General features: G+C 68.8%; 49 protein-coding genes and 1 pseudogene (1 of these 50 running past the window's edge). 33 read left to right on the top strand and 17 right to left on the bottom strand.

All coding sequences use genetic code 11. The features are described 5' to 3' along the window. The 4 genes from QWY80_RS00250 to QWY80_RS00235 form a co-directional block, all read left to right on the top strand. Positions 1-71 carry the final stretch of an ABC transporter substrate-binding protein gene (locus QWY80_RS00250; RefSeq protein ID WP_290228663.1) on the top strand. Its footprint begins 883 nt before the window's first position, so 71 of the gene's 954 nt are visible here — the last part of the coding sequence; its start codon lies beyond the left edge, outside the window; it ends in the stop codon at positions 69-71. Positions 72-142: 71 nt separating this feature from the next. After that, positions 143-1,198, top strand: a complete 1,056-nt coding sequence (locus tag QWY80_RS00245; RefSeq protein WP_290228662.1) for a sugar phosphate isomerase/epimerase family protein — start codon at positions 143-145, stop codon at positions 1,196-1,198. A 35-nt stretch (positions 1,199-1,233) separates the two neighbouring features. After that, positions 1,234-2,394, top strand: coding sequence for a Gfo/Idh/MocA family protein (locus QWY80_RS00240; protein ID WP_290228660.1), 1,161 nt, complete (start codon positions 1,234-1,236; stop codon positions 2,392-2,394). 10 nt (positions 2,395-2,404) lie between these two features. Continuing rightward, positions 2,405-3,286, top strand: coding sequence for an aldose 1-epimerase (locus tag QWY80_RS00235; RefSeq protein ID WP_290228659.1), 882 nt, complete (start codon positions 2,405-2,407; stop codon positions 3,284-3,286). Between the two features lie 18 nt (positions 3,287-3,304). On the opposite strand, the gene argE is transcribed toward QWY80_RS00235, so the two are convergent. After that, positions 3,305-4,459, bottom strand: a complete 1,155-nt coding sequence (gene argE / locus QWY80_RS00230) for an acetylornithine deacetylase (RefSeq protein ID WP_290228658.1) — start codon at positions 4,457-4,459, stop codon at positions 3,305-3,307. 118 nt (positions 4,460-4,577) lie between these two features. On the opposite strand from argE, the gene QWY80_RS00225 reads away from it, so the two are divergent. The 6 genes from QWY80_RS00225 to QWY80_RS00200 all read left to right on the top strand — a co-directional run bounded on the left by QWY80_RS00225 (position 4,578) and on the right by QWY80_RS00200 (position 10,044). Next, a complete protein-coding gene (locus QWY80_RS00225; protein WP_290228657.1) occupies positions 4,578-5,285 on the top strand; it encodes a FadR/GntR family transcriptional regulator in 708 nt (235 codons plus the stop codon). A 123-nt stretch (positions 5,286-5,408) separates the two neighbouring features. After that, entirely contained in the window at positions 5,409-6,359 is a 951-nt protein-coding gene (locus QWY80_RS00220) for a Bug family tripartite tricarboxylate transporter substrate binding protein (RefSeq protein WP_290228656.1), read from the top strand. Positions 6,360-6,440: 81 nt separating this feature from the next. Then, the gene (locus tag QWY80_RS00215; protein WP_290228655.1) at positions 6,441-7,979 is read left to right on the top strand and encodes a tripartite tricarboxylate transporter permease; all 1,539 of its coding nucleotides are present in this window, start codon (positions 6,441-6,443) and stop codon (positions 7,977-7,979) included. Next, complete coding sequence (locus QWY80_RS00210) at positions 7,976-8,431, top strand: tripartite tricarboxylate transporter TctB family protein (RefSeq protein ID WP_290228654.1); 456 nt, start codon at positions 7,976-7,978, stop codon at positions 8,429-8,431. Before QWY80_RS00215 ends, QWY80_RS00210 begins: the two co-directional genes overlap by 4 nt. Positions 8,432-8,441: 10 nt before the next feature. Further along, positions 8,442-9,608, top strand: a complete 1,167-nt coding sequence (locus QWY80_RS00205) for a mandelate racemase/muconate lactonizing enzyme family protein (RefSeq protein ID WP_290228653.1) — start codon at positions 8,442-8,444, stop codon at positions 9,606-9,608. A gap of 76 nt (positions 9,609-9,684) precedes the next feature. Next, complete coding sequence (locus QWY80_RS00200) at positions 9,685-10,044, top strand: DUF1428 domain-containing protein (protein ID WP_290228652.1); 360 nt, start codon at positions 9,685-9,687, stop codon at positions 10,042-10,044. Between the two features lie 118 nt (positions 10,045-10,162). Here the strand turns inward: QWY80_RS00200 and QWY80_RS00195 are convergent, their stop codons facing one another. Next, complete coding sequence (locus QWY80_RS00195) at positions 10,163-10,741, bottom strand: antibiotic biosynthesis monooxygenase (RefSeq protein ID WP_290228651.1); 579 nt, start codon at positions 10,739-10,741, stop codon at positions 10,163-10,165. An 886-nt stretch (positions 10,742-11,627) separates the two neighbouring features. On the opposite strand from QWY80_RS00195, the gene QWY80_RS00190 reads away from it, so the two are divergent. The 8 genes from QWY80_RS00190 (at position 11,628) to QWY80_RS00155 (ending at position 19,591) form a co-directional block, all read left to right on the top strand. Further along, positions 11,628-11,921 carry a hypothetical protein gene (locus tag QWY80_RS00190; RefSeq protein ID WP_290228650.1) on the top strand — a complete coding sequence of 98 codons (294 nt, stop codon included), beginning with the start codon at positions 11,628-11,630 and terminating at the stop codon, positions 11,919-11,921. A 79-nt stretch (positions 11,922-12,000) separates the two neighbouring features. Further along, the gene (locus QWY80_RS00185; protein WP_290228649.1) at positions 12,001-12,375 is read left to right on the top strand and encodes a hypothetical protein; all 375 of its coding nucleotides are present in this window, start codon (positions 12,001-12,003) and stop codon (positions 12,373-12,375) included. Next, the gene (locus QWY80_RS00180) at positions 12,375-13,703 is read left to right on the top strand and encodes a carboxypeptidase-like regulatory domain-containing protein (protein ID WP_290228648.1); all 1,329 of its coding nucleotides are present in this window, start codon (positions 12,375-12,377) and stop codon (positions 13,701-13,703) included. The genes QWY80_RS00185 and QWY80_RS00180 overlap by 1 nt, the downstream gene beginning before the upstream one ends. Positions 13,704-13,857: 154 nt before the next feature. Then, positions 13,858-14,148: a nucleotidyltransferase family protein gene (locus QWY80_RS00175; RefSeq protein WP_290228647.1), complete on the top strand. Its 291-nt coding sequence runs from the start codon at positions 13,858-13,860 to the stop codon at positions 14,146-14,148. Continuing rightward, positions 14,141-14,488, top strand: a complete 348-nt coding sequence (locus QWY80_RS00170) for a HepT-like ribonuclease domain-containing protein (protein WP_290228646.1) — start codon at positions 14,141-14,143, stop codon at positions 14,486-14,488. The genes QWY80_RS00175 and QWY80_RS00170 overlap by 8 nt, the downstream gene beginning before the upstream one ends. A gap of 142 nt (positions 14,489-14,630) precedes the next feature. Next, positions 14,631-15,629, top strand: a complete 999-nt coding sequence (locus QWY80_RS00165; protein ID WP_290228645.1) for a Vgb family protein — start codon at positions 14,631-14,633, stop codon at positions 15,627-15,629. A 117-nt stretch (positions 15,630-15,746) separates the two neighbouring features. Then, entirely contained in the window at positions 15,747-17,174 is a 1,428-nt protein-coding gene (locus QWY80_RS00160; protein ID WP_290228644.1) for a Glu/Leu/Phe/Val family dehydrogenase, read from the top strand. 725 nt (positions 17,175-17,899) lie between these two features. Next, a complete protein-coding gene (locus tag QWY80_RS00155; protein WP_290228643.1) occupies positions 17,900-19,591 on the top strand; it encodes a C69 family dipeptidase in 1,692 nt (563 codons plus the stop codon). 282 nt (positions 19,592-19,873) lie between these two features. Here the strand turns inward: QWY80_RS00155 and QWY80_RS00150 are convergent, their stop codons facing one another. Continuing rightward, a complete protein-coding gene (locus tag QWY80_RS00150) occupies positions 19,874-20,965 on the bottom strand; it encodes a hypothetical protein (protein WP_290228642.1) in 1,092 nt (363 codons plus the stop codon). A 20-nt stretch (positions 20,966-20,985) separates the two neighbouring features. On the opposite strand from QWY80_RS00150, the pseudogene QWY80_RS00145 reads away from it, so the two are divergent. Further along, positions 20,986-21,117: pseudogene (locus QWY80_RS00145) on the top strand (IS5/IS1182 family transposase); the annotation flags it as partial. Positions 21,118-21,208: 91 nt separating this feature from the next. Here the strand turns inward: QWY80_RS00145 and QWY80_RS00140 are convergent. After that, positions 21,209-22,588 carry a sialidase family protein gene (locus tag QWY80_RS00140; RefSeq protein ID WP_290228641.1) on the bottom strand — a complete coding sequence of 460 codons (1,380 nt, stop codon included), beginning with the start codon at positions 22,586-22,588 and terminating at the stop codon, positions 21,209-21,211. A 356-nt stretch (positions 22,589-22,944) separates the two neighbouring features. On the opposite strand from QWY80_RS00140, the gene QWY80_RS00135 reads away from it, so the two are divergent. Next, on the top strand, positions 22,945-23,343 hold the full coding sequence (locus QWY80_RS00135; RefSeq protein WP_290228640.1) for an NfeD family protein: 399 nt from the start codon (positions 22,945-22,947) through the stop codon (positions 23,341-23,343). 173 nt (positions 23,344-23,516) lie between these two features. Here the strand turns inward: QWY80_RS00135 and QWY80_RS00130 are convergent, their stop codons facing one another. The 6 genes from QWY80_RS00130 to QWY80_RS00105 all read right to left on the bottom strand — a co-directional run bounded on the left by QWY80_RS00130 (position 23,517) and on the right by QWY80_RS00105 (position 31,722). Beyond that, on the bottom strand, positions 23,517-24,527 hold the full coding sequence (locus tag QWY80_RS00130) for an ABC transporter ATP-binding protein (protein ID WP_290228639.1): 1,011 nt from the start codon (positions 24,525-24,527) through the stop codon (positions 23,517-23,519). Beyond that, positions 24,524-25,510, bottom strand: coding sequence for an ABC transporter ATP-binding protein (locus QWY80_RS00125; RefSeq protein ID WP_290228638.1), 987 nt, complete (start codon positions 25,508-25,510; stop codon positions 24,524-24,526). Before QWY80_RS00125 ends, QWY80_RS00130 begins: the two co-directional genes overlap by 4 nt. Further along, positions 25,510-26,862 (bottom strand): ABC transporter permease, encoded by a 1,353-nt coding sequence (locus QWY80_RS00120; protein WP_290228637.1) that lies wholly within the window; start codon positions 26,860-26,862, stop codon positions 25,510-25,512. The genes QWY80_RS00125 and QWY80_RS00120 overlap by 1 nt, the downstream gene beginning before the upstream one ends. Continuing rightward, a complete protein-coding gene (locus QWY80_RS00115; RefSeq protein ID WP_290228636.1) occupies positions 26,859-27,986 on the bottom strand; it encodes an ABC transporter permease in 1,128 nt (375 codons plus the stop codon). Before QWY80_RS00115 ends, QWY80_RS00120 begins: the two co-directional genes overlap by 4 nt. After that, positions 27,983-30,511 carry an ABC transporter substrate-binding protein gene (locus tag QWY80_RS00110; protein ID WP_290228635.1) on the bottom strand — a complete coding sequence of 843 codons (2,529 nt, stop codon included), beginning with the start codon at positions 30,509-30,511 and terminating at the stop codon, positions 27,983-27,985. Before QWY80_RS00110 ends, QWY80_RS00115 begins: the two co-directional genes overlap by 4 nt. Positions 30,512-30,714: 203 nt before the next feature. Further along, complete coding sequence (locus tag QWY80_RS00105; protein WP_290228634.1) at positions 30,715-31,722, bottom strand: M28 family peptidase; 1,008 nt, start codon at positions 31,720-31,722, stop codon at positions 30,715-30,717. Between the two features lie 305 nt (positions 31,723-32,027). Between QWY80_RS00105 and trxC the strand changes: the two genes are divergently transcribed. Further along, positions 32,028-32,465: a thioredoxin TrxC gene (gene trxC / locus QWY80_RS00100; RefSeq protein ID WP_290228633.1), complete on the top strand. Its 438-nt coding sequence runs from the start codon at positions 32,028-32,030 to the stop codon at positions 32,463-32,465. Between the two features lie 36 nt (positions 32,466-32,501). On the opposite strand, the gene QWY80_RS00095 is transcribed toward trxC, so the two are convergent. After that, the gene (locus QWY80_RS00095) at positions 32,502-32,783 is read right to left on the bottom strand and encodes a DUF503 domain-containing protein (RefSeq protein WP_290228632.1); all 282 of its coding nucleotides are present in this window, start codon (positions 32,781-32,783) and stop codon (positions 32,502-32,504) included. 262 nt (positions 32,784-33,045) lie between these two features. Here QWY80_RS00095 and katG point away from each other — a divergent pair, with 262 nt between their 5' ends. After that, the gene (gene katG / locus QWY80_RS00090; protein ID WP_290228631.1) at positions 33,046-35,268 is read left to right on the top strand and encodes a catalase/peroxidase HPI; all 2,223 of its coding nucleotides are present in this window, start codon (positions 33,046-33,048) and stop codon (positions 35,266-35,268) included. 113 nt (positions 35,269-35,381) lie between these two features. Here katG and QWY80_RS00085 read toward each other — a convergent pair whose 3' ends face one another. Together QWY80_RS00085 and QWY80_RS00080 are read right to left on the bottom strand one after the other, a co-directional pair. Next, positions 35,382-38,678 (bottom strand): AAA family ATPase, encoded by a 3,297-nt coding sequence (locus QWY80_RS00085; RefSeq protein ID WP_290228630.1) that lies wholly within the window; start codon positions 38,676-38,678, stop codon positions 35,382-35,384. After that, positions 38,675-39,958: an exonuclease SbcCD subunit D gene (locus QWY80_RS00080; protein ID WP_290228629.1), complete on the bottom strand. Its 1,284-nt coding sequence runs from the start codon at positions 39,956-39,958 to the stop codon at positions 38,675-38,677. Before QWY80_RS00080 ends, QWY80_RS00085 begins: the two co-directional genes overlap by 4 nt. Positions 39,959-40,033: 75 nt before the next feature. On the opposite strand from QWY80_RS00080, the gene nfi reads away from it, so the two are divergent. The 4 genes from nfi (at position 40,034) to QWY80_RS00060 (ending at position 43,237) form a co-directional block, all read left to right on the top strand. Then, positions 40,034-40,723: a deoxyribonuclease V gene (gene nfi, locus QWY80_RS00075; protein WP_290228628.1), complete on the top strand. Its 690-nt coding sequence runs from the start codon at positions 40,034-40,036 to the stop codon at positions 40,721-40,723. A gap of 52 nt (positions 40,724-40,775) precedes the next feature. Continuing rightward, positions 40,776-41,327 carry a DUF1415 domain-containing protein gene (locus QWY80_RS00070; protein WP_290228627.1) on the top strand — a complete coding sequence of 184 codons (552 nt, stop codon included), beginning with the start codon at positions 40,776-40,778 and terminating at the stop codon, positions 41,325-41,327. A 187-nt stretch (positions 41,328-41,514) separates the two neighbouring features. Then, a complete protein-coding gene (locus QWY80_RS00065) occupies positions 41,515-42,648 on the top strand; it encodes a TauD/TfdA family dioxygenase (protein ID WP_290228626.1) in 1,134 nt (377 codons plus the stop codon). 1 nt (position 42,649) lies between these two features. Continuing rightward, the gene (locus QWY80_RS00060) at positions 42,650-43,237 is read left to right on the top strand and encodes an HD domain-containing protein (protein WP_290228625.1); all 588 of its coding nucleotides are present in this window, start codon (positions 42,650-42,652) and stop codon (positions 43,235-43,237) included. 13 nt (positions 43,238-43,250) lie between these two features. Here the strand turns inward: QWY80_RS00060 and QWY80_RS00055 are convergent, their stop codons facing one another. Both QWY80_RS00055 and QWY80_RS00050 read right to left on the bottom strand, forming a co-directional pair. Then, positions 43,251-44,168, bottom strand: coding sequence for a LysR substrate-binding domain-containing protein (locus tag QWY80_RS00055; protein ID WP_290228624.1), 918 nt, complete (start codon positions 44,166-44,168; stop codon positions 43,251-43,253). Between the two features lie 130 nt (positions 44,169-44,298). Next, positions 44,299-45,198: an aldo/keto reductase gene (locus tag QWY80_RS00050; RefSeq protein WP_290228623.1), complete on the bottom strand. Its 900-nt coding sequence runs from the start codon at positions 45,196-45,198 to the stop codon at positions 44,299-44,301. Positions 45,199-45,365: 167 nt separating this feature from the next. On the opposite strand from QWY80_RS00050, the gene QWY80_RS00045 reads away from it, so the two are divergent. Then, positions 45,366-45,797, top strand: a complete 432-nt coding sequence (locus QWY80_RS00045) for an OsmC family protein (protein WP_290228622.1) — start codon at positions 45,366-45,368, stop codon at positions 45,795-45,797. Positions 45,798-45,809: 12 nt separating this feature from the next. On the opposite strand, the gene QWY80_RS00040 is transcribed toward QWY80_RS00045, so the two are convergent. Next, complete coding sequence (locus QWY80_RS00040; RefSeq protein WP_290228621.1) at positions 45,810-46,547, bottom strand: gamma-glutamyl-gamma-aminobutyrate hydrolase family protein; 738 nt, start codon at positions 46,545-46,547, stop codon at positions 45,810-45,812. Continuing rightward, positions 46,544-47,551, bottom strand: coding sequence for an amidoligase family protein (locus tag QWY80_RS00035; RefSeq protein WP_290228620.1), 1,008 nt, complete (start codon positions 47,549-47,551; stop codon positions 46,544-46,546). Before QWY80_RS00035 ends, QWY80_RS00040 begins: the two co-directional genes overlap by 4 nt. 94 nt (positions 47,552-47,645) lie before the next feature. Here QWY80_RS00035 and QWY80_RS00030 point away from each other — a divergent pair, with 94 nt between their 5' ends. The 6 genes from QWY80_RS00030 to QWY80_RS00005 all read left to right on the top strand — a co-directional run bounded on the left by QWY80_RS00030 (position 47,646) and on the right by QWY80_RS00005 (position 56,143). Then, positions 47,646-49,970 carry a mechanosensitive ion channel family protein gene (locus tag QWY80_RS00030; protein WP_290228619.1) on the top strand — a complete coding sequence of 775 codons (2,325 nt, stop codon included), beginning with the start codon at positions 47,646-47,648 and terminating at the stop codon, positions 49,968-49,970. Between the two features lie 345 nt (positions 49,971-50,315). Then, a complete protein-coding gene (locus QWY80_RS00025; protein WP_290228618.1) occupies positions 50,316-51,095 on the top strand; it encodes a ThuA domain-containing protein in 780 nt (259 codons plus the stop codon). Continuing rightward, positions 51,092-52,168, top strand: coding sequence for a Gfo/Idh/MocA family protein (locus QWY80_RS00020; RefSeq protein ID WP_290228617.1), 1,077 nt, complete (start codon positions 51,092-51,094; stop codon positions 52,166-52,168). The genes QWY80_RS00025 and QWY80_RS00020 overlap by 4 nt, the downstream gene beginning before the upstream one ends. A gap of 46 nt (positions 52,169-52,214) precedes the next feature. Next, complete coding sequence (locus tag QWY80_RS00015; RefSeq protein WP_290228615.1) at positions 52,215-53,504, top strand: ABC transporter substrate-binding protein; 1,290 nt, start codon at positions 52,215-52,217, stop codon at positions 53,502-53,504. A 114-nt stretch (positions 53,505-53,618) separates the two neighbouring features. After that, the gene (locus tag QWY80_RS00010) at positions 53,619-54,602 is read left to right on the top strand and encodes a LacI family DNA-binding transcriptional regulator (RefSeq protein ID WP_290228614.1); all 984 of its coding nucleotides are present in this window, start codon (positions 53,619-53,621) and stop codon (positions 54,600-54,602) included. Positions 54,603-54,691: 89 nt separating this feature from the next. Continuing rightward, positions 54,692-56,143 (top strand): hypothetical protein, encoded by a 1,452-nt coding sequence (locus QWY80_RS00005; protein ID WP_290228613.1) that lies wholly within the window; start codon positions 54,692-54,694, stop codon positions 56,141-56,143. Positions 56,144-56,261: the final 118 nt, after the last annotated feature.

Here is a 56,261-nt window from a genome sequence, read left to right as displayed (position 1 = left end):
ACATCCTCGGCTCGCCGCTGATCACCCAGGAGAACGCCGAAGAGTACTACTACCCCGACTCGCCGTTCTGAGGGGCGGGCGCGGCGGCACCGGCGGTGCCGCCGACGTCCGACGTTCGTGACACCGGCATGAGAGGTTCGACATGAAGACCATCAAGGGACCGGCGCTCTTCCTGGCGCAGTTCGCCGGCGACGAGGCCCCGTTCAACAGCCTGGAGCGCATCGCCGCCTGGGCAGCGGGCCTCGGCTACGAGGGCGTGCAGCTGCCCAGCTGGGACGCGCGCCTGATCGACCTGAAGCAGGCGGCGGAGAGCCAGACCTACTGCGACGAGATCCAGGGCACCCTGGCCGAGCACGGCCTGGCGCTCACCGAGCTCTCCACCCACCTGCAGGGCCAACTGGTCGCCGTGCATCCGGCCTACGACGAGATGTTCGACGGCTTCGCGGTGCCCGAGGTGCGCGGCAACCCCAAGGCCCGCCAGGCCTGGGCGGTGGAGCAGTTGCACCTGGCGGCGCGCGCCTCGCGCAACCTGGGGCTGACCGACCACGGCACCTTCTCCGGCGCCCTGGCCTGGCCCTTCGTCTACCCCTGGCCGCAGCGCCCGGCGGGGCTGATCGACGGCGCCTTCGACGAGCTGGCCAGGCGCTGGCGGCCGATCCTCGATGCCTTCGACGAGGCGGGGGTGAACCTCTGCTACGAGATCCACCCCGGCGAGGACCTGCACGACGGCATCACCTACGAGATGTTCCTGGAACGCGTCGGCCAGCATCCGCGCTGCCACATCCTCTACGACCCCAGCCACCTGATCCTGCAGCAGCTCGACTACCGCGGCTTCCTCGACGTCTACCGCGAGCGCATCCAGATGTTTCACGTCAAGGACGCCGAGTTCCTGCCCAGCCCCAAACAGGGCGTCTACTCCGGCTACCAGGGCTGGACGCAACGCGCCGGACGCTTCCGCTCGCTGGGCGACGGCCAGGTGGACTTCAAGCACCTCTTCTCGTGGATGGCAGCCAACGACTACCATGGCTGGGCGGTGCTCGAGTGGGAGTGTTGCCTCAAGCACCCCGAGGCAGGGGCCAGGGAGGGGGCCGCCTTCATCCGCGACCACATCATCGAGGTCACCGAGCGCGCCTTCGACGACTTCGCCGACTCGGGCACCGACGAGGCCGCCAACCGGCGCATCCTGGGACTGGACTGACCCGCATACTCGATGGACAGAGGAGAGCCACAGACATGACCCAACACGACAGCCCGCGCCGCCTGCGCCTGGGCATGGTCGGCGGCGGCCAGGGCGCCTTCATCGGCGGTGTGCATCGCATCGCCGCGCGCCTGGACGACCACTACGAGCTGGTGGCCGGGGCCTTCGCCTCGGACCCCGAGCGCAGCCGCGCCTCGGCGGCGGCGCTGCACGTCGCCGAGGCGCGCGCCTACCCCGACTACCGCACCATGGCCGAGGCCGAGCGGGCCCGCGACGACGGCATCGACGTGGTGGCCATCGTCACCCCCAACCACCTGCACTTCGAGGTGGCCAGGACCTTCCTCGAGGCGGGCATCGACGTCATCTGCGACAAGCCGATGACCACCGACCTGGGCGATGCCCGGCAGCTCCAGCAGCTGGTCGAGTCGAGCGGGCGCTTCTTCGGCCTGACCCACAACTACAGCGGCTACTCGCTGATCCGCCAGGCCCGCGACATGGTCGCCGCCGGCGAGCTCGGCGAGTTGCGCGTGGTGCAGGTCGAGTACCCCCAGGACTGGCTGGCCACCCGCGTCGAGGCCTCCGGCGTCAAGCAGGCCGAGTGGCGCACCGACCCCCAGCGCAGCGGCCCGGCCGGCTGCCTGGGCGACATCGGCACCCACGCCTACCACCTGGTGCGCTTCGTCACCGGCCTCGAGGTCGAGGCCCTGGCCGCCGACCTGCACACCTTCGTCGAGGGCCGCGCCCTGGACGACAACGTGCACATGCTGCTGCGCTTCAGGGGCGGCGCCCGTGGCATGCTGTGGTCGAGCCAGGTGGCGCCGGGCAACGAGAACGGCCTGCGGCTGCGCGTCTACGGCAGCCGCGGCGGCCTGGAGTGGCGCCAGGAGGAGCCCAACGAGCTGCTCCATACGCCTCAGGGCGAGCCGCCGCGCCGCCTGACCCGCCACGGCCCCGGCCTGGGCGAGGCGGCCATGGCCGCCGTGCGCATCCCGCCGGGTCACCCCGAGGGCTACCTGGAGGCTTTCGCCCAGCTCTACAGTGACTTCGCCGCCCACCTGCGGGCGCGCCGCGGCGGGCCCGCCGTCGCCGACCACCAGCGCGACGTCCCCGGCGTGGCCGATGGCGTCGACGGCGTGCTGTTCATCACCCGCGCGCTGGAGTCCGCCCGAGAGGGCGGCATCTGGGTGAGCCTGTGAGGCGGGGGCGATGAGCGTACGGCTGCGCAACGCCGCGCTGCAACTGGAGGTGCTGCCCGAGCTGGGCGGCTGCGTGATGCGCTTCGACGCCCTGACGCCACACGGCCCCGAACCGCTGTTCCGTCCCGGCGAGGCGGCCGGCCGAGATCCCAACGGCATGGGGCTCTATCCGCTGGTGCCCTGGTCGAACCGCATCGCCGGCGGCGGCTTCCGCTGGCGCGGGCGGCGCTACGACCTGCCCGCCAACCTGGCCGGCGAGCCGCTGCCCATCCACGGCGACGGCTGGCAGCGGCCCTGGGAGGTGGTGGCCGCCGCGGAGACCGAGCTGCGCCTCGCCCTGCACTCGGCCGGGCAGCCGCCGTTCGACTACCGCGCAGAGCTCGGCTACCGCCTGGAGGGGGAGTGCCTGGCGATCGAGCTGACGGTGACCCACCTGGGGGAGGGCCCGGTGCCCTACGGCGTGGGGCTGCATCCCTGGCTGCCGCGCACCCCCGACGCCACCCTCGAGGCCCCGGCCAAGGGCGTCTGGGAGGTGGACGACGCCCAGTTGCCGACCCACTGGCGGCCCCTCGACGCCGACGATCCCTGGTGCTTCGCCGCGGGGCGTGGGCTACCCGCCAGCCCCATCGACAACCTCTTCACCGGCTGGCGGGGCCGGGCCCGCATCGCCTGGCCGTCGCGGGGGCTGGCGCTGGAGGTGGAGGGCGAGCCGCCCGGCGAGCGCTACCTGGTCTACTCGCCCGGCGCGGAGGCCGACTTCTTCTGCTTCGAGCCGGTCTCCCACGACGTGGACGCCCATCACTTCGCCGACCCGCTGGTCCACGGGCTGGTAGAACTGGGGCCAGGGGAGCGGCTGGCCCGTGCCTGGCGCTTCCGCCTGGCAGAGGCCTGACCAGCGTGCCCCGGCACTCTACTTTCGTTGCAGGCGCTCGCCCAGTGACGCCATGAAGCGCGCGCCGGCCGCCAACTGCTCGTGTTCGAGGTACTCGTCGGGCTGGTGGGCCTGACTGATGCTGCCCGGGCCGCAGATCACCGTGGGCAGGCCCGCGCGCTGGAACTGGCCGGCCTCGGTGGCGTAGGCCACCGCCCCGGCGGGCGCCTCGCCGAGCAGGTCGCGACACAACGCCAGCACCTCGGCGTTGTTGTCGTCGGCCAGCGCCGGCACCGTGGTGTTGAGCGCCTCGGTGACGATACTCGCCTCCGGCGCCCGGCGGCGCATCTCCGCCTCCAGCTCGGTGGCATAGGCGTCGACCCGGCCGCGCAGCTCCTCGTAACGGTCGCTCGGCAGGTGGCGGATCTCCCACTCGAAGGTGCACTCCCGGGCCATGATGTTGATCGCCGTGCCGCCGGCGATCTTGCCCACGTGCAGGCTCGAGTGGACCACGTTGAAGGCCTCGTCGACGCGCCCCTCGGCGCGCAGCTCGGCCATCACCTCCTCGATCCTCGTCACCAGCCGGGCCGCCACATGGATCGCCGAGACCCCCTGGTTGACCTGGCTGGAGTGGGCCTCGCGGCCGGTGACGGTGGTGCGCAGGTTGGTGGCGCCCTTGTGGGCGACCACCGGGGCCATCAGGGTCGGCTCGCCGACGATCACCGCCGCCGGGCGCGGGTGATCGGCCATCAGGCGCTCGATCATGCGCGGCGCGCCGATACAGCCCACCTCCTCGTCGTAGGAGAGGGCCAGCCATAGCGGCCTCGTGAACTCCTGCTCGACCCACCTGGGGACTTCGGCCAGGGCGCAGGCGATAAAGCCCTTCATGTCGCAGGTCCCCCGCCCGTAGAGCCTGCCGTCGCCGCCATCGACCAGGGTGAAGGGATCCGTCGCCCAGGGCTGACCGTCCACCGGCACCACGTCGGTGTGGCCGGAGAGCACCACGCCCCCGGCCACGTTCGGGCCGAGGCGCGCCAGCAGGTTGGCCTTGCGGCCGTCGTCGCTCTCGATGCGCCAGTGCGTGACGCCGTGGTCGTCGAGCCAGGCCTCGACCCACTCGATCAATGCCAGGTTGGAGTCGCGGGACACGGTGGCGAAGCCCACCAGGCGGTCAAGCATCTCGGCGGCGGTCATGGGGCAATCCTCGGTCGGTTCTCTGGGGCAACCCTAACACGCCGCTCCCCGGCGCGTGAGCATGGCAGGCGGCGGCTGGCGTATGCTGGGAGGGAGTGACGAATCGGGGAGGTGACGCATGGCGTCGGAGAAAGGGTCGCCGCAGGGCAATGGGCAGAAGCTCAGCGACCATGTCTACGGCAGCATTGTGGACAGCATCATCAAGGAGGAATATGCGGAAGGCCAGCGCCTGCCCTCCGAGGAGCGCCTGGCCCGACAGCACGGCGTGTCGCGTCCCATCGTCAGGGAAGCGCTGGCGCGACTGCGCGAGGATGGCCTGATCCGCTCGCACCGCGGCGCCGGTAGCTTCGTCCGGCTCAGGCCCAGTCGCGCCATGCTCGACTTCGCCCCCCTCGACAGCCTGGCGGACATCCAGCGCTGCTTCGAGTTTCGCATGGCCGTGGAGGCCGAGTCCGCCCGGCTGGCCGCCCTCAATGCCACCGACGAGGACCGCCAGGCCCTGAGCGCGGCCTTCGCCCTGCTCGAGCAGCGCATCCGCGAGAACGCCCTGGGGGTGGATGCCGACTTCGGCTTCCACCTGGCCATCGCCAGGGCGACCCACAACCGCTTCTTCGCCGATACCCTGGCCTCGCTGGAGGCCACCATCACCTACGGTCAGCGCCTGGCCAGGGGGCTGGGCCTGCGGCGCCCGACCTTCCACCTGCCCGAGGTGCAGGAGGAACACCGCCGCATCCACGACTGCCTGCAGGCCGGCGACGCCGAGGGTGCCGCGCGGGCCATGCGCGAACACCTGGGCAACTCCCGACGGCGCGTCTTCGAGGGTTGACAGGCTTTACTCATTTGACAACTTTTACAACTCGGCTAGCTTGCAAGACAGGCCGACGACATCCCGTCGGTTCCACTGTCCCGTTTCTCATCACAACACGGACAACAAGACCGGGAGCTTGCCATGAAATCTCGACTCTCCACCCTGGCCGTCGCCGTCTCGGCGTTTGCCCTGTTCGGCGCCGCCGGTGCGGTCCAGGCGGACTACCCCGAGCGCGATATCACCTACGTCATTCCCTTCGATCCGGGCGGCGAGTCCGACGTCACGGCGCGCTTCCAGGAGCCCATCCTCGAGGAGATCCTGGGCGTCGGCGTCAACGTCACCCACCGGCCCGGCGGCGGCGGGGCAGTGGCCTGGAGCGAGTTCCAGAACAGCGCCGAGCCGGATGGCTACGAGATCATCGGGGTCAACATCCCGCACATCATCGGCCAGCCGATCCAGCGCTCCGACGCCGGCTTCGAGACCGACGACTGGGAGATCATCACCTTCTTCCACTCCACCCCCAATGCGCTGATCGTGCCGGAGGACAGCCCCTTCGAGACCCTCGACGACCTGGTCGAGTACGCCCGCGAGAACCCCGAGGCCGTGACACTCGGCGGCAGCGGGACCTACAGCGCCAACCACCTGGGGGCCCTGCGTCTCGAGCGGGAAGCCGACATTGACGTGACCTATATCCCGTTCAGCGGCACCGGGCCGCTGCCCGCCGCCCTGGAAGGCGGCCATGTCTCCGGCATCTTCAACTACACCATGCTCGGCGTGCAGATGGAGGACAACGCCCGGGTGCTGGCCGTGGCCTCCGAGGAGCGGGTGCCGGCGCTGCCCGATGCGCCCACCTTCAAGGAGCAGGGCTACGACATCGTGGGCGGCGCCTACCGGGGCGTGGCCGCGCCCACCGGCACCCCGCCGGAGGTCATCGAGGTGCTGGAGGAGGCCTTCGCCGAGGCCAACCGCGAGATCACCGAGAAGCAGGAGCCGCTGGGCTTCGTCATGGAGTACATCACCGGCGAGGAGGTCGACGAGGTAATCGGCACCCTGCGCGAGGCCTACGGCCCCATCCTGGAAGCCGCCGACTGATAGCCGCTTCCTCGGGGGAGCCGCGTGCAGTGTCCTGCATGCGGCTCCTCTCTCGTTCGAGCTTTCACCGGAGGGCCGTGCATGGAGATGTTGCTCGAGGCGCTGGCATCGCTGATGACGTTCGAGAGCCTCATCACGGTACTGGTGGGGGTGTCGGCCGGCCTGCTGATTGGCTCGCTGCCGGGCCTGACCGCCACCATGGCCCTGGCGGTGCTGCTGCCCTTCACCTTCTCGATGCCGCCCCTGCAGGGCCTGATCGCCCTGGGAGCCGTCTACATGGGCTCCATCTACGGCGGGGCCTTCACGGCGATCCTGATCAACACCCCCGGGACGCCGTCGTCGATCGCCACTACCTTCGACGGCTACCCCATGGCGCGCCAGGGGCGCGCCTTCGAGGCCCTGGCCGGGGCCACCATCGCCTCGGTGATCGGCGGGCTGGTGGGGGTGGCCTTCCTGTTGCTGCTGGCGCCGCCGCTGGCGCGCTGGGCCGTCGCCTTCGGGCCCGCCGAGATGTTCTGGGTGGCCATGCTGGGGCTGACCCTGGTGGCCAGCCTGTCCAGCGGTTCGCTGCTCAAGGGGCTGCTAGGCGGCTGCGTCGGCATGCTGCTGAGCACCGTCGGCGTCTCGCCGGTAGGCGGGGAGACCCGCTTCACCTTCGGCTTCCCGCCCCTGCAGGGGGGCATCGAACTGATCGTGGCGCTGATCGGGCTGTTCGTGATTCCCGAGCTGCTGACCATGGCCGCCGAGGGCAAGGGGGCCCTGCCGCAGGGCGACGAGTTCGGCAAGGGGGAGATGCGCATCAGCCGGGTGGCCCGGCGGGTGCTCGGCAAGCCGGTCAACCTGATCCGCTCCTGTTTGATCGGCCAGATCATCGCCATCATCCCCGGGGCCGGCGGCAACGTCACCAGCCTGGTGGCCTACAACGAGGCGCGCCGCTTCTCCCGGGACCCCGACAGCTTCGGCAAGGGCAACCTCGACGGCGTGGTGGCCTCGGAGTCCAGCAACAACGTCATGGTGGCCGGCAGCATGATCCCGCTGCTGACCCTGGGCATTCCCGGGGCGCCGCCCGACGCCATCATCCTCGGCGTGCTCTTGCTGCACGGCCTGCGCCCCGGGCTCGACCTCTTCACCGAGACCGGCGTGCTGACCAACGGCTTCATCCTGTCGATGGGGCTGGCGGCGCTGATGCTGCTGCCGGTGGGGCTGCTGGGCGCCAAGCTGATCTACCGGGTGGTGATCAAGACGCCCTACTACTTCATGGTGCCGTTCATCGCCATGGTGACCATGCTCGGCACCTTCGCCCTGCGCAACAGCCTGCTCGACGTGGGGATCATGCTGGTGCTGGGCACCGTGGGCTACTTCCTGCGCCTGATCGGCATCCAGGCGGCGCCCATCGTGCTGGGGCTGATCCTGGGCGGCATCGCCGAGGAGGGCTATGTCCAGACGATGCTGGCCGCGGTGGTCGACCCGATTCCCTGGCTGCGGCTGGTCAGCAACCCGCTCTCCAAGGTGCTGGCGGGCCTGGTGGTGCTGGGCGCCGGCACGGCCCTGCTGCCCATGTGGCTCGAGCGTAGTGGGCGCCTGCGCAAGGCATCGAGCGGCGAGGAGGAGAAGCCATGATCCTGCGCCTCAACACCGACATCGCCGCCGGGGGCTTCGGCCTGGCGTTCGCCGCCCTGCTGTGGCTGCCGCGGGGCGAGATGGGACGGCTGAGCATCATCTTCCCCCGCGCCATCCTGGTGCTCCTCACGGTCGTCGCCGTGGCATTGATCGTCAAGGGCCTGGTGCGGCCGGGGGATCGTCGAATCGAGATCACCGGCAGCCCGCGGCGCCTGCTGGTGGTCGCGGCGGGCTTCTTCGCCTGGTGGGTGGCGATCGGCCAACTGGGGTTCCTGGTTTCGAGCCTCGTCGCCGTCTTCGCCCTGGTGTGGTACCTGGCCCGCGTGGCAGGCCCGGTGAGCCTCGTTCGCCTGGCCCGCTGGGTGCCAATCATCCTGGGGCTGGTGGTCGCCTTCTACCTCATCTTCACCCAGGTCCTCAATGTTCGGCTGCCGACGGGCCTGCTGATCTAGGAGTCATGGAATGCGCATCACCGACATACGCGAGGCACGGGTGTCGATCGCCTCCGACATCGCCAACGCCTACATCTCCTTTGCCACCATGGACGTCTCCATCCTGGCCCTCTATACCGATGCCCGGGTGGATGGCCGTCAGGTGGTGGGCTACGGCTTCAACTCCAACGGCCGCTACGCCCAGAGCGGGCTGCTGCGCGAGCGCTTCCTGCCGCGCCTGCGCGACGCCGAGCCGAGTGCGCTGCTCGACGACGGCGGCCACAACCTCGATCCCTTCAAGGTGTGGTCGGTGCTGATGGCCAACGAGAAGCCCGGCGGCCACGGCGAGCGCAGCGTGGCGGTGGGCATCATCGACATGGCGATCTGGGACATCGTCGCCAAGGTCGAGCAAAAGCCCCTGGCCCGGCTGCTGGCCGAGCGCTACGGCGACGGCGCCCCCGACGACAAGGTGTCCGTCTATGCGGCGGGCGGCTACTACCATCCGGGCAAGCAGGTCCAGGGCCTGCAGGACGAGATGCGCGACTACCTCGACCTGGGCTACACCTGCACCAAGATGAAGATCGGCGGGGTGCCGCTGGCCGAGGACCTCGAGCGGGTCGAGGCCGCCATCGACATCGTGGGGGAGGCGGGGCGCCTGGCGGTGGACGCCAACGGCCGCTTCGACCTGCGCACCGCGCTGGCCTTCGCCGATGGCCTGGCGCCCTATGGCGTGCGCTGGTACGAGGAGGCCGGCGACCCCCTGGACTACGCCCTGCAGCAGCAACTGAGCGAGCACTACGGCCCGCCCACGGCCACCGGCGAGAACCTCTTCTCCCACCAGGACGTGCGCAACCTGCTGCGCTACGGCGGCATGCGCCCCGACCGCGACATCCTGCAGATGGACCCGGTGCTGAGCTACGGCCTGGTGGAGTACCTGCGCATGCTCGAGGTGCTGCGCGCCCACGGCTGGTCATCGCGGCAGTGCATCCCCCACGGCGGCCACCAGTTCGCCCTCAACATCGCCGCCGGCCTCAAGCTGGGCGGCAACGAGTCCTACCCGCGGGTCTTCGCCCCCTTCGGGGGCTTCGCCGACTCCACGCCCATCGAGGCGGGCCGGGTGGCCCTGCCGCGGATGCCGGGGATCGGTTTCGAGGACAAGCGCGAGCTGATGGAGGTATTCCACCGCGAGCTGGGTTGAAGAACCGATACCCAGGGGCGGCATGTCAAAGGCTATGCTTGGGTGACAGTTCCCTCCACCGCAGGAGGATGATGCCATGAGTTACGTCGATGCCTTCGTGTTGCCTGTGCCGCTCGGCCGGCTGGACGACTACCTGCGCCTGGCCCGGCGCGCCGGGGAGATCTGGAAGGAGTACGGGGCCCTGGAATACGTCGAATGCGTGGGCGACGACATTCGTCCCGGCGAGCAGACCTCCTTCACCGAGAATGTCAGGATGGAAGCCGGCGAGACGGTGATCTTCGCCTGGGTGCGCTACGCCTCGCGCGAGGAGCGCAACCGCATCCTCGAACAGGTGATGAACGACCCGCGCCTCGCCGACATGATGGACCACGCCAGGCTGCCCTTCGACGTCAAGCGGCTGTTCTGGGGCGGCTTCTCGGAGCGGATCCGGATGTGAGCGATGCCGTTCTTGCCTTGTTTATGGTGTTTCGCAGACTGGCGTGAAGCTCTCTTCGGGTGTGTGGTAGGAGGGCAGCTTCGCTGCGCGATTGGCGCCGTCAGGCGCCCCTCAGTGTTCAGGCCCCACGCTGGTGCAGGCGACGGCCCAGGCGTGCCAGCGGCATGACCTCGCCGCGCAGCCAGGGACCCAGCAGTCGCATGGAGAGCGGGATGAACCCGAACACCATCAACGGCGTCAGCGCCAGGGTGCCGGCCAGCACCCGGGGCACCAGGGGCAGGCCGGCGAGCGCCTCGCCGAACAGCCACTGGAAGGCCAGCGATACTGGGAAGAAGGCCAGCCAGATGGCGATGGCCTGCTTCCAGCGCGGCGGGGTCCGGCCGGTGGCGTCCTGGAACCAGCCATCGAGCCCGGTGGCGCGGTGCTCGTGGGGCGCCTCGAAGAGCCCCTCGCCGCGGGCCAGCCAGGCCCGGCGCGAGGCGGAGTGTTCCCAGGCCGCCAGGGTCTCGGCATCGCGGAAGCGGAAGATGATCTGATACTCGTCGTCGCCGGGCGGCGGCGCCAGCACGCCGGAGCCCAGGTAGCCGGCGAAGTCGCTGGCCAGCTCGCGGCCCTCCTCCAGCCAGGCGGTGAGGTCCCGGTAACGGCCGCGGGCCACGCGGCGCGCCACCATCAGGGTGACGGGATCGGATGACATCGTGTATCTCCTCGTTCGCTCGGCGCCCGGGTAGGGCCCCGATATCACTCGGGCCGGGTAGGCCCTCGTGATTCATTAAGCAAGGAGTATACCAGTTATCTCCATGACTATAGAAATGCTACCTGCTCAAGACGCCAAGGGCAGTGTTTTGGTCTGAATGGAGCGCCGCTGATCTGTTCGCGCCATCGACATATCGGCGGGACATGTTCAAGAAACGCGATTTTTTCGACACGTCCGCCGGACGTGTCGATGCCATCGACATCTGTCCGTGGCGGGAAGGGGCCCCTGCCTGCCGTGGCAGCGCTGAATGAGACGCCCTGGAGGGGAAACTAAAATAGCGCTGCCGCTTATTTTAATTTCGGCCGGAAATTAAAATAATGCGCTGGCCCGGCTGGCCCGGCTGGCCCGGCTGGCCCGGCTGGCCCGGCTGGCCTGGGCGCCGATAGGCTGCCCTCGCCGAATTGAAGCAGTCCCTACTGCAGACTTTCTCCGGCGAGTTGACGGCCAGAAGCGCCGAGGCGGCGGTGGAGGAGGCGACAGCATGAGCACCGAGAGCCAGACGTCCATCGTCATCTATCAGGAGTCTGGGTGGGTGGACGAAGCCCGACCGGAGGGCGAGATATACTGGTTTCCACCTTGTGAGCTGCTCCTCAGCTGTTGCAAAAAATGCAACAGTTGGGGCTGAGCAGGCTCAGGAGTTGCCACCCCGATGCCTGTCAACGGCCGAGGATTCCTCGGCAGTTCATCACCTGGGTCGCTATCGGTCGAGCAACTTGTAAGGATTTCTTAGGAGTTGCCCTGAAGGTTGGACAAGCCACCGCCGAATCGAGATAGTGAGCTGAAGGGCACTTAAGGACGCAAGGGAACGCACCGAAGGATCGACCGGATGAACGATGCCGATCCGGCACCGAGCGGTAGTACCGTTACCCTGGAAGAGGTCAACAGCGACCTGACTGTCTATCTGGTCAGCGAGGAGGTGGCCGCATCGCCGGCAGAGGGCAGGAAGTGGGTCAAGGCGAATTGGCGCAACCTGTTCGAGTCTGAGCTGGAAGGCTGGTACACCGACCCGAGGCTATGGCCTAAGCTGACCCTGAAGCGCTTCGATGAGTGGTTCGAGATTGAGTGCCACAGCATGATCATCGATACGCTGGGCGGGCCCATCGAGGATGATGAGCCATGAGCTTCCGATACTGCTGAGGCTCGTGGCACGCGCGCGGGATGCGGTGTGGAGAGCGAGGGGAGTGAGACATCTTTTGCTGATGGCAGCTCTGAGCCTGGCGGTCCCGGTGGCCCACGCCGATCAGCAGGGCGTGGTGTTCGCCATGGGCGGTGAGCGCTTCGTGTTGACCCCGGACTGCGTGCAGTGGGTCGACCATGTCGTCACCGAGAATGACCGGGTGCACCTGCGCTTCGACATGCCGGAGACCCCGCCATGCTTCGGGGCCTTCCACGGCCTGCTCTCCACACATCAGGGCGAACGCCTGACCATCACCTTCCGCGGCGAGACGCTGCTGGAGGCGAACCAGCACACCACGCTGGGCCCCAGCCATATCGTGCTGGAGTCGCGACATCCGCGTGTGGCGATCGACGCCATCCGCTATCTCAGTGGCTTGCCGGACGACGAGGCATCCTGATGGGCCGCCCCGGGCGTTTCCGCCGCCTTGTCGTGGGGCTGGTCGTCATCCTGGTCGCCTTGGCCTTGCTGGTATGGCTGGCGCTGTGGTCGTTGTCGCCGGCGCCGGTGACGGGCCGGCTGGTCGAGTATCATGACGATTCGCCGGTGGCCGGCGCCACCATCACCCTGAGCCGCCAGGGCTGGGGCCTGAGCGATCACGATGGCCAGTTGATCTGGGACAAGCGCTACGAGGCCACCGTCACCACCGACGCCGAGGGGCGCTTCCGCGTGCCGATGCCCGGCCCGGTATGGCTGATGGGTAGCGGCGGCGGCCGGCTCACGGCCGAGGCGGAGGGCTTCCAGAGGCTCGAGGCCGGTTACGTAGCCCCCGGCGCGGAGCTTTACCTGCAGACGGTGGCCGAGCGTGACGAGCGGCTACCCGGCGGCACCGCCTATCTGGGCTGGGATGAGGCGGGCGAGCCCTTCGGCTGGTCGTTCCTCGACCATGCTCCGGCTCGCGACCTGGCGCGGGTCGATCTCTATCCCCTCGCGCTGAGCCGCGCGCCCCTCGAGGTCACCCTGGCGGTGCCCGATGGGGGAGGGCTGCACTTCGTGCCGGCCGCTGCCCAGAACATCGCTACGCCCTCCTGGGGCTACCTGCTGCGCTACCTGGATGCCTCGCCTGAGCCGCCCGCGGCGTCGCGCCTGGTGCTCGACGACACCCCGGGCACGCTCTTCCTGCGCACCCCGCAGGGGCGGCATGCCAAGCTGGCCTGGGAGCCCGGCGCGGTGACGTCGATGAGCGGCAGCGTGCCGGGCCTCGAGGCGACCAGCGAGCGGTTGCTCTCGCTGCGCTTCGTCTATCGCCCCGGGCCCGGGCACGAGCTGCCGTATCAGCCGCCGCTCGGTCCGGTCGATCCCGCGCGTGCCGCGCTGCTGGCGGAGCTGCCCGAGGAGGGCGAGTCGACCAAGGGGGCGCGTATCTATCAACTGGTGGTGACCGATGCGCAGGGCAGGGAACTGGAGCGGCAGCGCGTCAAGCTCGTGCCGGGCGTTCCCGTGGATCTGGCGAGCTGTGCCGAGGACGCGCCGCTGGCCTGGCGATTCGAGTCGCTGCGCCTGGCGTATGACGAGGATGGCCTGCCGCGCCTGCAACTGACACTGGACGGCGAGCGCTTCGTGCACCACTCGGCGCCGCGACTGGTCAGTACGCGCCACGCCACCGTCCTCGAGGTGATGGCCTTCGATACCGACTACCGGCGCCATGACCTGCAGGTCAGGGTACGGGAACTGGTCGGGGAGGGTGGCCCGCTCGGCTGCAGCGCGCCGCCTCGACCGGGGCGGTGAGGTCCTCCATATCGTACCGAGGGGGCTTCACCATTAAGGGCCGAAAGCTTCCGTTGCCTTGCCGCCGTCAGGACGGAAGGGCCGGATGCTATGCTAAGCGCATACGACGCCGAGGACGCAGTGAGCCCAGTACTGTCCGGCATGGAGGTGGAAGGTGAACAAATCGGAAACACTCTCGTTACTGCAGCAGCACCTGCCTGCCATGGTCCATCAGTTTGGTGTCCGGGATCTCGCGCTCTTCGGCTCCATGGCGCGCGACGAGGCGGGGGAGGGCAGTGACGTCGATATCCTGGTGAGCTTCGATGGCCCGGCAACGGCTGATCGTTACTTCGGGTTGCAGTTCTACCTGGAGGATCTGTTGGGACGCCCGGTGGACCTGGTGACCGACAAGGCGCTGCGCCCCGAACTCCGACCTTTCATCGAACGCGAGGCCATGCATGTCTGAAAATCGACCACAGCGAGAGTGGCGCTTCTACATCGATGACATGATCGGCTTCTCCGAGAAGGTGCTGGCTTACACCGATGGGCTGTCTCAAGAAGACTTCATCACCCACGACCTGACATATGATGCCACCCTCCGCAATCTGGAATTGATCGGTGAGGCGGCTACCCGCATTCCGGATGATGTACGTGCCGCTCACCCCGAGATTCCGTGGCGGCTGATCATCGCCACGCGAAATCGTCTCATCCATGCCTACCTCGGGATCGATGATGATACCGTCTGGAGCATCATTCAGACGCATATCCCTGAGCTGGTCGAACGGCTCGAGTCCCTCAAACACTGATCAGCCGCGCCCTGCAGGTGCCTTTTTCTGGCGGTGCCCCCGTGGATCTGCCTGGCGTTTCTCGACCGGCCGGTCGATGCTTCTGGGTGGGCATGGCACCGAGCCCTTGCCCCAGGGCGGGCCGGGCTCGAGGGAGGCTGAGATGTTCAAATTGATTACCCTGACATGGCTGATGTGTCTCGCGCTGGGCGCGGGCGCCGCCATGGCGCAGTCCGATGGCGGCGAGGCCGGCGTGCGGCTCGATATCCAGGAGTGGGACGTGCCCTTCGATGGCGGGCGCGCCCGGGATCCCTGGGTGGATGCCGAGGGGCAGGTCTGGTTCGTCGGCCAGCAGACCCACTATGTCGGGCGGTTCACTCCCGACAGCGGCGAGTTCGAGCGCTTCCCCCTGGAGGCGGGCACCGGGCCGCACACGATCGTCACCACCGAACGGGGGGTGTGGTACGCCGGCAACCGGGCGGCGCATCTCGGGCGCCTGGATCCCGCCAGCGGCGAACTCGAGCGGTTCGTGCCCCCCGGCAACGGCCCCCGCGACGTGCACAGCATCGCCGTCACCAGCGACGGCAATCTCTGGTTCACCGAGCAGGGCGGCAACCGCGTCGGTTACTTCGACACCCGGGACCACCGCTTCACCATGCATGACGTGTCCGCCGGGGGCGCGCACCCCTACGGCATCGTGGTGCACGACGACCAGCCCTGGATCGCCCTGTTCGGCACCCACCGACTGGCCACGGTCACCGACGGCGAGCTGCGGACGATCGAGCTGCCCCGACCGCAAACCCGGCCGCGGCGCCTGGACGTCGCCTCCAACGGCCAGGTCTGGTATGGCGACTACGCCACCGGCCATATCGGACGCTACGACCCCGAGAGCGGGGAGGTGACGGAGTGGCCGGCGCCCGCCGGCGAGCAGTCGCGGCCCTATGCCGTGGTCATGGACGGCGAGGACCGCTTCTGGATCGTCGAGACCGGCGTCCGGCCCAACCGCTTCGTCGCCTTCGATACCCGCGCGGAGACCTGGAGCGAGCCCTTCGAGATTCCCAGCGGCGGCGGCACCGTGCGCCACATGGTGTACGACGCGGAGCGCGACGCCATCTGGTTCGGCACCGATGAGAACACCCTCGGCCGGGCCGAGCTGAAGTGACGAACGCCCCTGGTTCAACGCCCCCGCCCCCGTCGAGTTGCTAGAGTGGTCAGGGAGTGCCGCGCTGCGTCGCCGGCGCGGCGCCGGATGCGACGACAACGGCCATGGAGGCGCTGGATGAGCGATACCAAGTACGCCCAGCAGGGCATGACGTTCCGCGAGAGCGTGGAGCACATGGTGGACCACGCCATCGAGATCATGGGCCTGGACGAGGGGCTCGGCAATGCATTGAAGGTCTGCCAGAGCGTGGTGCAGGTCTCCTTCCCGGTGGAGATCGACGGCCGGGCGGAGATCTTCACCGGTTGGCGGGCCACCCATAGCGACCACCGCCTGCCCTCCAAGGGCGGCATCCGCTTCGCACCGATCGTCGACCAGGACGAGGTGGAGGCCCTGGCCGCGCTGATGACCTACAAGTGCGCCATCGTCGACGTGCCCTTCGGCGGTTCCAAGGGCGGGCTGGTGATCGACCCCCGCCGGTACGAGCGCCACCAACTGGAGGCCATCACCCGGCGCTTCGCCCGCGAGCTGATCAACAAGGGCTACCTGAGCCCGGCGCAGAACGTGCCCGCCCCGGACATGGGCACCGGCCCCCGCGAGATGGGCTGGATGGTGGATACCTACCGGCAGATGTTTCCCAACGACATCAACTACCTGGGTGCCCTGACCGGCAAGCCGGTGGAGCACGGCGGGGTGCGCGGGCGCAACGAGGCCACCGGCCGCGGGGTGCAGTACGCGCTGCGCGAACTGTTCCGACATCCCGAGGAGCTCGAGCGCTGCGGCCTGTCCGGCGGCCTCGCCGGCAAGCGGGTGATCGTCCAGGGCCTGGGCAACGTCGGCTACCACGCCGCGCACTTCCTGGAGACCGAGGACGACTGCCGGATCACCGCCATCATCGAGCGCGACGGGGCGGTGGTGAATGCGGACGGCCTGGATGTCAGCGCGGTGCGCGAGCACATCGCCGAGACCGGCGGGGTCAAGGGCTACGCCGGCGGCGAGTATCGCGAACAGGGCGCCGCGGTGCTGGAGATGGCCTGCGACATCCTGATCCCGGCGGCCCTGGAAGAGGTGATCACCGCCGACAACGCCGAGCGCATCCAGGCGCCGCTGATCGCCGAGGCGGCCAACGGCCCGGTAACCTTCGCCGCCGACCAGATCCTCCAGCAGCGCGGCGTGGAGATCCTCCCCGATGCCTACTGCAACGCCGGCGGGGTAGTGGTCTCCTACTTCGAGTGGATCCGCAACCTCAACCACGTGCGCTTCGGCCGCCTGGAACGGCGCTTCCACGAGGCCCGGGGCGGGCGAATCATCGAGGCCATCGAGCAGGCCTCGGGCGTCGAGGTCCCCGAGCACCTGCGGGCGCAGATCGCGCGCGGCGCCGACGAGTTCGACCTGGTGCGCTCGGGGCTGGACGACTCCATGCGCCTGGCGCTGCAGGCGATCATCCGCATGCGTCGCGACAACCCCAGGATCCACGACTACCGCATGGCCGCCTACGCCATCGCCATCGAGAAGGTCGCCCGCCACTACCGGGATATCGGCTTCTGAGTAGCCGCCGGGCCAGCGCCCCAGGCGGGGCGCCTGCCACGGGCGATCCGCGGCTCGCCCTCAACTAACTTTGGTGACAGGTTAGAGAAAAACACAACGCGACAGGCCGCGGGATACGCAGGGACAAGACGATGATACGACGACGCGAAATACGGCAACTGAAACACCGGCATATCGACTTGGCTGATCGGCGAGGGTAGTGGGAAGGCTATGGCTGGGATCGACCCAGGCTGTGTGAAAACATATATAAGTGTGCAAATAGGTCATGATCGCCGGAATGAGCGGTCACGTTCGCCGGAATACGCAGTCCTTTCATACCAAGGAGACGGTCCCTCATGCGGTAGCGTCCTTTCAGGTCATCAATCCATACCGGAGAGGGGGCCAGCCAGTAGGGCTTCTGCGGGAAAGGTCAACAGGCTACAACCATTGCCGAGCTGGCTTCGCCGGTTAAAACCTACAGGGTGACGAATTCGTACCACCAAAGATGCTTTGGGATTGGCTAGATTTGCTGATCGTAGCGTTAATTTAAGTAATTGGGGAGAATTTTTTCGGATCTTATCACGCTATTCTCTCCTTAAGTCAGCGGCGCCTTGGGCGCTCTGGTCGTTTGTGGTACTTTATCTAATTTGACAACTAACTCCCCCCTCACTATAGGTGAATACTGGCACCTCAATGAGAACGGTTGTCGGCATGTTACATGCGTACAACAAATAAAGGGGGAAGTCATGAAATACAAGCACATCAGCAGCGGTGCACGGCTCTTGTCCGTAGTGCCGCTTCTGGCATGCGTGGCGGTTTCTGGACAGGCATTCGCCGACTCCGCCTCGCCCGCCATCATGGGGCATCCCAATGAGAAAAGTATCGGCATCTACATCGGCAGCGAGCTGACCGAGGATGGATCGACCTTTCTGGCTGGCTTCGGGCATGAGCCTTCGAGCCACTGGATCGAGATCGTGCCGCGCCAAGCACATTCGCAGGGTGCGACCTGGAAGGTGGGCGTGACAGATAAAGCTCGCATTCCGGGACGTCTGACCAATATTCCTCAGGCTGAGATCACCTACAAGTACATCACTTCACATTATTCGGAGTATGCGGGTTTCCCGCCACCGTTGACCAACGGCGGACTGAATGAACATGGAGTGGCGGCACGGGATATCTGGTCGCCGTCGCGTCCAGAATTGGTGGAGATGTCGGAAACGGCTGCCGAGGAGGAACCGCAGACTGGCCCGCAATATAGCGACTTGGCTCGAGTGGCGATGGAACGGGCTAAGACGGCACGCGAAGCAGTTGAGATCATCGGTGAGCTGATCGATGAACATGGGTTCTCAACCTACGGTGGCAATTCACACTTGATTGCTGACCCTGATGAGGGCTGGGTGTTCATCAACTATGCCGGTGCCGAAGGCCTGTGGGCGGCCGAACGTGTAGGACCGGATGAAGTCCGCGTGCTCTATCCTGGCTATATCCATGACTTCCCGGTTGACCACCAGTCTCATGACGATTACATGGCATCCGACAACTACGTCGACTTTGCTCGCGAGCAGGGTTGGTGGGACGGCGAGGGCGATTCATTCAATCCTCAAGAAGTGTACGGCCGTCCGTTCCCAGCAGAGGACCCTGGGGATACATATCCGGCGTTTTACACCGAGGCTCGCAACCCGCCGGAGCGGGAAAAAGAACTGCGCGAGATGGCGCCGTTGAGCCTGACGGACATGCTGGCTTATGTTCGTGACCCGCGCTGGGCGACTGACTTCTCGGGGTATGGTCAGGTGGCGCACCTGCGTCCGGATGTGCATCCTGAGTTGCAGACCCTGTGGGTCGCCGTGACCGGTGCTATCACCACGCCTTTCGTGGGGATTCCCGTGGGCGCCGAGGATGTGCCGCCGGAGTTCAAGCAGCATCGTTACATGACCAAGGATGCCGATTCCCACTTCATTGACCCGGACTACGGGCCGCTGGAGGCCACTCGCTACGCCACACGTACCTTCAAGCGCCTGCTCTACCACACCTGTGAGCATCCGGCTGACTTCCTGCGTCCGGTTACCGGGGAACTCGAAGCCTTCGAGCAAGGCCTGATCGAGGAGCGTGGCAGTGTCGAACGGCGTGCAAAAGGATTGTTCGAGGCAGGGCGCAATGAACAGGCGCGTGCGCACTTGACCTACAATGTTGAGCAACGCTTATTGGAAGGGCTGGAACTTGGCGAGGATCTGGTTCGCGCGGTGGAGAAAGAAACTCGCGCTAAATACGGTATCCGAATGCCTGAAGGTGTGACAGTCGAAGGCGAGACCGCCCCGGCCACTAGCCAGCCTATGGCACGCCAAGGCTGGAGCGCGATGATCCATTGCTATGAAGAAGCGCTGGATGAATACCCGCGTGAGCATGGTATCTACGGCGAATATCGCGGCTTGGTGCGTTGATCTGAGGTACCATCTGCGCAGAAGTCTGCACTTCCACCGGATTTTGGGCCATTGCGGTCTAGGTGGGAGTGCAGAATTTGGTGCTTCTGTTCGTGAATGCCGCCCCAATGGTAGCCATGTCCTAGTGCGGGTTCTAGCTGGTGGTGTGGCGGCAATCGCCCAGCTCTTGGTTAATTGTCCAAACGTTGATCGTGCCACTTTTGCCACTCGGCTACACCGAACAGCATTGTTCAGCTTTTCCGAAGCGGAATGCAGCATGTAGGGCAGGAGCAATGCTCAAGTCTAGTCGCGATCGGCCGTCAGTGCTTGCAACACCTGGGGATCGAAGTAATACGCCATGTGCGTCCGGCCGGTCACCCTTTCGGCTAGAGGCCTGTTGAACCAGAGGCGATGGCTGCTTCCAGGGTAATGCCGCGCATGGTCGGTGACCGCTTTGCACAACCAATCGGAAGGACTGTGGAAGTCGACCCAAGCAGAGGGCGCATGCTGGAACAGCTGTTCGCGTTCGCCGGCCAGCCACTTCGAGCGGCAGGAAAGGACTGCTTCAGGAGAGCCGAGTGTGAATAGGTGGATTCGGTCACGGTCGGCGGGGTGTGGCCAATCGGCGAGCAGATCAATCGCAACGATCGAGCCAAAGCTGTGAGCGACGATGAAAACCTCATCATAGGGTTCGGCCAACACTTGATCGATGGTTTCAGCCACCCTGCGTCGCACACGCTCGCGCAGCCCCGCCTGAGTTTCACGCCGCCGATTCTCCAGGTACTCCTTTGAAAACATGGCCATTTGGGCCAGCTCATCCGCCCGGAAGGCTGACAGCAAGAGGGACAAAATGAAGTATGGCGCTGTCGCCTCTACCCAAGCCGTGACATCCATAAACCAGGCGAACAAAGAACGTAGGGCAGGTACAGATGCTAGAAACGCTGGCTCAGGTGCAGCGCGCAGTGCCGCTGCCACGATCACTGTCAAAGACACGTACCAAAGCACCAGCAAAATGCCTCCTGCCACGAGACCGATCGCAATCGTGGGAGATAGGCGCAACGCTGACAGATTGCCCCGAGAGATCAACCAAAAGAACACCAGCTCGAATCCACTGGCAAGCCGTTGCCAAGGGCTCATCTCGGCCGACGAAGGCAACATGTCCGCCCAGTAAGCTTCGAAGAGATCGATGCTCGGCCCCGGCCGGGTGGCGCCACGCAGGGCTTGCGGTATCAGCCGTAGGCCCGCTTCCCCGCCTACTTTCACTGGTTCTGGAGACTGCATAGGTCGTATTTCGGTATTGGCCAAGTTCTCCGCCAGTAAATCTCGGCGCGAAAAGCGCTCAACACGTTGTAGCCCCGGGATAAGTACGACGGCACGAAGTACCTGTTCCGACATCAGCTACGCTCCTTATGAATGGGGGACAGGAAGAACCCCTAGACCATGCCCTGGGACGGAGTCGAGGCGGCCTGACGACCAAGATCCACATGCTCTGTGACCGGCATGGTTGGCCGCTGACCTTCACGCTGTCGCCGGGACAGGACTCGGACGAGCTGAGGTCGACCACCGAGGCTCGCTCTGGGCGTGCCAGCCAGGGCGGGGGGGATCGATGACTCCGGCGCTCGAGCCGGTCGCATCCTGTCAGCGTTCGAGGTGTCCGCGAATCAACCGTACCAGACTCGTCTCGCCTGGCTGAAAGGTACTGTTTACCACGGCAATGTCCCCGGCATCGTTGACGGCAAGCTTGCGCATCAACATCCCCTGCAGGCTGCCATTGAATCCCGGATCCGACTCCCCGCTGTGCGGCACGATCTCCGGCGCAGCGAAGTGCTCACCACTGTCCGTGGAATGCGTCATGCCGAGCCCTCGGGAGCGGTGGCCCGGACGGGGGAACAACTCCCAGAGCACATACAGGTCAGCGCCCGAAACCGCCAGAGACGGAAATCCGACGCTGGCGAACCGTTCGGCATGCGCGCTGGAAATGTCCTCCGGTGCGCGGAAGCGTTCGCCGGCGCGTGCCCGCGTGTAGCGAATATGCGCCTGTTGCCAGGGGCCATCCGGACTTTCGGCGTACACCAGGTGCACGATACCGTCGCCGCCCACCGCGAGTTTCGGCGCGTCCGCATGGCCACCGGTCGCGTCCAGGGTACGGGGCGGATCGAACGACTCGCCCCGGCTGTCGGAAACCGTGTAGCGAATGTCGGCCGCCGGATCCTCGCCGACGGTCCATGCCAGATGTATCCGTCCGTCGCCGTCCACGGCGATACTCGGCGCGCGAGCGGGGAGATCGCCACTACCGGCGATGTGCTGCGGCGCCGAGAAGGAGTGACCGCCATCGCGGGAACGGCTGATCCGCAGCCTGCCTTCATACTCCGTCCAGGCCGCCCAGAGCTCTCCGTCGGGCCCTTCCGCTAGATCCAGGCTGCCGTTGTCCCAGCGCCGGGTGGTCAGTCGTCCCTTGCCCGCGCCATTCTGCGTGTTGGAGAGATTGATCGGCGCGCTGAACGTCTCGCCGCCGTTGGGCGAACGAGCGAACAGGATCTCGCCCCCGTGAGTGCCACCAGAGAAGATGATCTCCTGCCAGAGCACGTAAACGCTGTCCGGTTCATCGGTGGCCATGACCACGCGCGGGAGCCAAGAGAACGTATTGGCGCTGCGCGATACGTTGGTGGGAGCCTCGAGTTGCGGTTCTCCGTCGCGGCCGTAGCGCTGCAAGAACACATTCTGCCGCGCCTGGTCGACCCAGACGACCGCTGCCATGCCGTCCGCGCGCAACGCGACCGAAGCGTCGTCCACATAGCGGAAATCCGATTCGTTCATGCGCCAGGGGCCCATGTGAGCCTCGCCGGAGGCCACTTCCAGGACATCACGCCAGCTGATGTCGGTGTCTTGCCTGGACTCGGCCACCGGCGCCAGGATCGCCAGCATCAGCGCGATCACGGCGCCGGCGATGGCCGGCGCTGTTCCCCGGCCACGCGAAGACGAAACCACCGCCCAACGCGGGTTCTGGCACTCCTGCATCGTGGCTTACCCAGCACGGAGTCAATGACTGTGACGTCCACTCAAGTGTAGCAGTGGCGTGACCTCGGCCTATTCATGAGGACAGGCGCCCAGGCTTCGTTCCGGCAAGGCTCGCCCCTGAACCGGGACCATGGCCAGCCCTTCGTCGATTTCGACCCAAGTCTGACCTCCCGCAACATGTTGCGGCGCGTTCATCCGCATCATGCTGGAAACCATATTTAATTTTCAGGATGTTCATAGGGTTATGGTCGATATCTGCGCTCGTTTATTGTCTTGAATGCGTAGGCACGATAAACCAACAAGAAGGCATGCAGTCTAATCATTGTTCAGCGTCACCATGCCGGAGTGGCATTGCAATGCGCTTCCTCCTGAACATCGTCCCATTCGTCGTTGTGCTCGGCGCGGCCGCCGCGCTGGTGCTCTCAGAAGTCCCTGCGTTGCAGATGGGCGGCGTGATTCTCTTGCCAGCATTCCTGCTCATCTGCTATGCGGCGGATTGGTACGCCGCCTGGAGCAATGAGCGGCATGTGGAACGGCGACCGGACCTGCTCAGGAACGACGCGATCGGAAAGCGGGTCAGAGCTCGGGGCCGCTTCGAACTTCGAGACGGCATGGCGACGGGGTTGGTAACGCTCAACGGGGAACAATGGAAGGCGTATTGTCCCGATCATGTGCCGGAGGATGGCGAGCTTTTGATGGTGCAGCGCCGGGAGGGACTCACGCTATATGTTCAGTCTCAAGGCAGAGACGCCTGACCGGCTGATTCCCCCTGTTTTATATCAGCTTTCACTGAACATCTGCTCCTGGCCAACTAGCGACGTCCTAAAAGTTGGGCCGTCGTGTTTTGTCCTATAAGTGCCTATTCAAAATTAATCGCGTGATCAGTTCCATAGTCACCGGCCGCGAACGCATGAGTCGCTAGCTCCGCTCAGCGATGCAGCCAGCAGGCCGAGCGGTGGTCGCGGCGCGGCTCGAAGTCGGGGGGATCCTCGACGTCGCACAGCCCGGCCATGAAGTGGGGGCAGCGCGGGTGGAAGCGACAGGCCGCCGGCGGATGCAGCAGGCTCGGGGGCTCGCCGGCGGGCACCTCGCGCAGCCGGGTGGCGTTGGCGGCGTCGGGGTCGGCGATGGCGGCGAGCAGCGCCTGGGTGTAGGGGTGCTGGGGGTGATCGAGCAGGTCGTCCACCGGGGCGCTCTCCACCACGCGCCCGGCGTACATCACGAAGATCCGCTCGGCGTAGTGGCGCACCGTGGAGAGATCATGGGTGATGAAGGCCAGGGTCAGCCCTCGCTCGCGCTGGATGCGCCGCAGGAGTTCGAGGATCTCCACCCGCACCGAAGCGTCGAGCATCGAGACCGGCTCGTCGGCGATCAGCAGCCGCGGGGCGAGGATCAGCGCCCGGGCGATCACCACCCGCTGCTGCTGGCCGCCGCTGAGCATGTGCGGGAACTGGCCGAGGTATGCCTCGGCCGGCGACAGGCGCACCTCCTCCAGGGCCGCGCGGATGCGCCGCTCACGCTCGGCCCGGTCGCGCACCCCGTGCACGATCAGCGGCTCGGCGAGGATGCGCCGCACGTCCAGGAAGGGCGGCAGCGCCCCGTAGGGATCCTGCTGCACGTAGCCCACCTCGGCTCGGTACGCCTTGAGCGCGCGCCCCTCGAGGTCGCCGAGCGAGCGGCCGGCGAAGCGCACCTCGCCGCGGGTGGGACGGTGCAGCCCGAGCAGGGTCCGCGCCAGCGAGCTCTTGCCGCAGCCGCTCTCGCCGACGAAGGCCACCGCCTCGCCAGCCGCCAGGGCAAACTCGACCCCGTCCACCGCCCGCACCGCGCCCACGCGCAGAAAGCCCCACCGGCGCAGCTCGAACCAGGTGTGCAGGTCGCGGGCGGCGATCAGCGGCGCCTTGGCATCCTCGGGCTGAAGGTCGGCGGGCGAGCTCATGCGCCACCTCCGGCCGGGGCGTCGTCGGCGTGCAGCCAGCAGCGCGCCCGGTGGCGTTCGCCGAGCCGGAAGGCCGGCGGGTCCTTGGCACAGCGCGCGAAGCGATACGGGCAGCGTTCGGCGTAGCGACAGCCACCGGGCGGGGCGGCCAGGCTCGGCGGCTCGCCGGGGATCGCCTCCGGGCGGGCCCGCTGGCGCAGGCGCGGCACGCTGGCCATCAGCATCTGCGAATAGGGGTGCGCCGGGGCGGTGAAGAAGCGCGCGGCGTCGGCCACCTCGACGAACTGGCCGGCATACATCAGCGCCACCCGGTCCCCCAGCTCGCTGGAGGTGGCCACGTCGTGGGTGATCAGGATGAAGCTGGTGCCCAGCTCGCGCTTGACCCGCTTCAGGGCGTTCATGATGCTCGCCTGGGTGAGCACGTCGAGCGCCGAGGTGGGCTCGTCGAGGATCACCAGCGCCGGCTCGGCGACCAGCGCCATGGCCAGCACGGCGCGCTGGCGCATGCCGCCGGAGAGCTCGAAGGGGTAGCGGGCCAGGAAGTCCGTGGACACCCCCACCAGCTCGAACACCTCCGCGGCCCTCGCCAGGGCCTTCCCCCGGGGCCAGCCGCGCAGCACCCGCAACGGCTCGGCGACCTGCTCGCCGACCCGCACCACCGGATTGAGGGCGTTCATCGAGGCCTGCATCACCAGCGCCATGCGCGACCACTGCACCTCGCGGCGGAAGCGCTCGTCGGGCAGCGTCATGATGTCGATGCCGTCCAGGGTGACCCGCCCCGCCGTGTGGTGGACGTTGCGCGGCAGCAGGCGCATCAGCGCCTTGGCCAGCGAGCTCTTGCCGCAGCCGGATTCGCCGAGCACCACCAGCGCCTCGCCCTGGCACAGGTCGAAGCTCACGCCGTCGACGGCATGCACCGCCCCCCGCCGCGTCTGGTAGTGCAGCTCCAGCGCCTCCACGCGCAGCAGCGTCCGGTCGCGCATCACAGGCTCCTCAGCCGCGGGTTGAAGACACGGTCCAGCGCGAAGCCGAGCATGGCGAAGCCCAGCCCGGTCAGCATCAGCAGCACCGCCGGCGACACCACCCAGTAGTAGTAGCCGTTGTAGAGCGCGCTCTGGGACTGGGCATCGTTGAGCACCTTGCCCCAGGTGGGCAGCAGCGGGTCGCCCAGGCCCAGCACCGCCAGCGACGCCTCCAGGAACACGAAGGTGGGAATCAGGGTAACGAAGGTGGGGATCAACACCGGCAGGATGCGCGGGATCAGGTAGCGCAGCACGATGCGCCCATTGCTCGCCCCGTAGGCCTGGGCCGCCTCGATGTAGGGCGCCTCGCGGATCGGCAGCAGCATCGCCCGGTACATCTTGATGCCGGCGCTGAAGATGCCCAGCACCACCACCACGCCGAGCATCAGCCAGATGCTGGTCGAGTAGAGGGTGCCGACCATCACCAGGATGGGCAGGATCGGCAGGATCATGTTGACCTCGGTGAGCCGCTGGATGGTGGCGTCGACCCAGCCGCGATACCACACCCCCACCGCGGCGATCACCAGGGTGGTGACGGTGGTGCCCACGGCCGCCAGCAGGCCGAAGGCGAGCGCCACCGGCGTGCCCCACATCAGCGCCAGGCTGAGATCACGGCGCTGGTGGTCGGTGCCGGCGATGCCGTGCACCCGGCCGTAGAGTACCAGCTCGGCGTCGAAGGCCGCTTCCTCGTCGAAGACCAGCACGTCGAGCAGCAGCGTATAGCGGCCGGGCAGCACCCGCGGCTCGGCGTCGGGACCCTCCGCCGTGCCCGGCTCGGCCAGCAGCCCGATGTGCGGCACCAGCCCGCCCAGGCGACGCTCCAGCGCCCGGTCCTGGGACAGCGAGATGCGCTCCCGCGCGCCGATGCGATACCCGCCCAGCGCCAACTCGCGCCCGTCGGGCGTCTGCCAGCTCAGCCGCGCGAAGGGCGGCTGCTCATGGCCCGGGGCGTGCAGGAAGAGGTTCAGTTCGCTGGGAAAATCGCCGGCATCGAAGTCGAAGGCGAGCGGGATCCGCAGGCGGCGCCCGCCCGCGAAGGCGCGTTCCTCGACCGGCGCCGTCTCGCTTGCGACGACCAGGGTGCGCGGCGCCTCGCCGCCGGTGAGGCGGTCGAGCCACAGCGGGGCCGCATTGACGGGGTTGCCCTGCCAGGCCTCGCTGCCGCGCCACTTGGCCAGCGCCTCGCCGTAGGGGATGGCGATCGGCGTGTAGAGCGCCAGCGCCACCAGCGCGGCGATGATCGCGAGCCCCAGCAGCGCGGAGGGGTAGCGGCGCAGTTCCCGCCACCCCTCCCGCCAGCGTGCGCCGCTCATCGCTGTCCTCCTTCCAGGCGCACCCGCGGGTCGAGCAGCGCGTAGAGGATGTCGAGCAGGAACACCGTCGCGGCCAGCAGGTAGGCGAAGATCACCACGCCGCCGATGATCACCGGGGTGTCGCGGTAGCCGATGGCCTGGAAGAGCAGCGAGCCGAGCCCCGGCCAGTTGAACACCTGCTCGAGGATGATGGCGCCGCTCCACAGCCCGATCAGCATCAGCAGGAAGCTGGTGACGATCGGCGACAGGGTCGGGCGCAGGATGTAGCGCCGCTCGATGAGCTGCGACGGCAGCCCCTTGGCGCGGGCCATCTCCACGTAGTCCTCGCTGGAGTGGATCAGGAAGAAGGTGCGCCAGGAGTAGATGGAGATGAAGATCTGCGACAGGAACATGGCCGCCACCGGCAGCAGCATGTGGCGCACCACACTGGCGCCGTAGGCCCAGCCGTCTTCCGGGGGCGGTACGGCCACCATGCCGCCGGCGGGCAGCAGCGGCGCCACGAAGGCGAAGACCAGGATCAGGAAGATGCCGTAGAACCAGCCCGGCGCCGCCGAGGTCGGGGCCAGGGCGACCACGCTGCGGTCCAGCGCGCTGCCGTAGCGCCGCGACAGGAACAGCGCCACGAACACCGAGACGAAGAAGACCAGCAGGTTGGCGGTGCCGAACAGCAGCAGGGTCGCCGGCAGGCGCTCGACGATGATGTCGTAGACGTCGCGGGACCCCCGGTCGCTGTGCATCTGCTCGGCACGCCCCAGGTCGAGGCGCAGCGCCTGCTGCAGGTAGTCGACGCTGCGCACCAGGAAGGGCTCGTCGAGGCGCAGCCGCTCCACCTCGAGCGCCACCTGCCGTTCGATCAGGGCATTGCGCTCCTCGGCGGGCATGTCCTGGAAGGCGGGGTCGGCCCGCACGGCCTCGGCGGCTTCGCTGCGGATCTGCACGCGGCGCAGCTCGTCCACCTGGCCCCCCATGTTGGCGATGAGGATGGTCAGGTAGACCCCGACCAGCACGGTGACGAACAGCGCCAGCAGCCGCTTGACCGTGTAGAGCAGCAGGCGGCGCAGGTCGCGCCACCCGCCGCGGCGGGCGGAGGGCTCGGTGACGGCCGCTGCCTGCCGGGCTCTCATGGCGATGCCTCCGTGCCGCCCGGCGGCACCGTGGCGAAGACGTGGGAGGCGAAGGCCGGCAGGGCCACGCGGTGGCTGGTCACGGCGACCTCCAGGCGGTTGGCGCCGACGCCCAGGCCGGCGAGCGCCGCCGGCGACGGGGCGATCCGCCAATGCCCGTCGTCGCGCGGCTCGGCCGCGCCGCGCTCGACCAGGGTCCCGCGGCCGTCGAAGAGCAGGAACTGCACCCGATCGATCGCCGCCGGCGGGTAGGGCTCGCCCTCGAGGGTCACCGCCAGGCGAAACGTCGCCGCGTCGCCCTCGTCTGTCGTGCCGAGCGCCGTGACCAGGGGACCGTCGAGGTCGAGTTCCGGAATCGCGGGACGGGCGAAGCCCAGCCACTTGTCGGCCGGGTCGGGGAAGTCTCGGAAGCGCTCGAGCACCAGGCTGCCCGCCACGGGGTGCACCGAATCGAGCAGGAAGGGGCCGTTGCCGATCCAGAAATGCCCGCGCTGCGCATGCCAGTCGGCGAGCGCCCGATAGCGGGCGGCGATCTCGTCTTCCTCGAGCAGCTCGTCGAACACGCCGGGGAAGGGTGACGCAGTGCGCTCGCGGGCCCGCGCGAGATGGCGCGCGAGGATCGGCACGCTGGGCCCGGCCACCAGGCTCATCCAGTCCACCCGCCGTCGGTCCGCCTTGTTGGAGGAGAACGCCAGCTCCCCCTGGCGCTCGGCGAAGATCCCCAGGGCCAGGGCGTGCCACGGCTGCGGCGCGGGCGCGCGGTTGGCCACCAGGGTCTCGGCGTCGGGAAAGATCTGGTCGCTGTAGACCTCGATGACCAGCGGGTCGCGGGAGACGATGTGCCAGCCGCGGAAGTGGCGCTGGAAGACCTCGAAGGTGGGCAGGTAGGCCGGGTCGTAGAGCCGGCTCGCCTCGTCGGCCCGTTCGAAGGCCAGGATCCATGGCAGCACGAAGTCGGCCAGCGACAGCGGCGAGCCGTCGTGCCAGCGCTGCGCGAACAGCTCCTCGTCGTAGCGCACCCGGACCCGGGTGCGGGCGGTGACGGGCGCGTCGTGCGCCTCGCCGACGCTGACGAAGCGCCCCGCCTCGCCGTCCCAGTCGATCCAGGCCGCTTCCGGCACGACGATCTCCTCCGCCGTCGAGACGCTCAACCAGTCGAGGGTGCGCCCGATTGTCACGTCTTCCTGCACGGTCACCGCGGCACGCTCGATGCGCTGGGGACGGTAGAGCCCGGTGAAGGGGTCGGGCAGCGCCACCGGGTCCTGGGTCGCGCGCATGATCATCTGGTCGAAGATCCAGTTGCTGCCCGACACCGGGTTCCACGGCTCGGTCAACAGCCCCGGCGTGCCGAACACCATGCGTCCGCCCACCCGGTCGGCATAGCGCAGGGTGTAGGGCCATAGCGCCGAGCCGGCGAGCCCGCCGGCGAGATCGACGGCCACCTCCACGTCGGCGGCCCGCGCCGAGGCGTTGAGCTGGTCGACCAGCCAGATCCGCGACGAATCCTGCATGGCCAGTTCCAGCGCCCGCGCCATCATCGCCTGGCGCTCCTCCCAGTTCCGGTAGTCACGGCGCTGCAGGCGGTCGGCGAGCTCGTCGAATTCCGGGGCCGGCTCGTAGGCCTGCCACAGGGGTTCGGCACGTCCGCGGGGGGTGTAGTAGAAGCTGAAGACCTCCGCCTGATCGCGCTGGATGACGATGCTGATCCAGCCGCCGGTATAGAGGTGCCACCGCCCGGCCCTGGGGTCCGTGGCGATCCAGATGCGCGAGGCCTCCTCGGCGGTGCGATAGCGGCGCTCGACGACGAAGCCCAGCTCCTGCAGCAGGTTGGCGGCGTAGTCGCCGACCTGGCGGCGTTGGTCCTCGGTGCGGATCAGCACGATCAGGCGCACCGGCTCGTTTTCGTAGTGCCACACGCCCTCGCGGAGACGCGCCCCGAGCGCCGCCATCTCGCGGTGGATCGCCTCGCGGGCGGCGTCGGGGTCATGGGCGTAGCGCAGCTCCAGCTCGCGGGCCACGGCGGCCAGGCGTGCATAGTCGGGAAAGGCGGTGGAGAGCGGCAGGAAACGCGGCTCGGCCAGGCCCCCATAGAGTTCCTGGGCGATATAGTCGCGATCCACCAGGCGGTTGAGCGCCTCGCGAATGGCCGGCACATGGAAGGGATTGAGGGTGCCGTCGGCCAGCTCCGGCCCGGCCGGGTTCAGGGTCAGCTCGCTGGAGGTGCCGTAGGAGAGGTCGTAGCCGGTGGCGAGGGAATCGCGCAGCCGGCGGAAGATACCGGGATTGGAGATGCCCTGGGTGAAGACCTGATGAGTGCCTGCCTCGATCAGGCCCGTGACCCGGCCCGGCTCGTCCTCGCGGGTGAACACGACCTGATCCACCAGCGCCCCGCGGCGCGACCGGAGCTCCGCCGTCGCGCTCTCCTGGCCCATGGCCGGCGCAGTAGACGGTGCCGGTTGACGCAGGGCCACCGCGACCACGCCTGCCAGGATCAGTGTCGCGCCAAGGAACAACAGACGTCTCATCGGCGCTCCGTCGGCCATTATCCCGGTTGCCTGGCTTTCCCTATACCCTAGGCGAGTTCGGCCATCCGGGACAGCCAATCGGGGGCAGGCCCCTTACCTTCGATACCCAGCTGTGCCTCGTCGTGGGAGCGCTCTTCAGAGCGCGAGGTGGTGTCTGATCCCACGCCATCACCCTTTCACGGTGATCTGCGAAGCACCTTATCTCAGCGCCCCAGCTGCGCCAGCGTCTTGGCCAGTGCCGGGGTCAGCCGCGCCATGCTCGCGTAGTCGAGCGTGTCCCAGGTGTCGCCTGGGCCATGGTAGTGCGGATTGCGGAAATCGGCGGTGTCGGTGAGCATCATCGCCGGGTAGCCCATTTCCCAGAACGCCCAGTGGTCGGAGCGGAAGATATCGCGCAGCAACTCCGGGGCGGCCAGCCCTTCCGAGGGGATCTCGGCATGCCGACGAAAGGCGCCCGTCACCCGGCGCACCAGGCGTCGTGAACGCAGGTTGCCGACGCAGGCCACGAAGTTGCCGCGGTCGGGGTAGACGAGGTCGAGCAGCGGCGGATACGCCTGGCTGCCGGGCGCGTCGGTATAGTGGCCGAGCATCTCCAGCGAGAGCATGCCGACGATGGCCTCGCCCCGCGCCCGGGCCTCGCGAGCATAGGTCAGGCTGCCCATGGCGTCGCTGCCGAAGTGCGGCGCCTCCTCGTTGACGAAGGCGACCAGGCGAATCTCCCGCTCGTGCTCGGTCCCCTGCAGGAGCCGCGCCAGCTCCAGCAGCACCGCCACGCCGGAGGCGTTGTCGTCGGCCCCGGGCGTACCGCGCACGGTGTCGTAATGGGCGCCGACCACCAGGATCTCGTCCGTTGCCCCGCTGCCCGGCAGCCGCACCTCGAGATTGTGGAACACCTGGTCGCCGCGAGGCACCGGCAGGCGCCGCGGCGCCAGGCCGGCGTCGCGAAAGGCCCGCTCGATGTAGTCGGCGGCCGCCCGCAGCGCCTCGGGGCGCCAGACATGACGCTCACCGACCCCTTCCGCCAGCGCGCGTACGTGCGTCTGCAACCGCCCGCGCAGCGCCTCGCCCCGGGCATCCAGGGGCGGCGGTGTGCCCCGGTAGCTGCTGCCCGGCATGTGGAACATCTGCCAGTAGCCGCCCGCCAGCACCACCGGCAGCAACACCGCCATGACCAGCCACCACACTCGTATCCAGCGTCCCTTGATCATCATTCACGGAAGGCGCTTGTCGGACTCGCCCGAGCGTCGCGAGCGACCCCTATGTCGAAACACCTCGATCGATCGGATGGGTCGAATGGCCCGCTATATTCACGAAACAGGCGCCTGTCCAGTATGGTTCAGCCATGCATGGTCCGCAGTTTTTACCCATCCCGGGGATCAGGACGATGAAAGCTTGCCTTCTCGCGCTATCTGCGCTGATGGCGCCTGCCGCTTGGGCGGAGCGAATCGTCGTGGCCCACTGTACGCTACGGCGTTTTTCCGCCATATTCGCTGCAATGACATCTGCGGAAGCTGCCATGAGCGATGCCTATACCCTCGGCTGCCCACACTGCCTGACGATCAATCGCGTCAGTCAGGCGCGGCTGGACGATGTGCCGCGTTGCGGAAAGTGCCACAAGCCCCTGTTCACCCGTGAGCCGCTGGTGCTGACCGCGGCCAACTTCCCGGCCCTGGTGGAGCGCAGCACCCTGCCGGTGGTGGTGGACTTCTGGGCGAGCTGGTGCGGGCCCTGCAAGGCGATGGCGCCGGTCTTCGCCGAGGCGGCGCGGGAGCTGGCGCCGCGCCTGCGTTTCGCCAAGCTGGATACCGAGGCCGAGCGGGCGCTGGCCGGCCGCTTCGCGATTCGCAGCATTCCCACCCTGGTGGTGTTCCGTGGCGGCCAGGAAGTGGCGCGCCAGGCGGGCCTGATGTCGGGGCCCCAGCTCAGGCAGTGGCTGCATCCGCATCGGGTATAGGCAGGCCCGATGAGCGCCGGCCGTCGGGCCGGGGCGCTACAGCAGCTCCCGTGTCGCCTCCAGCACCCGCCCGTCCACGGTGCGCTGCAGCTTGTCCTCGATCTCGCTGCACAGGGACTCGACCTTCTGCGCCGAGGTCGCGGTCACCACGAAGGTCCATTCGCTGGCCTCCAGCCGGTCATGATCGCTGCTTTCGCAGACCGCCACCGCCGGGTGGCGGCCGAAGCGTTCATGCAGGCCGCCCATGCGCTGGCGCTTCTCCTTGAGGGAGCGACAGCCGGGCAGCGAGATGCGCAGTGTCAGGATGCCGATATGCATGTCGCCTCCTTCCACATAAAGGCAAGCTATTGCCTTGGTGTGGTAAATCAAATCCATCCATGGCGCGGAATTGCTATACCTTGTCTTATGTTGATGGCGGGCAAGGAATGCCACGGCCGCTTCGCAGCATGACCACCGGCGAGTTGACTCCCGTCAGCCGCTCTGACCATTGTACGAGTTGTGAAAGCGGAGCCCACCGGAGGGGGACGAGTTCCATCCACGCAGCAGCCATGAGCAACGATCAGCCCTCAAGGAGAGCGAGATGGTCCAGAATGTTAGCAACACCGCAGGCAAATGCCCGGTCATGCACGGCGCCCAGACCGCCCTGCACGGCCGGGGCGCAGTGAACGAGGACTGGTGGCCGAATCAGCTCAACCTGCGGATCCTCCACCAGCACACCCCCGAATCCAATCCGCTGGGCCGGGATTTCGACTACCGCGAGGAGTTCAAGAAGCTCGACTACGAGGCCCTGAAGCAGGACCTCAAGGACTTGATGAACGACTCGAAGGAGTGGTGGCCGGCGGACTACGGCCACTACGGGCCGCTGTTCATCCGCATGAGCTGGCACGCCGCGGGCACCTACCGGATCGGCGACGGCCGCGGTGGCGGCAACACCGGCAACCAGCGTTTTGCCCCCATCAACAGCTGGCCCGACAACGGCAACCTGGACAAGGCCCGCCGGCTGCTGTGGCCGATCAAGCAGAAGTACGGCAACAGGATCTCCTGGGCCGACCTGTTGATCATGGCCGGCAACGTGGCCTACGAGTCCATGGGACTCAAGACCTTCGGCTTCGCCTGTGGCCGCGAAGATATCTACGCCCCGGAAGAGGACATCTACTGGGGGGCGGAAAAGGAGTGGCTGGCCACCAGTGACAAGCCCGAGAGCCGTTACTCGGGTGAGCGGGAGCTGGAAAAGCCGCTGGCCAACGTCCAGATGGGCCTCATCTACGTCAATCCGGAAGGGCCGGACGGCGAGCCCGACCCGATCAAGGCCGCCGGTGATATCCGGGACACCTTCGGCCGTATGGCCATGGACGACTACGAAACCGTCGCACTCATCGCCGGCGGCCACACCTTCGGCAAGGTCCACGGTGCCGCCCCGGATTCCAACCTGGGCGCCGAGCCAGAAGCGGCTCCCATGGAATTGATGGGCCTGGGCTGGAAGAGCCGGCACGGCACCGGCATGGGTGACGACACCATCACCAGTGGCCTGGAGGGCGCGTGGACGCCCACGCCCACGCAGTGGGACATGACCTATTTCGACCTGCTGTTCCGCTATGAGTGGGAGCTCGAGAAGGGCCCGGGCGACAAGCACCAGTGGAAGCCGAAGAACGTCCGGGAAGAGGACAAGGTGGTCATGGCGCACGACCCGTCCACCAAGGTGCCGCCGATGATGCTCACCACCGACCTCTCCATGAAGGAGGACCCGGGGTTCCGCAAGATCTCCGAGCACTTCCACAACAACCCGGAAGAGTTCGCGGACGCCTTCACCCGCGCCTGGTTCAAGCTGCTGCATCGTGACCTGGGGCCCAAGGCCCGCTACCTGGGGCCGGAAGTGCCGGACGAGGACCTGATCTGGCAGGACCCGGTGCCGCCCGTGGACCACGAGCTGGTCGACGCCCAGGACATCGCCGAGCTCAAGCGCAAGCTGCTGGGCTCCGGCCTGTCCACCGCCGAGCTGGTCAAGACCGCCTGGGGCGCGGCCTCCACCTTCCGCGGCTCCGACATGCGCGGTGGCGCCAACGGTGCGCGCATCCGCCTGGCTCCGCAGAAGGACTGGCCGGCCAACGAGCCCACGCAGCTTCAGAAGGTGCTGGGCAAGTTGGCGGACATCCAGCAGGCCTTCAACAACGCCCAGTCCGGCAACAAGAAGGTCTCCCTGGCGGACCTGATCGTGCTCGGCGGCGCCGCGGCGATCGAGAAGGCCGCCAAGGATGCCGGCCACGACATCGAGGTGCCCTTCGCCCCCGGCCGTACCGACGCCACGGAGGCGCAGACGGACGCGGAATCATTCGACTACCTCGAACCCGAGGCCGATGGCTTCCGCAACTACACCAAGGCTCGCTACACGGTACCGCCCGAGGAAATGCTGCTGAACAAGGCCCAACTGCTGAAACTCACCGCACCCGAAATGACGGTGCTCCTCGGCGGCATGCGGGCGCTGGATGCCAACGTGGACGGCAAGCCGCACGGGGTCTTCACCGACCGTCCCGGCACCTTGACGAACGACTTCTTCGTCAACCTGGTGGACATGGACAACGAGTGGAAGGCCACCTCGGGCGAGGAGGAGTTCGAGATCCGCGACCGCAAGACGGGCGAGGTCAAATGGCCCGCCACCCGGGTCGATCTGGTCTTCGGCGCCAACTCCCAGCTGCGCGCCATCTCCGAAGTCTATGCCCAGGACGATGCGCCGGAGAAGTTCGTGAAGGACTTCGTGGCGGCCTGGAACAAGGTGATGAACGCCGACCGCTTCGACCTCGCCTGACCCGGGCTAAAAGGCGTGCGGGCCCCACCCAGGGGCCCGGCGCCGGGTCGCTTCTCACCCCGGCCTCGGCCGGGGTGATCTCGTATGGGGGGCCGTCAGGGGCGGAGCTCGCCTCAGACCGTGACCAGCCGTGCCCGGCTGGTGCCGTTGCCCAGCGGTTCCACCTGGATCTGCACCGGGATGCGTTCGTGCATCTCCTGGACGTGGGAGATCACCCCCACGCGGCGGCCCAGGGCCTGCAGGCCGTCGAGGGCCTCCATGGCCAGGGCCAGCGACTGGGGATCCAGGCTGCCGAAGCCCTCGTCGATGAACAGCGACTCGATCACCAGTTCCCCCGAGGCCATGGAGGCCAGCCCCAGGGCCAGCGCCAGGGAGACCAGGAAGGTCTCGCCGCCGGAGAGGGAGTGCACCGAGCGGCGTTCGTCGCCCATGTCGTGATCCACCACCAGCAGGCCGAGTTCGCTGCCGCCGCGCACCAGGCGGTAGCGGCGGCTGAGCCCGGCCAGGTGGACGTTGGCATGTTCCAGCAGCTGCTCCAGGTTGTAGGCCTGGGCGATGCGCCGGAACGTCTTGCCGTCGGCGGCGCCGATCAGCTCGCTGATGCGGCCCCAGCGGCGGTATTCGGCGCGGGCCGCCTCCAGCTCGGCCCGGCTCTCCCGTTGGCGCGCGCGGCGGCGGTCGTCGTCGCGCAGGGCATGCAGGGTCTCGTCGCGGTGCGCCTGGGCCCGCTCGAGCTGCGGGGCGAGCGCCTCGCGTTCGTCGGCCAGGGCCTCCCGGCGGCGGGCGATCTCGGCATCCAGGGCCTCGCCGAGCAAGGCCGCGTCGTCCTCGGCCAGCCCCTGGTCGCGGCGATGGGCGAGCAGCGCCTGGCGACGCTCGGCGAAAGTGGCGGCGGCCTGCTGGCGCGCCTGGTCGGCGTCGTCCAGCTCCCGTTCCTGGTGCCGGGCCTCCTCGTCGGACTGGGCCAGCAGCCGCTCCAGGGTGGCGTCATCCAGCTCGGGGTGGGCGCGGCGCCAGTCGGCCAGTTCGCTCTCCAGGGTGGCGCGCTCCTCGGCCAGCGCGGTGAGCCGGTCGCGCTCGTACTGCGCCTGCTGGGCGAGGCGTTGCTGCGCCTGCTGGGCGTCGTGCAGCTTGGCCAGCGCCGCATCCCGCGCCTGGCGGGCGCGCTCCTGGCGGGCGTCGAGGTGCCGCTGCCAGGCGTCCGGCGAGGCGTGTTCGCCGAGCCGGGCGGTGAGTTCGCGGGCGAGGGCGTCACGCCGCTGCCGCATCGGCGGTAGCTGTTCGTCCAGCTCGGCGAGCCCTCGGCCGATGCCGGCCTTCTCGGTTGCCAGGCGGGTGAGCGCCAGCTCCCCCTGGCGCAGGGATTCCTCCAGCGGGGCCAGCTCGGCCTCGGCCCGGGCCAGGTCGTCGAGGGTCTGGCGTTGCCGCTCGCGACGCGCCTCGCTCTCATCGCGCTGGGCCTGCAGCCAGGCGTCGCGCTCGGCCTCGCCGACGGCGGCGAGTTCGGCATGCAGCGGGTGCGCCTCCAGGGCGGATCGGGCGGCGTTCAGGCGCCGTTCGGCCTCGTCCTGTTCCTGACCGCGTCGCTCGAGGGTGGCCTGCAGGCCGTGATACTCGCCGAACAACTGGTCGCGCTGCGTCTGGGCCGCGTCGCGGGCGTCCTGGGCCGCCTCGAGCTGGCGGGCCTCCTCCGCTTCCTGGGCGGCGAGCTGGGCGGCCTCCGGCGTGGCCGGCGGCCGCTGGCGGTAGGGGTGGTCGAGCCCGCCGCAGACCGGGCAGGGCTCGCCCTCCTGCAGGGCCTCGCGCAGCCGCGTCACGCTTTCGCTGCGCACGGCGCGGCTGCGCTCGATCAGGGAGGCGACGCTGTCGAGGTGGGCCTGGGCCGCGTCCAGACGCCGGCGGGCGACCTGACCGTCGTTCAGCAGCCGATCCCGGCGCGCCTGATCCGCTGCCACCTGCCTGACCAGCCGGCGATGGGCGTCCGCGGCACGCCCGAACTCCTGCCAGCGACTGGCCAGCTCGCCCAGTGCCAGGTGGCGTTCGGCGGCGCCGTCGTGGGCCTGCTGGGTGGCCCGGCGGGCGTCATCCAGGCGCGGGTGATCGCTCAGCAGGCGGCGCAGGGTGGCCTGCAAGTCGTCAAACCGTTGCCGGAGGGCCTTCTGCGCCTGCTCGGCCTCGCGGTGTTCCGCGGCGAGGGCATCGGCCTGCTTTCGCTGCCGGCGATGGCTCGCCTCCAGGTCGGCGAGCTGCTTCTCCAGGGTGGCGAGTCGCTGGGCCTGTTCGCGGGCCTCGCCCAGGGCGGGGTCGGCCTGGCGGCGGGCGTCGCTGGCCTCGGTCAGTGCCAGCTCGGCCCGGTCGTGGTCCTGGCGGGCCTGCTGCTGGGTGGCCTCGGCCTCCTCCAGCGCCCGCTGCGTCTCGGCATGGGTCGCCTCGAGGGCGGCGAGCTCGCCGGGCAGCTCGGCCCGGCGGCTCAGACGATGGCGCTGGGGGGCGAGCAGGCGGCGCCACTCGCGGTCGGCGCGGGCGGCGGCCAGCGCCTGCCAGCGCGCCTCGGCCTGCCGCTGATGTCGGCGGCCCTCGGCGAGGGCGTCGCGCAGCCGGGTATCGGTGTCGTGCCAGCGCTGCCGGGTCTCCAGCCGTGCGGCCTGCCGCTGGATGGCGTCCAGTTCGCCCTGGGCCGCCGCGGCGTGGCGCTCCAGTTCGGCACGGGCCTCGGGCTCGGCGGGCAGGTCGTCGGCGAGCCTGGCCTCCCGGGCATCGACCGCTTGCTTCGCCGCCTGGGCGCGGCGGTAGGCGGCCATGGAGATCGCCGAGTACTCGGCGGTGCCGGTCAGGCGCTCCAGCAGGTCGCTGCGTTCGTTGTCGTCGGCCTGCAGGAAGGCGGCGAACTCGCTCTGGGCCAGCAGCACGGCGCGGGTGAACTGGTCGAAGGTCAGGCCCAGGCGCTCCGGCAGCAGGCGGTCGAACTCGCGCTTCTGGGTGGTGAGCAGGCGGTCGGCGTCGAGGTCGCGCAGCGACTGCTCGGCCTTCTGCAGCTTGCCGCCGACCCTGTCCCTGGCGCGGCGCACGGCCCAGCGGGCGCGGTAGCGGCGGCCGTCGCGGCCCAGGAAGTCCACCTCGGCATGGCCGGCGGCGGTGCCGCGGCGCAGCAGGGTGCGCGGGTCGGCGGTATTGAGGGTGGCGTCGCCCACGTCGGGCAGCGGGGCCTCGCGGCCGGGGGCCTGGCGCAGCCGCGGCGTGCCGCCGTAGAGCGCCAGGCACAGCGCATCGAGCAGGGTGCTCTTGCCGGCGCCGGTGGGGCCGGTGATGGCGAAGAGGCCGGCATCGGCGAGCGGGGCCGCGGTGAAGTCGAGCTCCAGGGGCCCGGGCAGGGAGGCCAGGTTCTCCAGGCGCAGGGCGAGGATCCTCATGGGCGGGCCTCCCCGGCATCGGCGTCCTGGTCATCCAGCGCGTCCTGGCGCAGCCGGTCGAAGTCGGCCAGCACCTCGTCGTCGGGCGGCTCGCCCCAGCGCCGTTGCCAGGTGAGCGCGAAGAGCTTGCGCGGGCCCAGCGTCTCCAGGTCGACCCGCGCCGGGGCTTCCTCGCCCTCGACCCGGGGCAGGCGGCGTTCCAGGCGCAGCAGGCGCAGCGCCTTGCCGGCCAGCGCCGCATCGACCCGGGCGCGCAGGTCGGGAAGCGGCGCCTCGAGTTCGACGCGCACCTCCAGCCAGGGCCAGCGCTCTCTAGGAAGCTCCCGATCCTGATGGGGCAGGGCGGGGTCGTCCTCCAGCGCCTCGAGTTCGGCCAGCACCGCGTCGAGGGGAGCGGGGCCGATACGGTGCATGGCCACCGGGCGCGGCGCGGGAATGGCCTCCGCCGCGGCCAACTCCTCGCCGTCGAGGGTGACCTCCACCACCTGGTGCGGATAGTCGACCTCGCTGAAGTCCAGCGGCAGGGGGCTGCCGCTGTAGCGGATGCGGTCCTCGCCGACCCGCTGGGCGCGGTGCAGGTGGCCGAGCGCCACATAGGCGATCTCCGGCGGGAACAGCGCGGCGGAGATCGACTCCTCACCGCCGATCACGATGGGCCGCTCGCTGGCCTCGGAGACCGCCGCGCCATGCAGGTGGGCGTGGCTCATGGCCACCAGCGCCTGGCCGGGCGCGCGCCGCTCGCGGGCGGCCGCGATCAGCTGCGCGTGGACGCGGCCGATGCCGGCGACATAGTCGTTCGGTGCATCACCCTCGGCCTGGGCGGCGCCGGTCACCTCGGCGGGGCGCAGGAAGGGCAGCGCCAGGCACCAGGCGCGGGTCTCGCCGGCGGCATCGGTGAGCGGCACCAGCAGGCGCTCGGCGTCGAGCCGGCCGTCGTCCCGCCAGCTCACCCGGCCCAGGGCGTGGGTGCGCAGGCGGCGCATCAGCGGCGCCGGCAGCTCGATGCGGTTGCCGCTGTCGTGGTTGCCGGCGATCAGCACGATGTCGAGCCGGGGCAGGCGCTCGTGGGCACTGACGATGAAGTCGTAGAGCAGCGCCTGCGCCTGCAGCGAGGGATTGACCACGTCGAAGACGTCGCCGGCCACCAGCAGGGCGTCGGCCCGGCGCTCCTCCAGGGTGTCGACCAGCCAGTCGAGGAAGGCGCGGTGCTCGGTGTGGCGCTCCTGGCCGTGGAAGCTCTGGCCCAGGTGCCAGTCGGCGGTGTGGATCAGTCTCAGCATCGGCTCCCCGCTGTTCCCTCGGACGGCAAAAGCCGTAGTCTAACCCGAGCGATGCCGACGAATCAGGGAGCCCCCATGCCGACCACCCCCTTGCACGACTGGAACCTGGCCCCGGTCGAGGCCATCGCCCTGCAGCGGTGCCTAGCCGGCCAGGTCGAGCGGGCCGATCGCCTGGCGCCGGTGCGCCATATCGCCGGGGTGGACATCGGTTTCGAGCAGGATGGCGAGATCACCCGGGCGGCGGTGGTGGTATTGGCCTGGCCCCCGGGAGGGGCGGGGGAGTTCGAGGTGGTCGAGCAGGCGGTGCATCGCGAGCCGACGCGCATGCCCTATGTGCCGGGGCTCTTGTCGTTCCGCGAGGTGCCGGCGGCACTGGGCGCCTTCGCGACGCTGGCGACCCGACCGGAGCTGGTGATGGTGGATGGCCAGGGCATCGCCCATCCGCGACGGATCGGCGTGGCCAGCCACCTGGGGCTGTGGCTCGACCTGCCGACCATCGGCGTGGCCAAGTCGCGGCTGTGCGGTCGCCACGAGGAGCCGGGGCCCGAGCGGGGCGACTGGGCACCGCTCACCGACGGCCCGGAGGACGAGACGATCGGCGCGGTGCTGCGCTCGCGCAGCGGGGTGAAGCCGGTGTACGTCTCGCCGGGGCATCGGCTGTCGCTGCCCACGGCGCTCGCGTGGGTCATCCGCTGCCTGGGGCGCACCAAGCTGCCGGAGCCGACCCGGCTGGCGGATCGCCTGGCCTCCCGGCGTGGCGGGTAGGGAGCGGCGCCGCTGGGCTATACTGGCGCTCCCGTTCCCGCACGAGGCGACCATGCCCCTCTCCCCCGATCCCCTCGCCGCCACCCGTGCCTGGGTGGAGACCTTCGTCGTCGCCCGCGACGTCTGCCCCTTCGCCGGCCGCGAGCTGGCCCGCGACGGCATCCGCTACGTGGCGGTGCCGGCCCGCGACCGCCAGGCGGCGCTGCTGGCGCTGTTCGATGAGTGCCGCCACCTGGACGCGACGCCGACGGTGGAGACCACCCTGCTGGTGCTCACCGAGGGCCTCGAGGACTTCGACGACTACCTGGACCTGCTGGCCGTCGCCGAGGCGCTGCTGGCGGAGCAGGGCTTTGAAGGCACCTACCAGCTGGCCAGCTTCCACCCGGACTACGTCTTCGCGGACGCCGAGCCGGACGATCCCGCCAACTTCACCAACCGCTCGCCCTTCCCGATATGGCACCTGCTGCGCGAGGCGGGGCTGGAGCGGGCGCTAGCGCACTATCCCGACCCGGAGCGGATTCCGGAACGCAATATCGTGGCGATGCGCGAGCTGGGCCACGCCAGTCTGGCCCGGGCGCTGGCCGAGTTGCGCGGCCGAGACTAGACGATATCCAGCGGCGGCTTGTGCCTCGGCGCCGGGAAGGCGGCGCCGAGCGGACGGGAAACACACGGAGCCATAAGAAAATTGCATGCCGGGGGATAAGGCGCCGGCCCTACTCGTGCGGCGGCTCGCCCGTCACCATGCCAGCAATCGCCAGCGTGATGACCCAAGCCACACGAGGAAGCCCGAGATGTTCACCCGCCCTGCGTTCGTCGTTCACGAGCAGCCCCCGTCGATCGTCCTCGACGACGGGGAGCAGTCACGGGAGATCAGCCCACTGTGGTTGCGTGAACGGACCCAGGCGCCCGACCAGCTGGAGCCGATGACCCGGCAGCGCCTGTTCGATTCCCACGCCCTCGACGCGGCGCTGACGCTCGAACGCGCGACCCGGATCGACGAGCACCATGTGGCGCTCGCGTTCAGCGATGGCCATCGCGAGACCTTTGACCTCCGCGTGCTGGCCGACGAGCTGGGCGACACCACGATCTTCCCCGCGGCCGAGCCCTGGGACGCCAGCCTGGATCGGCAGCGAGTGCGCTTCGACTGGCGGCGGGTGCTCGAGGAGCCGGCGTACTTCCGCGCCTCGCTGGATGCCTATCTGCGTTACGGTTATCTCGTGCTCTACGGCGTGCCCACCGACCCCGAACGCATCCTCCAGGTCGGCGGCCACTATGGCTACGTCAAGGAGACCAACTTCGGCCGCTACTTCGAGGTCTACTCGCGGCCGAGCGGCAACGACCTGGCCTATCGCAGCGTGGCGCTCGGCCCGCACACCGACAACCCCTACCGCAACCCGGTACCGGGCATCCAGTTGCTGCACTGCCTGGTCAACGAGACCTCCGGCGGGCTCTCGACGCTGGTCGACAGCCTCAAGGTGCTCGAGCGGCTGCGCCACGAGACCCCCGAGGGCTACGCGCTGCTCAAGACCACTCCGGTGCGTTTCCGCTTCGTCGACGCCGGGACCGAGCTGGTCACCCACCGCACCATGATCCAGACCGACGACGATGGTCATCCGACCGGGGTCCATTACAGCCCGCGCCTGGACGCCCTGCCGCTGCTCCCCGATGCCCAGACGCGGCTGTTCCATCGCGCCCGCCAGCGGCTCGGGGAGCTGTTCTCGGACCCGGCCTACGAGGTGCGCTTCGCCCTGGGCGCCGGCGAGCTGATGATGTTCGACAACAGCCGCGTGCTGCACGGGCGCACCCGCTACGATACCCACGAGGGGCATCGCCACCTGCAGGGCTGCTACCTCGACACCGACGGCCCGCGAGAGCGCTTCGCGAGCCTGCTGAAACACCCTGATTCGATCGAGGAGGTCGCCTGAAATGGAACAGGTCGCGTTCCGGCAGATGAAGGACGGCACCCGGGAAGAGTATGTCTTCCTCGAGCGCCTGGAGGACGAGTTCAACCAGGGGCTGGTGGACCGCCTGCTCCGTGCCCTGCGTCATCTGGATCACAGCCTGAGCGGCTACCGGGTGTCGCGGCTGGAGCATTCGCTGCAGTCGGCCGCCCGCGCCGAGGCCGACGGCGCCGATGAGGACATGATCGTCGGCGCCCTGCTGCACGATCTCGGCGACGAGCTGGCGCCCTACAACCACTCCCAGCTGGCCGCGTCGATCATCCGCCCCTACGTGCGCGGCGAGGTCACCTGGGTGGTGCACCACCACGGGTTGTTCCAGACGTTCTACTACGCCCACCACTTCGGCGAGGATCCGAACGAGCGCGACCGCTACCAGGATCACCCCTGGTACCAGAGCTGCGTCGACTTCTGCGAGCGCTATGACCAGGCCGCCTTCGACCCGGACTACCCGACGCCGCCGCTCGAGCACTTCGAGCCGATGCTGCGCCGGGTGTTCTCGCGCACGCCCTTCGACCCGGCGGTGATCGGCGAGGAGCACCCGCGCGAGCCTTGATGCCCCCGAGGCCTCAGGTGGTGCAGGCTCCCTGCCGATGGACGGCGTCGATCAGCCAGTCGCCGATCGGCTGGATGATCGCGCTGCGATGATGCTTGACGCTGAGCCAGTAGCCATAGTCCTGGCGCGTCACGCGGGGGCCCAGGGCGATCAGCTGACCGCTCGCCAGGTAGTCCTCGATCAGCGGCGACCAGCCCAGCGCCACCCCCTGGCCGGCCAGCGCGGCGTTCAGCAGCAGGGCATAGTTGTGGTAGGCGAAGACGTCGTCGCTTGGCTCCAGGCTCAGCCCGGCATGCTGGCACCACTGGGTCCAGTCGAGCCAGCGCGGATCCTTGATGTCCTGGTGCAGCAGCGACAGCTCCGGGAGATCCGGTGCCGTGAGCACGTCGGTCAGGCCATGGGCGCTTGCATAGTCGGGACTGCACACCGGAAAGACCGCCTCGCTGGCCACCAGCCGCCCCGCGTCCTGCGGCATGTAGGGGCCGAAGCGGATGGCGATGTCGGCGGCCTGCAGTTCGGGGTCGTCGGCCCGGTCGATGGGCATCAGCTTGAACGTGAAGCTCGGGAAGGCGCGTTTGAGCGCCGGCAACTGCGGCAGCAGCCAGAGGTGCGTGAAGCCCGAGCCGGCGGCGATCGTCACCGAGGGCGAAGGCCGTTGGCCATGCTGGATCAGTCGCTCGCAGGCATCGCGGATCTCCTTGAGATTGGGCGAGATCTCCCGAAAGAAGCGTTCGCCCTGGACCGTGAGCGTCAGGCGGGATCCCTGTCGATCGAACACCGGCAGGCCCAGCCGTTCCTCCAGGGTACGGATACGCTGCGAGATGGTCGGTTGTGTCGTGCGCTCCTCCTCGGCGGCGGCCGTCATTGAGCCCAGCCGCACCGTGGCCTCGAAGGCGACCAGGGATTGCAGGGAAGGGAGCTTGTGGTTCATCGGGGCGATCGTTGGCCTGCGGAGCGTGGGGATATATCGGCAACGCCAAGGAGCGATAGCGTCGTATGCGTCCAGGGATTATCGCCAAGCGAAGGGGAGAGCACCATAGCGGTGCTCCCTTAGGCAAGACCTAGACGATATCCAGCGGTGGCTTGCGGCTCGGCGCCGGGAAGGCGGCGTCGAGACGGGCGAGGCTCGATTCGTCCAGCTCGACCGCCAGGGCGGCGGCGTTCTGCTCCACGTGCTCGAGCTGGGTGGCCTTGGGAATGGCGATAACGTCGCGCCGGGCGTCGCCACGCCGGGCGTCCACGGGGCGGGTCGCCCAGGCCAGCAGCAACTGGCCGGGAGTGATGCCGAGCCCCGAGGCGATATCCCGCACCTCGGGGTGGCCGAGCAGGTCGCGGCGCAGTCCCCCGGCCTGGGCCAGCGGGCAGTAGGCCATGGCGGGGATGCCATGCTCGCGCTGCCAGGGCAGCAGGGCGTGCTCGATGCCCCGCGAGCCCAGGTGGTAGAGCACCTGGTTCACCGCGCAGGCCGCGCCGCCGGGCAGGCCATGCAGTGCGGCCATCTCGTCCACGTCGAAGTTGGAGACGCCGAAGCGGCGGATCTTGCCCGCCTCACGCAGGCGCTCGAAGGCCTCCAGGGTCTCCTCCAGGGGAATGCCGCCCGGCCAGTGCAGCAGGTAGAGGTCGAGATGATCGGTGCCCAGGCGCGCCAGGCTCGCCTCGCAGGCGGCGATGGCGGAGTCGCGGCCGGCGTTCCAGGGATAGACCTTGGAGACCAGGAAGGCGTCGTCGCGGCGACCGGTGAGCGCCTCGCCCACCACCTCCTCGGCGCCGCCGTCGCCGTACATCTCGGCGGTGTCGATCAGCGAGAGGCCCAGCTCCAGGCCGCGCTGCAGGGCGCGCACCTCGTCGCGGCGCGGGGCCAGGCCCTCGCCCATGAACCAGGTGCCCTGGCCGATGGCGGGCAGCTCGACGGTGGGCTCGTGTTGGGTGGCGGTGAGGGTGACGCGGGGCGGGGTGGTCATGGCGCTGGCTCCTGGTGGTTTTGGAAGTATTTTCCATATATTCTGGTCGTCGACCGACCGGGATGCAATGGGGTCTTGTGCCCGGGGGATGTCATCCCCATGGTCTATCGTGTATAGGTAACGCTTCGACCCACCCAACGAGCTATCCCGCAACAGAAGGAGTCGACATGAGCATCAAGAAGAACGGCAGCGCCGTCTGGCAGGGCGGCATCAAGGACGGCAAGGGAAAGGTGTCCACCCAGAGCGGCGTGCTCCATGACGTGCCCTACAGCTTCGCCAAGCGTTTCGAGGGCGAGGCCGGCTCCAACCCCGAGGAGCTGATCGGCGCGGCCCATGCCAGCTGCTACTCCATGGCGCTGTCGCTGATCCTCGGCGAGGCGGGCTACACGCCCGAGCGCATCGCCACCCAGGCCACGGTCTCTCTGGAGGAGGACGAGGGTGGCTTCAGCATCACCGCGATCCACCTCGAGACCCGCGCCAACATCCCCGGCGCCGACGACGCGGCCTTCCAGGATGCCGCCAACAAGGCCAAGGAAGGGTGCCCGGTCTCCAAGCTGTTCAATGCCGAGATCAGCCTGGACGCCAAGCTGGAGGGCTGAGGGCCGAGCCGCTCACCCGCCCCATGATGCGCCGGGGCCACCCACGGGTGGCCCCGGCGCTTTTTGGGGATCATCGCGCCGGGCGGCGCGGATCAGGGCGCGGATCAGGCGCTGCTGGGGGCGGTTGAAGACCAGCCACTCAGGGTGCCATTGCACGCCGATCAGGAAGTCGTGGTCGCGGGACTCGATGCCCTGCACCAGGCCGTCGCGGTCGCGGGCGACGATCTCGATGCCGCGGCCGGCCTCCTGGACGGCCTGATGGTGCAGGCTGTTGATGCGGCACCAGCTGACCCCCAGGATGCGGTGCAGCTGACTCGCGCCGACGATGTCCACGGTCTTGCGCGGCAGCACGGTGCGGCGGCGTTTCAGGCCCTCATGGGTGGTGTAGATGTCCGGGTCCAGGGTGCCGCCGCGGTAGACGTTGATCAGCTGGGCGCCGCGACAGATGCCGAGCACGGGGATGCCGCGCGGGATGAAGGTCTCCAGCAGCTCCAGCTCCAGCTCGTCGCGCTGGGGGTCGACGCGCACGTCGAGCTGCATCTCGGCATCGTAGAGGTGGGCCTGGATGTCGTCGCCGCCGCCGATGATCAGGCCGTCGAGGCGCTCGGGCCGGGGGCGCGAAGGCGACAGGCGCAGCGGGTGGCCGCCGTGGCGCCACACCGCGAACCAGTCGAAGAGCCAGGCGATCTGGCTCTTGTCGTCCGAGGTGGTGATGCCGATCAGCGGCCGCTGTGGTCTGCGCCGACTCACGGGGCCCTCATCCAGCCGCGCATCCGCAACCACAGGCGCGCCAGTGGCGAGCGGGTGTGTTTCGCCACGAAGGCCGCGCCGCGGCGGCGCAGGGCCTCCTGGTCGGCGGCCAGCTTCTCCACCTCGATCCAGCGGTTCCACTCCATGGTCGCGCCCCAGCCGGCCAGCGACAGGCGGGCATCGGGCAGCCGGTAATGGTAGGTCGGTCGCGGCTTGACCAGCTTGTTGCGAAACAGCTCGTGGGGGAAGTCCGGGCGCAGCTGGGCGAACAGTGGGGTCATATCGAGCTCGCGGTTGCGGGTCGGGTTCTCCTCCAGGTAGTCGCCGATCAGGGTGTCCAGGTCCGGGGCGTAGTCCGGGGCGAGCACCTTGAGGGCATAGGGCCTGGGGAAGGGGTTGGCGTGGGGCAGCACCTCGCGGGTGATGTCGACGTCGATCTGCTCGCGCAGCCACTCCGCGCTGAGCAGGTAGGCGCGCAGGTGGTCCAGCAGGCTTCGGGGCTCGAGGCTCGGTGCCTCGGGGTTGAGGTGCAGGCCGAAGCCGTAGAGCAGGCTGTCGTCGGTGCCCTTGGCGCCGTGCTCGCGCAGTGCGATGAACAGGGCGTCGAGCGCTCCCAGCTCGTTCCAGGGCACCGGGGGGCAGACGATCTCGGTGGGCACCAGGCCGGTGACCACGTCGCCGATCAGTTCCCGGGTGCGGGTGTGGAAGTCGACCCGCATCTGGTGGCGCTGGCGCTCCCACTCGGTGTCGTCCCTGGGCCCGGCGTCGAGCACCGCCTCGTCCGGGTGGGCGTACTGGGTATCGAGCTCGATGATGAAGGTGCCCCAGCGGGTCGCCTCGACCCGGATCCGGTGGGCGCTGAGCGCCACCAGTTCGCCGCCGAACAGCTCTCGGACGACCTCGGCGGTTTCCAACGGAGGCAGGCCGGCGAACTCGATCTCGACCCCCACGCGGCGGAGCGCGCCGTCGGGATTGCGGGGTTCGGGTGGCGGGAACGGCGTCATGTCGGCATCCTGTCGTCACGCGGGACGTCTGCGAGCCTATCATACTGGCTGCTGGATGCGCCCGGCCCGCCCAGCCCGTCGACCTGGAGATGCGATGTTGTCCCCCCACCCCTGCACCGCCGTCATGCCCGCGATTCGCCGCCTCCTGACTGGCCTGCTGTTGGGGCTTCTGCTGGTGCTGATCGGCCTCGGCGGGGCCCGGGCTCAGCAGGTCGGGCTGCCCGGGCTGGTGACGTCCGGGGAGGAGCAGGGCCATGATCCCCAGGCCTTCCAGGAGTCGCTGGAGCGCATCATCGCCACCCTGGAGGACAGCGAGCGGCGTGACCAGTTGCTGGAGAGCCTGCGCGACCTGCAGCGGGTCCACGACGAGACCACCGAGGAGTCGGGGCTCTCGCCGGGGCAGGGGCTGCTGGGGGCCCTGGCCGAGACCTTGAGCGATCTGGGCGAGCAGGCCGAGGCGGGCCAGTCGCCGCTGGACCAGTGGCGCAAGCAGCTGCGCGAGGGGTGGCGCGACCTGAGCGGCCTGGTCACCCAGACCGGCAACGCCGACCTGGTGCGCTTCGTCGTCGAGTCGGCGGTGCTGCTGGGCATCTGGGGCGGTTTGCTGGTGATCCTGATCGCCCTGGGGCGCATGCTGGCCCGACGCCGCGGCTGGCCCCTGGACCTGCCGCGGGAGCCGCGTGGCTGGCTGCTGGCGGTGCACTTCCTGCGGCGCATGTTGCCCTGGCTGCTGGCCTTCGCGCTGGTGCTGGGCATCGCCCAGCTGGTGCCGCCCAGCTCCGGGCGGGTGATGGCCCTGGTGGTGGCCTATATCGCCCTGTGCGGTCGCACCCTCTCGGTGGTGGTGGAGACCTTCGTCTCGGTGTTCACCCGCGGGCATCGCTTCGTGGCGGTGCAGATCCTGCAGCAACGCGCCCTGCGCCCGCTGTTCGTGATCGGCGCCCTGGTGGCCCTGGGCGACGCCTTCAATTCCGGCCGCCTCACCGACCTGCTCGGGGCCGAGCTGGCCGGCCTGCTCTCGGTGCTGGCCAACATGCTGGCGGCGCTGCTCAGCGGCCGCTTCATCCTGCGCTTCAAGCGGCCGATCCAGCACATCATCCGCAATCGGGCCTGGCCCCAGCGCCGCGAAAGCAGCGGCAGCGCCAGCGCCAGCGCGGTCAGCGTGGTCGGTGGCCTCTGGCACGTACCGTCGCTGCTGCTGGTGGGCGGCTCGCTGGTGGCCATCTTCATCACCGGCGGCGACGTCGGCACCGCCCTGGCGCGCTCGATCATCTCGGCGGCGCTGCTGGTGCTGGCGTTGGTGGTCGCGGGGCTGATCCGTCGCCACGGCGAGCGGCGCAACAACCGCCGCCGGCGCATCAGCCCGTACCGCCGGCGCTTCGAGCGCTTCGGCTATGTGCTGGCCCACGCCGCCACCTGGCTGGCCTTCGCCGAGTTGTCGCTGCAGGTGTGGGGCGGCTCGCTGCTGGGGCTCGGCCAGCAGGGGGTGGCCAGTGCGCAGATCGGCCGGGCGCTGCTGGCCATCGCCTTCACCGTGCTGCTCGCCTGGCTGGCCTGGATCTTCGCCGATACCGCCATCCAGCGGGCCCTGACCAGCTCCGCCCGGGCGCGGGGACGGCGGGTCAACCTGGCCCGCGCCCAGACCATCACGCCGATGATCCGCAACGTGATCTTCGCCACCATCGTGGTGATCGCCGCCATCGTCGGCCTGGCCAACCTGGGCGTGAACGTCACGCCGCTGCTGGCCGGTGCCGGCGTCATCGGCCTGGCCATCGGCTTCGGCGCCCAGACTCTGGTGCAGGACCTGATCACCGGCATCTTCATCCTCATCGAGGACTCGCTGGCGGTGGACGACTTCGTGCGGATCAATGGCCACATGGGCACGGTGGAGGGGCTGACCCTGCGCACCGTTCGGCTGCGCGACATCGACGGCATCGTGCACATCATCACCTTCAGCCGCATCGACTCCATTCACAACATGTCGCGGCAGTTCGGCATCGCCCTGATGACGCTCCGCATCCCCCACGACATGCCGATCGACGACGCCATCACCTTGATGCAGGAGACCGCCCAGGCGCTGCGCCAGGACCCGATGATGCGCCACTACATCTGGTCGCCGCTGGAGATGCAGGGCATCCAGGCCTTCGAGGAGGGCTGCCCGATCCTGCGCATGCGCTTCCGCACCGCCCCGGAGATGCAGTGGGACGTGGCCCGCGCCTTCAACCTGCTGCTCAAGCAGCGCCTGGAGGAGCAGGGCACCGACCTGGGCGTGCCGCGACTCAGCGTCAGCATGGAGGGACGTGGCGGCGGCCGCCTGGACGGCAGCGGCGAGCGTGGCGACGAACGCGATGCCGCCGGCCGCGAGCCGGGCCGGCCCGGCACCGCCGACCCCCGGCCGGCTTCCCCCGACCCCGGCTGATCGCCGGGCGCAGGCGACAACCGCCATGTAGGAGGCCAGCTCTGCTGGGCGAATGGAGGCCGCAGGCCTCCCGGTGGCGGTCGCCCCATCGCCGGTGGCTCCGCCGGCCCCTGTCGCCATGTAGGAGACCAGCGCTGCTGGACGAATGGAGGCCGCAGGCCTCCCGGCGGCGGTCGCGCAACGAGTTGCCCTCCTACCTCAGCCGAGGCATGAATACCGGTATCGACCAAGGTCGCAATGAGTAAACGTTTACGATGAACGAGTAAACGTTTACCTTGTTCCCATGCCGCCGACATCGGCGGCTTCTCCACCGCCCGCCAGGGCATCATCCAGAGGAGCCAATCCATGACGATCAAGGTCACGGTCTGGGGCGAGAACGTCCACGAGCAGACCAACGAGGTGGTCGCCCGCATCTATCCCGACGGCATGCACGCCTGTATCGCCGCCGCGCTCAACGGGGACGCGGAGATCGAGGCCCGGGCGGTCACCCTGCAGGACCCCGAGCAGGGCCTCGGCGAGGAAATACTGGAGAACACCGATGTGCTGCTGTGGTGGGGCCATGCGGCCCACGGCGAGGTACGCGACGACATCGTCGACCGCGTCCAGGCCCGGGTGCTGCAGGGCATGGGCCTGCTGGCGCTGCACTCCGCCCACTACTCCAAGATCTTCAAGCGCCTGATGGGCACCACCTGCTCGCTGAAGTGGCGCGAGGCCGGTGAGCGCGAGCGGCTCTGGGTGGTCAACCCCGGCCATCCCATCGTCCAGGGCCTGGGCGACTACCTCGAGCTGCCGCACAGCGAGATGTACGGCGAGCCCTTCGCCGTGCCCAACCCCGACGAGGTGCTCTTCATCAGCGCCTTCGAGGGCGGCGAGGTGTTCCGTTCCGGCCTCACCTACAGGCGCGGCAACGGCAAGATCTTCTACTTCGGCCCCGGCCACGAGACCTATCCGATCTACTACGACGAGAAGGTCCGCCGTGTGCTGAGAAACGCCGTGAAGTGGGCGCGCCCCGAGGGCTCGCGGTGGATCGACAGCTGCCCCAACGTGCCGCCCGACCAGGCGCCCAATCCGGTGGAAGTGAAGGGCGAAGGCCTGCACAAGCCGGGCGAGGAGGGCTTCAAATGATTCGACTGGCGATCATCGGTGCCGGCGGTATGGCCGGCCAGCATGCCAAGCAGTTCCGGGCGCTCGAGGGCGTCGAGGTGGTGGCGGCCTGCGACCTGGACGGCGACAGGGTGCGCGCCTTCGCCGCCGAGCACGGCATTCCCGCGGCCTACACCGACCTCGAGGCCATGCTGGCCCGCGACGACATCGACGCGGTGAGCAACGCCACCCCGGACGGCGTGCACAAGGCCACCTCGCTTCTCGCCATCGCCTGCGGCAAGCACATCCTCTGCGAGAAGCCGCTGGCCACCAACGCCGCCGACGCCGAGGCGATGGCCGTGGCGGCCCGCGAGGCGGGGGTGATCAACATGGTCAACCTCAGCTACCGCGATGCCCCGGCCATCCAGCACGCCCGCGAGCTGATCGCCTCCGGCGCCATCGGCCGGGTGATGCACGTCGACGCCAGCTACCTGCAGAGCTGGCTGGTCAGCCATGCCTGGGGCCGCTGGGACCGGGACAGCCAGTGGCTGTGGCGACTCTCCGAGGGCCACGGCAGCAAGGGCGTACTGGGCGATGTGGGCGTGCACATCCTCGACTTCGCCAGCTTCCCGGTAGGCGACATCACCACCGTCAACTGCCAGCTCAAGTGCTTCGACAAGGTCCCGGGCAACCGCATCGGCGACTATGTGCTCGACGCCAACGACAGCGCCCTGATGCGCGTGGAGTTCGCCGGCGGCGCGCTGGGCACCATCCAGGCCACCCGCTGGGCCACCGGTCACCACAACTCCCTGAAGCTCTCCGTCTACGGCGACGAGGGCGCGGTCAGCGTGGTGCTCGACGACGCCAGGGACCGCGTGCTGACCTGCTTCGGCGACGACGTGCACGAAGCGCGCTGGACCTCGGTGGAGGCGCCCGCCACGCCGAGCATCTACCGGCGCTTCGTCGACGGCATCGAAAGCGGCGTCAACGACCAGCCCGACTTCGCCCGCGGCGCCGCCCTGCAGCGGGTGCTGGACGCCTGCTTCGCCTCCGACGCCGAGGACCGCAGCCTGGCGCTGGCCGGTGCCGAGCGCCCGTTGGACCTGCCCGCCTGAGCCGGCGGGTGACTCTCCCAACAATCACAACAGAGGACATCGCGACATGAACGCCTGCCGACCCACTCCCCGTTCCCTGACCCCCGTGCTCGGCGGCCTGCTGGCCGGGGGCCTGCTCCTGGCCGCCGGCCCGGCCGCGGCCGCCAAGATCACCATCGCCTGCGGCGATGGCGGTGCCGCCGACTTCTGCCCGGCGCTGGCCGAGCGCTGGGCCGAGCAGAGCGGCCACGAGGTGGACGTGGTCACCACGCCGCAATCGGCCACCGAGAAGCTGTCGCTCTACCAGCAGCTGCTGGGCAGCGAGTCCGGCGACATCGACGTGCTGATGACCGATACCGTCTGGCCCGGCCTGCTGGCGCCGCACCTGGTGGACCTCGCCGACTACCTGCCGCCGGATGCCACCGAGGGCTTCTTCCCGGCGATGATCGACAACAACACCGTGGACGGCCGCCTGGTGGCGCTGCCCTGGTTCACCGACGCCGGCCTGCTCTACTACCGTGTCGACCTGCTGGAGAAGCACGGCCATGCGGTGCCCGAGACCTGGCAGCAGCTCACCGACACCGCCCGGGAGATCCAGGCGGCCGAGCGGGCGGCGGGCAACGAGCGCATGCACGGCTTCGTCTTCCAGGGGCGCGCCTACGAGGGCCTGACCTGCAACGCCCTGGAGTGGGTCGCCAGCCATGGCGGTGGAACCCTCGTCGACGCGGATGGCCAGGTCACCCTCGACAACGCCGGCGCCGCCGAGGCACTGGCGCTGGCCGCCTCCTGGCCCGGGGAGATCAGCCCCGACGGCGTGCTCAACTACATGGAGGAGGAGGCGCGGGGCGTCTTCCAGGCCGGCAATGCGGTGTTCATGCGCAACTGGCCCTACGTCTGGTCGCTGGCCAACGAGGAGGGCAGCGAGGTGGCGGGCAAGATCGGCATGGCGCCGCTGCCCCACGGCCCCGAGGGCGAGTCCGTGGCCACCCTGGGTGGCTGGAGCTGGGCGGTGTCGCGCTACTCGGAGCATCCCGAGGTCGCCGCCGACCTGGTGGCCTTCCTGACCGACCCCGAGCAGCAGAAGGCCCATGCCATCCGCTTCGGCCGCAACCCCACTCGCCAGGCGCTCTACCAGGACCCCGAGGTGCTCGAGGCCCAGCCGTTCATGGGTGAGCTCTACGACACCCTGCTGGGCGGCGTGCCGCGCCCCGCCAGCGTCACCGGCGAGCACTATCCGCGGGTCTCCAACGCCTTCTTCAACGGTGTGCACGAGGTGCTCGCCGGCGATGCCACGGCCGAGGAGATGCTCCAGCGCCTGGAAGGCGAGCTCAACCGCCTGGGGCGTCGCGGCTGGTAGCGCCGTTGCGTGGACGGCCCCGGTCGCACCGCCCGGCGAAATTGGGCACAATCGGCGGCCGACGAGGCACGGCGGCAGGCGGAGGGCCGGGGCCGCCCGGCGACGAGGCAGGCGATGAGCAGAGATCCGTCGAGGACGGCGACCATACGGGAAATCGCGCGGCGCGCGGGCGTCTCCATCGCCTCGGTCAGCCGTGCCCTCAACGGCAAGCCGGGCATCGGCGAGGCGCTGCGCGAGCGCATCCTGGCCATCAGCCGTGAGGTCGAGTACCGGCCCAGCGCCGCCGCCCGCCAGCTGATCAGTGGCAAGGCGGCGGTGGTGGGCATCTCGCTGGGGCGCCAGGAGATCGAACTGCGGCCCTACTACATCCTGCTCTATCAGCACCTGACGCTGTGCCTGCACCAGCAGGGCATGGTGCCGATCTTCTTCGCCCACGACCGCACCGCGGAACTGCCCGAGCAGGCGGGCGCCGCCATCCTGCTCGGCGAGTTCCCCGGCGACCCGCGTCCGGCCCTGCTGACGGCGCAAGGGATTCCCTTCGTCCGCGTCGGCCAGCCCGGCGAGGGTGTCTCGGTGGCCCCCGACGATCGACATGGGCTCTATCTGGCCACCCGTCACCTGATCGAGGGCGGCCGGCGGCGCCTGGCCTTCATGGGCGACGAGCTGGAACTGCCCCACCGCCGGCATCGCCTCAAGGGCTACCAGCAGGCATTGGCCGAGGCCGGGCTGAGCGAACGACCGCTCAGCGTTCCCCATCACCATGACGCCGCCCTGACCGGCTATCGCTACCTGATCCGCCTGCTGGACGGGCGGCCGGCCAGCGAGCCGCCACCCTTCGACGCCCTGGTCTGCGAGACCGACGAGTTGGCCCTGGGCTGCCTGGCGGCCCTGGAGGACCGCGGCGTGGCGGTGCCGGAGGCGGTGGCGGTGACCGGCTTCGACGACCTGCCCACCCTGGCCGCGCGGCTCACCACGGTGCGCCAGGACATCGCCGGCATCGCCGCCATGAGCGTCGAGCTGCTCGGCGAGGCGCTGGCCGGCCGGCCGCCGCGTCACGTCGCCATGCCGGTGGAACTGGTGATTCGCGAGACCGGCTGAGCTCGGCGCATGGCCCCGGGACGGCCCCGCACAGTACCATCGGGGCAGGGGTGCGGACCCGCACGCCAGGGAGACAGGAGCGGGAGCCAGTGATCAGCGTCGAGCGCCAGGACAGCTTTCACCTCAAGATCTCCCGGGTGCTGCAGGAGGAGACCGCGCACCGGCTAGACCTCTTCCTGTTCGTGCCCGGCGAGCTGGGGCTCACCGGCCAGGTGATCGCCGAGGAGGCCTTCTATCACGCCGCCATCCATGTCAAGCGCACCTACTTCAGCGACCGCTACCGCCTGCCGCTGGTGCTCAGCCGCCTGGCCGAGCGCGGCCGGCTGGACCCCGAGCACTATCGCCTCAGCCTGAGCCTCTACGCCTACCAGTATGTGGTGGCCATGGAGCGCTCCACCCAGCCGCTGCGGGAGGCCGCCCGCGAGGCGCGCAAGGCCGACAACGCCGGCAGGGAGGACGAGCGCAAGGGCACGGGACGCGACGGCGACGAAGCGGCGAGCCTCGCCAGCCGCCTCCAGGAGCACGCCGACCTGGCGGTGGGTATCCTGCGGCGGCTGCGCCGCCAGGAACCCGCCGAGGAGAGCCTGCGCCGCCACTATGCCACCGTCGACAACTACCTCTCCTGGTTCACCGAGCAGCGCCTGCTGGCCCTGGTGGCCAGCCTGCCGCGCGGCCGCCTGCGCGAGGTACGCCAGCGGCTGCTGGCGATCTGCCGGGCCGAGGGCGAGTACCGCGAGGCGCGGGAGTACAACTCGGCACGGGTGACCCGCGACCCCACGCGGATGTCCAACAAGATGCGCCTGTTGCGCCGGCTGATCGAGTACCCGGTGACCCTCAAGCAGCGCACCCAGGAGCTGGGCGGCGCCGAGCAGAAGGCAGTCAAGGGCCTGGCCACGGCGGTGGTGATGGTGTTCGTCTCCCTGGGCCTGCTCGAGGCCCGCAACGTCCTGGCCGACATCACCGCCCTGCTGGTGCTGACCATGGCGCTGCTCTACGCCCTGCGTGAGGTGTTCAAGGACGACCTGCGCAACACCCTGTGGCGGCTCCTGCGCAAGGGGCGGCCCAAGTGGCGCCGCCAGTACCTGGACCCGACCCGCAACCTCACCGTGGGCCGGCAGCTGGAGTGGTTCGACTACAAGCGTTTCTCGCGGCTGGACGAGGAGATCAAGCGGGTGCGCAAGCGCAACGTGGCCCAGCGCGAGGAGGTGGTGCTGCACTATCGCTCCAGCTCGCGGATGTCGCCGACCCGCTTCCTCAGCGGCTACGACCACACCCGCGAGACCCTGTCGCTGGATCTCTCGCCGATCGCCCGGCTGATGGACAAGGGCAGCCACCGGGTCTACCGCCTGGAGGAGGGCGATCAGGTGGTGCGCGAGGAGGTGGAGAAGCGCCACCTGCTCAACCTGGTGATCCGCGAGGTGCAGGGCGAGCGGCCGCCCACCCTGCAGCGCTGGAAGATCGTGATGAGCCGCTCGCGCATCGTCGACCTGGAGCGGGTCCACGCCGAGGGCCCGGGGCACGAAGCGGGGTCAGACCCTTAAGTCCGCTGAGGGGTCTGACCCGAATGACACTTACTTAAGGCATCACTGATGACGTAACCATTTGATATTAATGAAAACGGACGATGGATTGCGGTATTGTGTAAGTCGCGAAACCACA

This window comes from Halomonas ramblicola, assembly GCF_030409215.1.
In the GTDB taxonomy this organism is placed as follows: Bacteria; Pseudomonadota; Gammaproteobacteria; order Pseudomonadales; family Halomonadaceae; genus Halomonas; species Halomonas ramblicola.
This window is presented reverse-complemented; position numbering and strand designations above follow the sequence as displayed.

What these genes read in the sequence shown, in the direction of transcription:
- QWY80_RS00195 (WP_290228651.1), bottom strand. Translation starts at nt 10,741, where the DNA reads ATGTCATCCGATCCCGTCACCCTGATGGTGGCGCGCCGCGTGGCCCGC.
- QWY80_RS00235 (WP_290228659.1), top strand. Translation starts at nt 2,405, where the DNA reads ATGAGCGTACGGCTGCGCAACGCCGCGCTGCAACTGGAGGTGCTGCCC.
- QWY80_RS00225 (WP_290228657.1), top strand. Translation starts at nt 4,578, where the DNA reads ATGGCGTCGGAGAAAGGGTCGCCGCAGGGCAATGGGCAGAAGCTCAGC.
- QWY80_RS00210 (WP_290228654.1), top strand. Translation starts at nt 7,976, where the DNA reads ATGATCCTGCGCCTCAACACCGACATCGCCGCCGGGGGCTTCGGCCTG.
- QWY80_RS00060 (WP_290228625.1), top strand. Translation starts at nt 42,650, where the DNA reads ATGGAACAGGTCGCGTTCCGGCAGATGAAGGACGGCACCCGGGAAGAG.
- QWY80_RS00165 (WP_290228645.1), top strand. Translation starts at nt 14,631, where the DNA reads ATGTTCAAATTGATTACCCTGACATGGCTGATGTGTCTCGCGCTGGGC.
- QWY80_RS00045 (WP_290228622.1), top strand. Translation starts at nt 45,366, where the DNA reads ATGAGCATCAAGAAGAACGGCAGCGCCGTCTGGCAGGGCGGCATCAAG.
- QWY80_RS00115 (WP_290228636.1), bottom strand. Translation starts at nt 27,986, where the DNA reads ATGAGAGCCCGGCAGGCAGCGGCCGTCACCGAGCCCTCCGCCCGCCGC.
- QWY80_RS00170 (WP_290228646.1), top strand. Translation starts at nt 14,141, where the DNA reads ATGTCTGAAAATCGACCACAGCGAGAGTGGCGCTTCTACATCGATGAC.
- QWY80_RS00160 (WP_290228644.1), top strand. Translation starts at nt 15,747, where the DNA reads ATGAGCGATACCAAGTACGCCCAGCAGGGCATGACGTTCCGCGAGAGC.
- QWY80_RS00240 (WP_290228660.1), top strand. Translation starts at nt 1,234, where the DNA reads ATGACCCAACACGACAGCCCGCGCCGCCTGCGCCTGGGCATGGTCGGC.
- QWY80_RS00085 (WP_290228630.1), bottom strand. Translation starts at nt 38,678, where the DNA reads ATGAGGATCCTCGCCCTGCGCCTGGAGAACCTGGCCTCCCTGCCCGGG.
- QWY80_RS00190 (WP_290228650.1), top strand. Translation starts at nt 11,628, where the DNA reads ATGAACGATGCCGATCCGGCACCGAGCGGTAGTACCGTTACCCTGGAA.
- QWY80_RS00185 (WP_290228649.1), top strand. Translation starts at nt 12,001, where the DNA reads ATGGCAGCTCTGAGCCTGGCGGTCCCGGTGGCCCACGCCGATCAGCAG.
- QWY80_RS00215 (WP_290228655.1), top strand. Translation starts at nt 6,441, where the DNA reads ATGGAGATGTTGCTCGAGGCGCTGGCATCGCTGATGACGTTCGAGAGC.
- trxC (WP_290228633.1), top strand. Translation starts at nt 32,028, where the DNA reads ATGAGCGATGCCTATACCCTCGGCTGCCCACACTGCCTGACGATCAAT.
- QWY80_RS00135 (WP_290228640.1), top strand. Translation starts at nt 22,945, where the DNA reads ATGCGCTTCCTCCTGAACATCGTCCCATTCGTCGTTGTGCTCGGCGCG.
- QWY80_RS00035 (WP_290228620.1), bottom strand. Translation starts at nt 47,551, where the DNA reads ATGACGCCGTTCCCGCCACCCGAACCCCGCAATCCCGACGGCGCGCTC.
- QWY80_RS00200 (WP_290228652.1), top strand. Translation starts at nt 9,685, where the DNA reads ATGAGTTACGTCGATGCCTTCGTGTTGCCTGTGCCGCTCGGCCGGCTG.
- QWY80_RS00150 (WP_290228642.1), bottom strand. Translation starts at nt 20,965, where the DNA reads ATGTCGGAACAGGTACTTCGTGCCGTCGTACTTATCCCGGGGCTACAA.
- QWY80_RS00120 (WP_290228637.1), bottom strand. Translation starts at nt 26,862, where the DNA reads ATGAGCGGCGCACGCTGGCGGGAGGGGTGGCGGGAACTGCGCCGCTAC.
- argE (WP_290228658.1), bottom strand. Translation starts at nt 4,459, where the DNA reads ATGACCGCCGCCGAGATGCTTGACCGCCTGGTGGGCTTCGCCACCGTG.
- QWY80_RS00220 (WP_290228656.1), top strand. Translation starts at nt 5,409, where the DNA reads ATGAAATCTCGACTCTCCACCCTGGCCGTCGCCGTCTCGGCGTTTGCC.
- QWY80_RS00140 (WP_290228641.1), bottom strand. Translation starts at nt 22,588, where the DNA reads ATGCAGGAGTGCCAGAACCCGCGTTGGGCGGTGGTTTCGTCTTCGCGT.
- QWY80_RS00015 (WP_290228615.1), top strand. Translation starts at nt 52,215, where the DNA reads ATGAACGCCTGCCGACCCACTCCCCGTTCCCTGACCCCCGTGCTCGGC.
- QWY80_RS00010 (WP_290228614.1), top strand. Translation starts at nt 53,619, where the DNA reads ATGAGCAGAGATCCGTCGAGGACGGCGACCATACGGGAAATCGCGCGG.
- QWY80_RS00080 (WP_290228629.1), bottom strand. Translation starts at nt 39,958, where the DNA reads ATGCTGAGACTGATCCACACCGCCGACTGGCACCTGGGCCAGAGCTTC.
- QWY80_RS00130 (WP_290228639.1), bottom strand. Translation starts at nt 24,527, where the DNA reads ATGAGCTCGCCCGCCGACCTTCAGCCCGAGGATGCCAAGGCGCCGCTG.
- QWY80_RS00205 (WP_290228653.1), top strand. Translation starts at nt 8,442, where the DNA reads ATGCGCATCACCGACATACGCGAGGCACGGGTGTCGATCGCCTCCGAC.
- QWY80_RS00025 (WP_290228618.1), top strand. Translation starts at nt 50,316, where the DNA reads ATGACGATCAAGGTCACGGTCTGGGGCGAGAACGTCCACGAGCAGACC.
- QWY80_RS00020 (WP_290228617.1), top strand. Translation starts at nt 51,092, where the DNA reads ATGATTCGACTGGCGATCATCGGTGCCGGCGGTATGGCCGGCCAGCAT.
- QWY80_RS00070 (WP_290228627.1), top strand. Translation starts at nt 40,776, where the DNA reads ATGCCCCTCTCCCCCGATCCCCTCGCCGCCACCCGTGCCTGGGTGGAG.
- nfi (WP_290228628.1), top strand. Translation starts at nt 40,034, where the DNA reads ATGCCGACCACCCCCTTGCACGACTGGAACCTGGCCCCGGTCGAGGCC.
- QWY80_RS00030 (WP_290228619.1), top strand. Translation starts at nt 47,646, where the DNA reads ATGTTGTCCCCCCACCCCTGCACCGCCGTCATGCCCGCGATTCGCCGC.
- QWY80_RS00155 (WP_290228643.1), top strand. Translation starts at nt 17,900, where the DNA reads ATGAAATACAAGCACATCAGCAGCGGTGCACGGCTCTTGTCCGTAGTG.
- QWY80_RS00095 (WP_290228632.1), bottom strand. Translation starts at nt 32,783, where the DNA reads ATGCATATCGGCATCCTGACACTGCGCATCTCGCTGCCCGGCTGTCGC.
- QWY80_RS00125 (WP_290228638.1), bottom strand. Translation starts at nt 25,510, where the DNA reads ATGCGCGACCGGACGCTGCTGCGCGTGGAGGCGCTGGAGCTGCACTAC.
- QWY80_RS00110 (WP_290228635.1), bottom strand. Translation starts at nt 30,511, where the DNA reads ATGAGACGTCTGTTGTTCCTTGGCGCGACACTGATCCTGGCAGGCGTG.
- QWY80_RS00245 (WP_290228662.1), top strand. Translation starts at nt 143, where the DNA reads ATGAAGACCATCAAGGGACCGGCGCTCTTCCTGGCGCAGTTCGCCGGC.
- QWY80_RS00055 (WP_290228624.1), bottom strand. Translation starts at nt 44,168, where the DNA reads ATGAACCACAAGCTCCCTTCCCTGCAATCCCTGGTCGCCTTCGAGGCC.
- QWY80_RS00180 (WP_290228648.1), top strand. Translation starts at nt 12,375, where the DNA reads ATGGGCCGCCCCGGGCGTTTCCGCCGCCTTGTCGTGGGGCTGGTCGTC.
- QWY80_RS00050 (WP_290228623.1), bottom strand. Translation starts at nt 45,198, where the DNA reads ATGACCACCCCGCCCCGCGTCACCCTCACCGCCACCCAACACGAGCCC.
- QWY80_RS00105 (WP_290228634.1), bottom strand. Translation starts at nt 31,722, where the DNA reads ATGATGATCAAGGGACGCTGGATACGAGTGTGGTGGCTGGTCATGGCG.
- katG (WP_290228631.1), top strand. Translation starts at nt 33,046, where the DNA reads ATGGTCCAGAATGTTAGCAACACCGCAGGCAAATGCCCGGTCATGCAC.
- QWY80_RS00065 (WP_290228626.1), top strand. Translation starts at nt 41,515, where the DNA reads ATGTTCACCCGCCCTGCGTTCGTCGTTCACGAGCAGCCCCCGTCGATC.